55 protein-coding genes, 2 tRNA genes, 3 rRNA genes and 1 pseudogene (1 of these 61 only partly in view) are annotated in these 56,580 nt (G+C 60.9%); 32 read left to right on the top strand and 29 right to left on the bottom strand.

What is annotated here, in order from left to right:
- From BMX07_RS24915 to rrf (BMX07_RS18410), 3 genes are all read left to right on the top strand, one after another.
- Positions 1–102: ribosomal RNA gene (locus tag BMX07_RS24915) — 23S ribosomal RNA — on the top strand; the annotation flags it as partial.
- 125 nt (positions 103–227) lie between these two features.
- A 5S ribosomal RNA gene (gene rrf / locus BMX07_RS18405) occupies positions 228–349 on the top strand.
- Between the two features lie 69 nt (positions 350–418).
- Positions 419–540, top strand: a 5S ribosomal RNA gene (gene rrf, locus BMX07_RS18410).
- Positions 541–654: 114 nt separating this feature from the next.
- Here rrf (BMX07_RS18410) and BMX07_RS18415 read toward each other — a convergent pair.
- From BMX07_RS18415 to BMX07_RS18425, 3 genes are all read right to left on the bottom strand, one after another.
- Positions 655–2,001 (bottom strand): RNase J family beta-CASP ribonuclease, encoded by a 1,347-nt coding sequence (locus BMX07_RS18415; RefSeq protein ID WP_090620737.1) that lies wholly within the window; start codon positions 1,999–2,001, stop codon positions 655–657.
- Positions 2,002–2,908: 907 nt separating this feature from the next.
- On the bottom strand, positions 2,909–3,184 hold the full coding sequence (locus BMX07_RS18420) for a PadR family transcriptional regulator (protein ID WP_090620739.1): 276 nt from the start codon (positions 3,182–3,184) through the stop codon (positions 2,909–2,911).
- Positions 3,185–3,554: 370 nt separating this feature from the next.
- Positions 3,555–3,749 carry a cold-shock protein gene (locus BMX07_RS18425; protein ID WP_006182670.1) on the bottom strand — a complete coding sequence of 65 codons (195 nt, stop codon included), beginning with the start codon at positions 3,747–3,749 and terminating at the stop codon, positions 3,555–3,557.
- 446 nt (positions 3,750–4,195) lie between these two features.
- On the opposite strand from BMX07_RS18425, the gene BMX07_RS18430 reads away from it, so the two are divergent.
- The 4 genes and pseudogenes from BMX07_RS18430 to BMX07_RS18445 form a co-directional block, all read left to right on the top strand.
- Complete coding sequence (locus BMX07_RS18430; RefSeq protein WP_090620741.1) at positions 4,196–4,918, top strand: queuosine precursor transporter; 723 nt, start codon at positions 4,196–4,198, stop codon at positions 4,916–4,918.
- 95 nt (positions 4,919–5,013) lie between these two features.
- Positions 5,014–6,111, top strand: coding sequence for an aminopeptidase (locus BMX07_RS18435; protein ID WP_090620743.1), 1,098 nt, complete (start codon positions 5,014–5,016; stop codon positions 6,109–6,111).
- Between the two features lie 416 nt (positions 6,112–6,527).
- Positions 6,528–7,142, top strand: coding sequence for a DUF309 domain-containing protein (locus BMX07_RS18440; RefSeq protein WP_090620745.1), 615 nt, complete (start codon positions 6,528–6,530; stop codon positions 7,140–7,142).
- A gap of 171 nt (positions 7,143–7,313) precedes the next feature.
- Positions 7,314–8,087, top strand: a pseudogene (locus BMX07_RS18445) (LLM class F420-dependent oxidoreductase); the annotation flags it as partial.
- A 32-nt stretch (positions 8,088–8,119) separates the two neighbouring features.
- Here BMX07_RS18445 and BMX07_RS18450 read toward each other — a convergent pair.
- Positions 8,120–9,091 carry an aldo/keto reductase gene (locus BMX07_RS18450; protein ID WP_090620748.1) on the bottom strand — a complete coding sequence of 324 codons (972 nt, stop codon included), beginning with the start codon at positions 9,089–9,091 and terminating at the stop codon, positions 8,120–8,122.
- A gap of 104 nt (positions 9,092–9,195) precedes the next feature.
- Entirely contained in the window at positions 9,196–9,969 is a 774-nt protein-coding gene (gene azf, locus BMX07_RS18455; RefSeq protein WP_090620750.1) for an NAD-dependent glucose-6-phosphate dehydrogenase Azf, read from the bottom strand.
- Positions 9,970–10,100: 131 nt separating this feature from the next.
- Here azf and BMX07_RS18460 point away from each other — a divergent pair, with 131 nt between their 5' ends.
- From BMX07_RS18460 to BMX07_RS18470, 3 genes are all read left to right on the top strand, one after another.
- Positions 10,101–10,457: a dihydroneopterin aldolase family protein gene (locus BMX07_RS18460; protein WP_090621393.1), complete on the top strand. Its 357-nt coding sequence runs from the start codon at positions 10,101–10,103 to the stop codon at positions 10,455–10,457.
- A gap of 132 nt (positions 10,458–10,589) precedes the next feature.
- Positions 10,590–12,080, top strand: coding sequence for an aldehyde dehydrogenase family protein (locus tag BMX07_RS18465; protein WP_090620754.1), 1,491 nt, complete (start codon positions 10,590–10,592; stop codon positions 12,078–12,080).
- Positions 12,081–12,229: 149 nt separating this feature from the next.
- Positions 12,230–12,706: a DUF5790 family protein gene (locus tag BMX07_RS18470; RefSeq protein ID WP_090620756.1), complete on the top strand. Its 477-nt coding sequence runs from the start codon at positions 12,230–12,232 to the stop codon at positions 12,704–12,706.
- Between the two features lie 52 nt (positions 12,707–12,758).
- Here BMX07_RS18470 and BMX07_RS18475 read toward each other — a convergent pair whose 3' ends face one another.
- On the bottom strand, positions 12,759–13,496 hold the full coding sequence (locus tag BMX07_RS18475; RefSeq protein ID WP_090620758.1) for a creatininase family protein: 738 nt from the start codon (positions 13,494–13,496) through the stop codon (positions 12,759–12,761).
- A gap of 126 nt (positions 13,497–13,622) precedes the next feature.
- On the opposite strand from BMX07_RS18475, the gene BMX07_RS18480 reads away from it, so the two are divergent.
- Together BMX07_RS18480 and BMX07_RS18485 are read left to right on the top strand one after the other, a co-directional pair.
- On the top strand, positions 13,623–14,567 hold the full coding sequence (locus BMX07_RS18480) for a phosphatase PAP2 family protein (protein ID WP_090620761.1): 945 nt from the start codon (positions 13,623–13,625) through the stop codon (positions 14,565–14,567).
- A gap of 65 nt (positions 14,568–14,632) precedes the next feature.
- Entirely contained in the window at positions 14,633–14,977 is a 345-nt protein-coding gene (locus BMX07_RS18485; protein ID WP_090620764.1) for a DUF5789 family protein, read from the top strand.
- A gap of 59 nt (positions 14,978–15,036) precedes the next feature.
- Here the strand turns inward: BMX07_RS18485 and BMX07_RS18490 are convergent, their stop codons facing one another.
- A complete protein-coding gene (locus BMX07_RS18490) occupies positions 15,037–16,995 on the bottom strand; it encodes an ABC transporter ATP-binding protein (RefSeq protein ID WP_090620766.1) in 1,959 nt (652 codons plus the stop codon).
- A gap of 33 nt (positions 16,996–17,028) precedes the next feature.
- Positions 17,029–17,781, bottom strand: a complete 753-nt coding sequence (locus BMX07_RS18495) for a DUF192 domain-containing protein (protein ID WP_090620768.1) — start codon at positions 17,779–17,781, stop codon at positions 17,029–17,031.
- A 62-nt stretch (positions 17,782–17,843) separates the two neighbouring features.
- Here BMX07_RS18495 and BMX07_RS18500 point away from each other — a divergent pair.
- Together BMX07_RS18500 and BMX07_RS18505 are read left to right on the top strand one after the other, a co-directional pair.
- Positions 17,844–17,917: transfer RNA gene (locus BMX07_RS18500), tRNA-Val, on the top strand.
- Positions 17,918–18,219: 302 nt separating this feature from the next.
- Complete coding sequence (locus BMX07_RS18505) at positions 18,220–18,993, top strand: S1 family peptidase (protein WP_175480201.1); 774 nt, start codon at positions 18,220–18,222, stop codon at positions 18,991–18,993.
- 423 nt (positions 18,994–19,416) lie between these two features.
- Here the strand turns inward: BMX07_RS18505 and BMX07_RS18510 are convergent, their stop codons facing one another.
- Positions 19,417–19,863, bottom strand: coding sequence for a DUF7344 domain-containing protein (locus BMX07_RS18510; protein ID WP_090620772.1), 447 nt, complete (start codon positions 19,861–19,863; stop codon positions 19,417–19,419).
- Positions 19,864–20,084: 221 nt separating this feature from the next.
- Between BMX07_RS18510 and BMX07_RS18515 the strand changes: the two genes are divergently transcribed.
- Both BMX07_RS18515 and BMX07_RS25805 read left to right on the top strand, forming a co-directional pair.
- Positions 20,085–20,158: transfer RNA gene (locus tag BMX07_RS18515), tRNA-Phe, on the top strand.
- 200 nt (positions 20,159–20,358) lie between these two features.
- Entirely contained in the window at positions 20,359–20,517 is a 159-nt protein-coding gene (locus tag BMX07_RS25805; RefSeq protein WP_449289581.1) for a DUF7845 domain-containing protein, read from the top strand.
- A 75-nt stretch (positions 20,518–20,592) separates the two neighbouring features.
- Here the strand turns inward: BMX07_RS25805 and BMX07_RS18520 are convergent, their stop codons facing one another.
- Together BMX07_RS18520 and BMX07_RS18525 are read right to left on the bottom strand one after the other, a co-directional pair.
- On the bottom strand, positions 20,593–23,289 hold the full coding sequence (locus tag BMX07_RS18520; protein ID WP_245742167.1) for a hypothetical protein: 2,697 nt from the start codon (positions 23,287–23,289) through the stop codon (positions 20,593–20,595).
- Positions 23,290–23,407: 118 nt separating this feature from the next.
- Positions 23,408–23,788: a hypothetical protein gene (locus BMX07_RS18525; protein WP_090620777.1), complete on the bottom strand. Its 381-nt coding sequence runs from the start codon at positions 23,786–23,788 to the stop codon at positions 23,408–23,410.
- A gap of 927 nt (positions 23,789–24,715) precedes the next feature.
- On the opposite strand from BMX07_RS18525, the gene BMX07_RS18535 reads away from it, so the two are divergent.
- A complete protein-coding gene (locus tag BMX07_RS18535) occupies positions 24,716–25,576 on the top strand; it encodes an aldo/keto reductase (protein ID WP_090620782.1) in 861 nt (286 codons plus the stop codon).
- 57 nt (positions 25,577–25,633) lie between these two features.
- On the opposite strand, the gene BMX07_RS18540 is transcribed toward BMX07_RS18535, so the two are convergent.
- On the bottom strand, positions 25,634–26,917 hold the full coding sequence (locus BMX07_RS18540) for a DUF2238 domain-containing protein (protein ID WP_090620784.1): 1,284 nt from the start codon (positions 26,915–26,917) through the stop codon (positions 25,634–25,636).
- A 99-nt stretch (positions 26,918–27,016) separates the two neighbouring features.
- Between BMX07_RS18540 and BMX07_RS18545 the strand changes: the two genes are divergently transcribed.
- Positions 27,017–27,865, top strand: a complete 849-nt coding sequence (locus BMX07_RS18545; protein ID WP_090620786.1) for an alpha/beta fold hydrolase — start codon at positions 27,017–27,019, stop codon at positions 27,863–27,865.
- 18 nt (positions 27,866–27,883) lie between these two features.
- Here BMX07_RS18545 and BMX07_RS18550 read toward each other — a convergent pair whose 3' ends face one another.
- Complete coding sequence (locus BMX07_RS18550; RefSeq protein WP_090620788.1) at positions 27,884–28,237, bottom strand: hypothetical protein; 354 nt, start codon at positions 28,235–28,237, stop codon at positions 27,884–27,886.
- 661 nt (positions 28,238–28,898) lie between these two features.
- Between BMX07_RS18550 and BMX07_RS18555 the strand changes: the two genes are divergently transcribed.
- Positions 28,899–29,318, top strand: a complete 420-nt coding sequence (locus BMX07_RS18555; RefSeq protein ID WP_090620791.1) for a hypothetical protein — start codon at positions 28,899–28,901, stop codon at positions 29,316–29,318.
- 3 nt (positions 29,319–29,321) lie between these two features.
- On the opposite strand, the gene BMX07_RS24650 is transcribed toward BMX07_RS18555, so the two are convergent.
- Positions 29,322–29,495, bottom strand: a complete 174-nt coding sequence (locus BMX07_RS24650; protein ID WP_175480202.1) for a hypothetical protein — start codon at positions 29,493–29,495, stop codon at positions 29,322–29,324.
- On the bottom strand, positions 29,495–29,644 hold the full coding sequence (locus BMX07_RS24655) for a hypothetical protein (RefSeq protein ID WP_175480203.1): 150 nt from the start codon (positions 29,642–29,644) through the stop codon (positions 29,495–29,497). The genes BMX07_RS24650 and BMX07_RS24655 overlap by 1 nt, the downstream gene beginning before the upstream one ends.
- A gap of 387 nt (positions 29,645–30,031) precedes the next feature.
- On the opposite strand from BMX07_RS24655, the gene BMX07_RS18565 reads away from it, so the two are divergent.
- A complete protein-coding gene (locus tag BMX07_RS18565) occupies positions 30,032–31,303 on the top strand; it encodes a hypothetical protein (protein WP_090620795.1) in 1,272 nt (423 codons plus the stop codon).
- Positions 31,304–31,478: 175 nt separating this feature from the next.
- On the opposite strand, the gene BMX07_RS18570 is transcribed toward BMX07_RS18565, so the two are convergent.
- The 10 genes from BMX07_RS18570 to BMX07_RS18610 all read right to left on the bottom strand — a co-directional run bounded on the left by BMX07_RS18570 (position 31,479) and on the right by BMX07_RS18610 (position 37,258).
- Positions 31,479–32,288 carry a hypothetical protein gene (locus tag BMX07_RS18570; RefSeq protein WP_090620797.1) on the bottom strand — a complete coding sequence of 270 codons (810 nt, stop codon included), beginning with the start codon at positions 32,286–32,288 and terminating at the stop codon, positions 31,479–31,481.
- 16 nt (positions 32,289–32,304) lie between these two features.
- Positions 32,305–32,577, bottom strand: coding sequence for a hypothetical protein (locus BMX07_RS23930; RefSeq protein ID WP_139210958.1), 273 nt, complete (start codon positions 32,575–32,577; stop codon positions 32,305–32,307).
- 334 nt (positions 32,578–32,911) lie between these two features.
- Entirely contained in the window at positions 32,912–33,970 is a 1,059-nt protein-coding gene (locus tag BMX07_RS18575) for a hypothetical protein (RefSeq protein WP_090620800.1), read from the bottom strand.
- Between the two features lie 166 nt (positions 33,971–34,136).
- Positions 34,137–34,523: a hypothetical protein gene (locus BMX07_RS18580; RefSeq protein ID WP_090620802.1), complete on the bottom strand. Its 387-nt coding sequence runs from the start codon at positions 34,521–34,523 to the stop codon at positions 34,137–34,139.
- A 60-nt stretch (positions 34,524–34,583) separates the two neighbouring features.
- The gene (locus BMX07_RS18585) at positions 34,584–35,168 is read right to left on the bottom strand and encodes a hypothetical protein (protein ID WP_139210959.1); all 585 of its coding nucleotides are present in this window, start codon (positions 35,166–35,168) and stop codon (positions 34,584–34,586) included.
- Positions 35,169–35,237: 69 nt separating this feature from the next.
- Entirely contained in the window at positions 35,238–35,642 is a 405-nt protein-coding gene (locus BMX07_RS18590; protein ID WP_090620806.1) for a hypothetical protein, read from the bottom strand.
- Positions 35,643–35,720: 78 nt separating this feature from the next.
- Positions 35,721–36,023 (bottom strand): hypothetical protein, encoded by a 303-nt coding sequence (locus BMX07_RS18595; RefSeq protein ID WP_090620809.1) that lies wholly within the window; start codon positions 36,021–36,023, stop codon positions 35,721–35,723.
- Positions 36,020–36,409 carry a hypothetical protein gene (locus tag BMX07_RS18600; RefSeq protein WP_090620812.1) on the bottom strand — a complete coding sequence of 130 codons (390 nt, stop codon included), beginning with the start codon at positions 36,407–36,409 and terminating at the stop codon, positions 36,020–36,022. Before BMX07_RS18600 ends, BMX07_RS18595 begins: the two co-directional genes overlap by 4 nt.
- Positions 36,410–36,540: 131 nt before the next feature.
- On the bottom strand, positions 36,541–36,813 hold the full coding sequence (locus tag BMX07_RS18605; protein ID WP_090620814.1) for a hypothetical protein: 273 nt from the start codon (positions 36,811–36,813) through the stop codon (positions 36,541–36,543).
- A complete protein-coding gene (locus tag BMX07_RS18610; RefSeq protein ID WP_090620816.1) occupies positions 36,806–37,258 on the bottom strand; it encodes a hypothetical protein in 453 nt (150 codons plus the stop codon). The genes BMX07_RS18605 and BMX07_RS18610 overlap by 8 nt, the downstream gene beginning before the upstream one ends.
- 232 nt (positions 37,259–37,490) lie before the next feature.
- On the opposite strand from BMX07_RS18610, the gene BMX07_RS23935 reads away from it, so the two are divergent.
- From BMX07_RS23935 to BMX07_RS18640, 7 genes are all read left to right on the top strand, one after another.
- Positions 37,491–38,297: a GIY-YIG nuclease family protein gene (locus BMX07_RS23935; protein ID WP_139210960.1), complete on the top strand. Its 807-nt coding sequence runs from the start codon at positions 37,491–37,493 to the stop codon at positions 38,295–38,297.
- 147 nt (positions 38,298–38,444) lie between these two features.
- Entirely contained in the window at positions 38,445–39,173 is a 729-nt protein-coding gene (locus tag BMX07_RS18615) for a recombinase family protein (RefSeq protein WP_090620819.1), read from the top strand.
- A gap of 158 nt (positions 39,174–39,331) precedes the next feature.
- The gene (locus BMX07_RS18620; protein WP_090620822.1) at positions 39,332–39,715 is read left to right on the top strand and encodes a histone-like protein; all 384 of its coding nucleotides are present in this window, start codon (positions 39,332–39,334) and stop codon (positions 39,713–39,715) included.
- Positions 39,705–41,195: a hypothetical protein gene (locus tag BMX07_RS18625; protein WP_090620825.1), complete on the top strand. Its 1,491-nt coding sequence runs from the start codon at positions 39,705–39,707 to the stop codon at positions 41,193–41,195. Before BMX07_RS18620 ends, BMX07_RS18625 begins: the two co-directional genes overlap by 11 nt.
- A complete protein-coding gene (locus BMX07_RS18630) occupies positions 41,179–42,378 on the top strand; it encodes a hypothetical protein (protein WP_090620828.1) in 1,200 nt (399 codons plus the stop codon). The genes BMX07_RS18625 and BMX07_RS18630 overlap by 17 nt, the downstream gene beginning before the upstream one ends.
- Positions 42,379–42,575: 197 nt before the next feature.
- Complete coding sequence (locus BMX07_RS18635; RefSeq protein WP_090620831.1) at positions 42,576–42,923, top strand: hypothetical protein; 348 nt, start codon at positions 42,576–42,578, stop codon at positions 42,921–42,923.
- A 153-nt stretch (positions 42,924–43,076) separates the two neighbouring features.
- Positions 43,077–43,322 carry a hypothetical protein gene (locus tag BMX07_RS18640; protein WP_090620833.1) on the top strand — a complete coding sequence of 82 codons (246 nt, stop codon included), beginning with the start codon at positions 43,077–43,079 and terminating at the stop codon, positions 43,320–43,322.
- Positions 43,323–43,458: 136 nt separating this feature from the next.
- Here BMX07_RS18640 and BMX07_RS24660 read toward each other — a convergent pair whose 3' ends face one another.
- The gene (locus tag BMX07_RS24660; protein WP_175480204.1) at positions 43,459–43,599 is read right to left on the bottom strand and encodes a hypothetical protein; all 141 of its coding nucleotides are present in this window, start codon (positions 43,597–43,599) and stop codon (positions 43,459–43,461) included.
- Positions 43,600–43,776: 177 nt separating this feature from the next.
- Positions 43,777–45,186, bottom strand: a complete 1,410-nt coding sequence (locus BMX07_RS18645) for a ParB/RepB/Spo0J family partition protein (RefSeq protein ID WP_090620835.1) — start codon at positions 45,184–45,186, stop codon at positions 43,777–43,779.
- Positions 45,187–45,337: 151 nt separating this feature from the next.
- On the opposite strand from BMX07_RS18645, the gene BMX07_RS18650 reads away from it, so the two are divergent.
- From BMX07_RS18650 to BMX07_RS18665, 4 genes are read left to right on the top strand one after another with little or no spacing between them, the layout of a single operon-like run.
- Positions 45,338–46,180, top strand: coding sequence for a DUF1819 family protein (locus BMX07_RS18650; RefSeq protein WP_090620837.1), 843 nt, complete (start codon positions 45,338–45,340; stop codon positions 46,178–46,180).
- Complete coding sequence (locus BMX07_RS18655) at positions 46,177–49,860, top strand: hypothetical protein (protein ID WP_090620839.1); 3,684 nt, start codon at positions 46,177–46,179, stop codon at positions 49,858–49,860. Before BMX07_RS18650 ends, BMX07_RS18655 begins: the two co-directional genes overlap by 4 nt.
- Positions 49,857–50,438, top strand: coding sequence for a BREX protein BrxB domain-containing protein (locus tag BMX07_RS18660; protein WP_013878505.1), 582 nt, complete (start codon positions 49,857–49,859; stop codon positions 50,436–50,438). The genes BMX07_RS18655 and BMX07_RS18660 overlap by 4 nt, the downstream gene beginning before the upstream one ends.
- Positions 50,435–54,277 (top strand): hypothetical protein, encoded by a 3,843-nt coding sequence (locus BMX07_RS18665; protein ID WP_090620841.1) that lies wholly within the window; start codon positions 50,435–50,437, stop codon positions 54,275–54,277. Before BMX07_RS18660 ends, BMX07_RS18665 begins: the two co-directional genes overlap by 4 nt.
- A 122-nt stretch (positions 54,278–54,399) precedes the next feature.
- Here the strand turns inward: BMX07_RS18665 and BMX07_RS18670 are convergent, their stop codons facing one another.
- Positions 54,400–55,260, bottom strand: a complete 861-nt coding sequence (locus tag BMX07_RS18670) for a hypothetical protein (RefSeq protein ID WP_090620844.1) — start codon at positions 55,258–55,260, stop codon at positions 54,400–54,402.
- A gap of 123 nt (positions 55,261–55,383) precedes the next feature.
- Between BMX07_RS18670 and BMX07_RS18675 the strand changes: the two genes are divergently transcribed.
- A complete protein-coding gene (locus BMX07_RS18675; RefSeq protein WP_090620847.1) occupies positions 55,384–56,427 on the top strand; it encodes a PDDEXK family nuclease in 1,044 nt (347 codons plus the stop codon).
- 119 nt (positions 56,428–56,546) lie between these two features.
- On the opposite strand, the gene BMX07_RS18680 is transcribed toward BMX07_RS18675, so the two are convergent.
- Positions 56,547–56,580, bottom strand: the end of a protein-coding gene (locus BMX07_RS18680) for a hypothetical protein (RefSeq protein WP_090620850.1). The gene runs 218 nt beyond the window's last position; only the last 34 of its 252 coding nucleotides appear in the window; its start codon lies beyond the right edge, outside the window; it ends in the stop codon at positions 56,547–56,549.

Below are 56,580 nucleotides of genomic sequence, written 5' to 3' on the forward strand. Positions count from 1 at the left end.
TGAGGCCACTCGTAGAAGACGAGTTCGATAGACTCGGGATGTACGCACCAAGGCAACGAGGTGTTGAGTCCGCGAGCACTAACTGGCCAAGCCACACATTCATACTACAATCGCATTGGATCCGTGACGCGAGAACGGGTCCGGACGCAAACTGGACTACACGTACATTCGGTCTTGGACACACACCGATATTGGAATGACGACGGTTCGATTCCGTTGATCGGCATTACGGCGGCCACAGCGGCGAGGTGCCTCCCGTACCCATCCCGAACACGGAAGATAAGCTCGCCTGCGTTACGGTCAGTACTGGAGTGGGCGACCCTCTGGGAAATTCGTTTCGCCGCCTCCACTCATATCGGCCATGATGGCCGAAATACCGATAGCGGTCTGACGGCGGTTCGACTCCGCCGATCGGCATTACAGCGGCCACAGTGGCGAGGTGCCTCCCGTACCCATCCCGAACACGGAAGATAAGCTCGCCTACGTTTCGGTCAGTACTGGAGTGGGCGACCCTCTGGGAAATCCGATTCGCCGCTCTCACTCATACGTTCACCCACACAGCAACTGCTGTGTGGGTTTCGCATTTTCGACTGGAAAGCAGTGATCTCTCCAGTACCGTCCCTGTAGAGAACAAAAGAGCTGCAGCCGCTCAGCCTAGACTAGCTGGATGATGTTCCCGTTCGAGGTCACGTGGAGATCGCGTCCAAGCTTGTAGCCGCGATTGGACGCGAGATCGACGTATCCCGAAAAGCCGCTCATGTCCTGGTGGGCCGGAATGATGTGCTGGGGCTGCAACGCGTCGAGCATCTCGTAATGGCCTTCCTGACAGAGGTGGCCTGAAACGTGGATGTCGTCGTAGATGCGGGCACCTTGCATTCTGAGCAGCTTCTCGGCCTGATAGCGCTGCCCTTCGTTTGTCGGCTCGGGGATCACGCGGGCGGAGAAGACGACCTTGTCGCCGTCGTCCAGCTCGTACGGCGTTTCGCCGCGACCCATTCGAGTGAGCGTCGCCCGGGGCTCGCCTTGGTGGCCGGTGACGACGGGGAGGAAGTTCTCTTTGCCTTCCTTCATGATGCGCTCGAACGTCTGTTCGATTGATTGGCGATAGCCGACCATCTCGACGTCGGAGGGGAAGTCGATCCCGATCTGTTTCGCGGTCCCGGAGTAGGTCTCCATCGAGCGGCCGAGGAGGATGGGTTGGCGATCGATGTCGCGAGCGAATTCGATCAGCGATTTCACGCGGGCGATGTGGCTCGAGAACGTGGTGGCGACGATGCCGCCGTCGTAGTCCTCCATGCTGTAGAGGACGTCGCGGAGGTGTTCCCGGGCGACGTTCTCGGAGGGAGTCCGGCCTTTCTTGTTGGCGTTGGTACAGTCCTCGATGTAACAGAGGACGCCCTCGCCTTCGCGACCGATCTCGCGGAACCGGTCCATGTCGATCGGGTCGCCGATGACGGGGGTGTGGTCCATCCGCTTGTCGAGCCCGTAGACGACCGCGCCCTCGGGCGTGTGGAGAACCGGATTGATCGCGTCGACGATCGAGTGGGTGACGTTGACGAACTCGAGGTCGACCGCGCCGGAGTCGCCGATCGACATCGTCTCGCCGGCGTCCATCTTGATCAGGTCGTTGTCGGCGTTGAACTTGCCTTCTTCGTCGAGTTCTCCCTTGACGAGCTCGAGGGTGAACGGCGTCGCGACGATCGGTGCGTCGTATCGGTGTGCGAGTTTACTGATCGCACCGATGTGGTCGAGGTGGCCGTGGGTCGGGACGATGGCCTTGACGTCGCCCTCGAGGTCGCTCATGATCCGGTCGTCCGGAATGGCACCCATATCGATCAGATCGAGGCTGTGCATCCCTTCGGTTCGGATGTTGTCGTGGATCAGGACTTTCGACAGGTTCAGTCCCATGTCGAAGATCACGATATCGTCACCGGCGCGAACAGCCGTCATCTGTCGGCCGACTTCCTCATAACCGCCTATTGTTGCAATTTCGATTTCCATTGGTGGGGCCGATCATAGCCGTCCGTCGGACAGTCTTGTAGCCGGAACGGCTACAGCGGGAGCAGAAGCGTCCTGCAACGTGAGCGAGTTCTCGGTCACGTCCTTGGCGTCGAACGTCCGATCACGACTGCGCCGAGGACAGCGCCTATTTCGGTTAGTAGAACAACGGCTCTCCCGACGTAAGTACTCCTGGGTTTCGGGGATCGAACGTGACCTCGAGTGGGTGGCGAGAGCACGTCGATCGGTCCGGGTGCGGGGCTGCCGGCAGGATTCGATTGGTGACGGTCCACCCGCGAGGTGCTCGACGCGAAAGTGGGGTCTGGGGTTCGAAGTAATCATCGAGACGGACGAGAAGTGCCCGGCAGAGCCGGGAGTCGAGGGTATAGACGCCCCAGATGGCGGCCCGACCTCGTCAGCACGAGTTGCGGCCGACAACTGGCGGGTTGCGAACGGGCTGGCGCTCATCGGTGCGGGATGGCTGCTGTACCTGCAGGGTTCGACGTCCTGTCAGGTGGGAGTGCGACTCGATCGCAGGACCGTTGGCTGTAATTGAGGGCGTTAAGCCCCCTTCCTCAGCGAGCGAAGCGAGCAGGGAGGAGATACAGCGCCCGCACGTCTTGTTTCCGTGTGAATCAGCATCCTTACTACCCGGCAGTCGAAGAAGGTAGTAAGATGCTCACCACGCGTCCGGCGTTGTTCAAACGCGACAAAAAGCGTGCATCGTCGGTTGTGGCCGAGTGTCGATTCGGGAGGAGTGGGACACTCCGAACCGCCTATAAAGGGAAATCGCCTGCGGAGTCTGGAACCGATGTGGGACTTGTTCCTGCAAGTTCCGACACAGAAACAGGAAGCTCCGTCCTCGACAAGCGAGGGCCGGGTAGGCCCGAGCGCAGTAGGGCGGAGTAGTTCACTCGCTGATATACTGCTGCTCCCATTCCCGACGCTCTTCGATCGTCCGGCGTCCGTGGTCACTGATCTCGTAATAGTTGGTTCGCCGATCGAGCTGTCCTTTTTCGACGAGATTTTTGTTGACGAGTGTGTCGAGATTGGGATAGAGTCGCCCGTGATTGATCTCACTGTTGTAATACGTCTCGACTTCGTCTTTCACGTCTTGGCCGGACGGTTGGTCGGCTCCTGCGATCACGTACAGAAGGTCTCGTTGAAACCCTGTCAGATCGTCCATTTTGTACTCGAGTGAACGAACGGCAACCTGGCTATTTGTTATCGATTTCGTATCAACTGTTTCCAGTACGTTCAGCGAAGCTAACTGAGTCAATCGTGCTACTGGTTCCCGTTTCGTCTGGTAGTCGGGTCCTACAGCCGGCGGTTCGGCGGGCTTGATCCGGGATCAGCATCGGCCCCGCAAATACGACGGTTGCGAGGAACCCAACTGCGTTGATTCTCGATATCACTCGGTCCGGGATGGGCGGTGTCACTCCGCGATCGAGAGTGTGGCTCCACGACGATGACGCGACCGAGCGGTCGCTCGTCGGGGAGTGTGCCGAAGAATGATAGTCGAATGTGAAACCCGTTACCGAACGCAAGAAGCCGTATTACAGGCGGGTGACGTTGGTGGCGCGGGGGCCCTTGGGGGCCTGTTCGATATCGAATTCGATCTCTGTGCCTTCTTCGAGGTCCGGACCGCCAACGTCTTCCATGTGGAAGAAAACGTCATCGTCCGCGTCGTCCGTCTCAATGAAACCGTAGCCGCCTGTGTCGTTGAAGAAATCAACGTTTCCTTTCGCCATTGCAATTCAAGAGAAGGCCACGGCACGTATAACAGTTGTGTTATACTATTCCCCTCGAAACAAAAATAAATCGCTCGAGAATCCGACGATTGGCGGCGAAACGCCGACGAACCGTCGGACACGACGTTTCTCGATCCGCGATGCGATCGGCTCACGCGAAACCGACACGATGGCCGCTCAGGACGGTATTGGCATCGTCCCAGTCTCCGTATCTGGTGCTTGTTCGAGGACCGCATCGGCGAGAGCGGGCCTACGCTAACCGAATTACGATGTCCCTAATCGACTGTTCGTCCAGAACGCGTTTCGCGTACGTCGTGGTCATCTCGCCCGATCGTCGCGTTCGGCACCGATTCCCCTCGCACGAACACACCTGACGGTGACCGAACGACTCCTCGAGTAATACTCGAATAGCACCGTTTAGGTGCGACCGGTGGATACCCACCGATATGAGTCAGCAGACTCGCGGTGTGCCGACGGTCGCACAGGTAGCGTTGATCGGACTCTTCGTGACGGCGCTTGCGACCGCCCAGTTGACCGCGTCGAAGGTATTGGCGTTCGAACTGCCCGTCGGGCTGCCGATCACCGGTGCACAACTCGCACTGCCCGGCGCAGCCCTCGCGTACGCGATAACGTTCCTCGCGAGCGACTGCTATACCGAACTGTACGGCCGTCGCGCGGCGCAGATCGTCGTCAACGTCGGGTTCGTCCTGAATTTCGTCGTCCTCGCGCTCGTCTGGTCGACGATCGCCGCACCGGCCGCCCCCTCGAGCGTCGACCCGGGGGCGTTCGAGACGGCTCTCGGGTCGTCGACGAACATCGTCCTCGGCAGTCTCCTCGCGTACGTCGTCAGCCAGAATTGGGACGTGATCGTCTTTCACCGGATTCGGGACTACACCGGGTCCGAAATGCTCTGGTTGCGCAACATCGCGTCGACGGCGAGTAGCCAGGCGATCGATACCGTGATCTTCGTCTCGATCGCGTTCGCCGTCGCCCCCGCCGTGCTCGGCGTCGGTGCTGTGCTTCCGCTCGATCTCGTCCTCTCGTTGATGGTGGGTCAGTATCTGCTGAAACTCGCGATCGCCGTCCTCGACACGCCGATCGTCTACGCGATCGTCTCGTTCGTTCGCTCGCGCGAGGGGCACGTCACTGAAGAGGCTCACGCCGCCTGACTGCCCGCGGTTCGACACGTACCGGTCGTCGTATCGGCGTTCACTGCTGCGTTCCGAACGGGGAGCGTTTAGTAGCCCGCTCGAGAGGGACGGATATGGACGAACGCGTACGCGAACACGCAGCGGTGCTGGTCGACTGGAGCGCTCGAGTCGAGGCGGGCGACGACGTGGTCGTCTCGGTCGGGCCGGACGCCCACGAACTGGCGGTCGCCGTCGCCGAGGAGCTCGGGGACCGTGGGGCGAACTTGCTCGCGACCTACAGCTCGGGGGAGGTCACGCGCGCCTACATCCGGGCTCACGACGGCGATTTCGACGAGAGTCCGGCACACGAACGCGCGCTGGTCGAGAACGCCGACGTGTACCTCTCGCTCGGGGGCGGTCGGAACACGAGTGCGACGGCCGACGTTCCCGGTGAGCAGCGCCGGGCCTACAACGACGCCAGAAGCGAGCTCCGCGAGACGCGACTCGGGACCCGCTGGGTGTCGACGGTCCACCCGACGCGGTCGCTGGCCCAGCAGGCCAACATGGCCTACGAGGCGTACCGGGAGTTCGCCTACGACGCGATCCTCCGGGACTGGGAGTCGCTGGCCGACGAGATGGCCCAGCTGAAGGACCTCCTCGACGTCGGCTCCGAGGTGCGGCTGGTCTCGAGCGACACCGACCTCACGATGGAGATCGAGGGGCGGACGGCAGTCAACAGCGCCGCGTCGGTCGCCTACGACTCCCACAACCTCCCCAGCGGTGAGGTCTTCACCGCGCCGTACGCGACCGAGGGCGAGGTGACGTTCGACGTGCCGATGACGCTGCGGGGCGAGTCCGTTCGAAACGTCCGCCTCGAGTTCGAGAATGGCGAGGTCGTCGACTACGACGCCGAGCAGGGCGGGGCCGTGATCGGCGAGATCCTCGAGACCGACGACGGTGCGCGTCGCCTGGGCGAACTCGGGATCGGGATGAACCGCGGGATCGACCGCTACACGGACAACATTCTCTTCGACGAGAAGATGGGTGACACCGTCCATCTGGCGGTCGGTCGGGCCTACGACGCCTGTCTCTCCGAGGGCGAGTCCGGCAACGAGTCGGCGATCCACGTCGACCTGATCACCGACGTGAGCGAGAATTCCCGACTCGAGATCGACGGCGAAGTCGTACAGCGAGACGGCACTTTCCGGTTCGAGGACGGCTTCGACGGCTGAGCGATCGCGTTTTGGTCCAGATTTTGCGAGCGAGACAATCGGTGGGTGGAAGTCGTACAGCGAGACGGCACTTTCCGGTTCGAGGACGGCTTCGACGGCAGCGGTGTCGGTAGGTGCTGGTTACGCCTCACCAGAGTACGTCCGGAATTCGGAAGTCGAACCATACTAATCCGTATGCCGGCCTTCACGTCGAACACCGCCGGGTCGGTGGCGGATTGGAATCGGCCGGGACTCGTGTCCCGGAATCGACCGTCCACAGTCGTCTGCCCCGCCCTGCCGGAGGCGGAAGTGCGCTGTCGGCCGTTCGGCGAGACGACGTCACTCTACCGGGTGTGATATCAGCGCCGACGGCCGGCGGGATATCCGGCGGTCTCCGTTTTCGTCACGTTCTCGAGTCTCGAGCCCCAATCGCGGGTATGCGCGATCGGCTTCGGGCGGGCGTCGCGATCTTCAACGACGGCTACTACCACGCCGCCCACGATGCCTGGGAGGACCGCTGGCTCGAGCTCGAATCGGGAAGCGACGACGAGCGGCTGCTCCACGGACTCATCCAGTACAGCGGCGCGGTCTACCACGCCCGCGACCGGAACTGGGAGGGGGCGGTCGGCCTCGCCGAGAGCGCCGGCGAGTACCTCGCGTCGCTCCCCGCCGACTATCGCGACCTGCGACTCGAGCCGATCCGATCCGTCCTCGCCCGCCTCGCGGCCGACCCGGAACTCGTCGAGCGCCGGCCGCCGGTCCGGATCGAACACGAGGGTTCGGCGGCGTCGCTGTCGGCGCTGGAGTTCGAGCCGACGGCGATCGCGGCGGTCGTCCTTGCCGAGGAATTCGGCTACGACGAGGAGGCGATCGCACGGGCTCGGGCGTACGCACGGCGGGATCTCGAGGCCGGCGAGGACGACAGCGTCTTCATCACGCTGCTGTTCGACTTCGTCCGCGAGGACGACCACCGCGGGATCATCTACCAGCGACTCACCGACCACGTCGGGAGGCGTCGGGCTCGAGAAGCGGACGTCGAGGGACTGTTCTGATCGGTCGTCGCCGGTGCCGTCGTCCCGTCAGGGTGACTAGAGCTTCAAGTTCGGCCCGACCGAACGCGAGGTATGGACATCGGTACCGTGCTCCCGCAACTCGAGATCGGACACGATCCGGAGACGATCGCGGACTACGCGCGGCGGGTCGAGTAATCCGGGTACGAACACGTTCTCGCGTACGATCACGTCCTCGGCGTGAACCCGGACCGACCGGACTGGGACGGACCCTACGACTACGAGAGCACGTTCCACGAGCCGTTGACGACCTACTCCTACCTCGCGGGCCAGACGGACGAGCTGGCCTTCGTGACCGGCATTCTCGTCTTGCCGCAGCGCCAGACCGCGCTCGTCGCGAAGCAGGCCGCGCAGTTGGACCGCTTTACCGACGGCCGGTTCCGCATGGGGGTCGGCGTCGGCTGGAACGAGCCGGAGTACGTCGCGCTCGGCGAGTCGTTCTCGCGGCGAGGCGACCGCATCGAGGAGCAAGTCGAGGTACTCCGGCGGCTCTGGACGGACGAGCTCGTCGATTTCGACGGCGAGTTCCACGAGATTCCGGATGCGGGCATTCGGCCGCTGCCGGTCCAGCAGCCGATTCCGCTCTGGATGGGCGGCATGGCCGATCCGGTCAAGCGTCGTGTGGCTCGCATCGCCGACGGCTGGTTGCCGCAGTTCCAGCCCGGTGACGAGGCCGAATCCCACCTCGCCGATCTCTACGAGTACGCCGACGAGGTCGGCCGCGACCCCGACGAGATCGGTCTCGGCGGTCGAATGTACGCCGTTCCCGGCGAGGAGGACGACTGGATCGACCGCGCGCAGGCCTGGCGGGACCTCGGCGCAGACTTCCTCTCGATCACGACGATGTACCAGGGGCTCGAGGGCGAGGAACACACGGCTCACGTCGAGCGGGTCGCCGCGGTGCTGCGAGACGTCGACCTGCTGTAGCGAGTCGCTGGCCGCGGCGTCTCGCGGCTCGCTTATTCGTGGCCCGCTACCGGGAGCGGCTCGTAGGGTTCCTCGAGGTACTCCTGGTCCGAACGCGAGAGATCGATCTCGAGCGCTTCGACGGCGTCTTCGAGGTGGTCGACGCTCGTCGTCCCGACGATGGGCGCGTCGACCCACTCCTTGTGGAGGAGCCAGGCGAGCGAGATCTGGGCCATCGAGACTCCCTTCTCGTCGGCGAGTTCCTGGACGCGCTCGTTGATCGCCTCGCCCCCGCCCTGGAGGTACGACATCTGCGCGAGGTACTGGTCGGTCTGCCCGCGCGTCGTCGCGTCGATCTCCTCGTGCGGGCGGGTCGCGACGCCGCGGGCCAGCGGCGACCACGGGACGACGCCCACGTCTTCCTTCTCACAGAGTGGCAGCATCTCACGTTCCTCCTCGCGGTAGAGGACGTTGTAGTGGTTCTGCATCGTCGCGAACCGCTCGAGACCGAGTTCGTCGCTGGTGTGCAGCGCCTCGGCGAACTGGTGGGCCCACATCGACGACGTGCCGATGTATCGTACCTGTCCGCGTCGGACCGCGTCGTCGAGTGCACGGAGCGTCTCCTCGATCGGCGTGTCGTCGTCCCACCGGTGGGTCTGGTAGAGATCGATCGTGTCCACTCCCAGTCGGTCGAGGCTCGCCGCGAGTTCCTGCTCGATGGCCTTCCGCGAGAGGCCGCTCGCGTTCGGATTGTCGGAGTCCATCTCGGCGAAGACCTTCGTGGCGATCACCTGCGCGTCGCGGTCGTAGCCGTCGAGGGCGTCGCCCAGGATTTCCTCGGACTCGCCCGTAGAGTAGACGTTCGCGGTGTCGAAGAAGTTGATCCCGAGGTCGATCGCGCGGTCGATGAGGTCGGCGCTCTCGTCGGGGTCGAGCATCCACTCTCGGCCGGTGCCGAAGCTCATACAACCCAGACAGATGCGGCTGACCGTCATCCCAGTCGATCCGAGCGTCGTGTACTCCATAGGACCAGTTGCGACGGCCGGCGACAAAACGTCGTGGTCCGCCGACTCGGTTGCCGGCTCTCGACAGTTCGTGTCCGCCGGTGGGGGCGCTTCCGTCCGCCCGGTCAGGCGTCGCGCTCGACGAGCCGTTCCTCGCCGTCGAAGTCCGCGGAGTTGTCCCGGGGCTCGTAGCCTAACGCGTCGCGAGCGCGCTCGAGAGAGTAGTACTTGCGGTCGTTGTCGGAGATGCCGTAGACGATTTCGTAGTCGTAGTCGGCGCGGATACAGCGGTCGAACAGGTGCGCGCAGTCTCGGTAGGAGAGCCACATCGCTTGGCCGCGCTCGTAGTCGATCGGGGGGTGTCCCTCGGTGAGGTTCCCGATGCGGACGCAGACCACCGAGAGGTCGTGTTCGTCGTGGTAGTAGCGGCCCAGCGTTTCGCCGGCGGCCTTCGAGACCCCGTAGAGATTGCTCGGTCGGGGGAGCTCGGTCCCGTCGAGAAGGTAGTCGTCGTGCGTGCGGTACAGATCCGGCGTGCGATCGTCGGTTTCGTAGTTCCCGACGGCGTGGTTCGACGAGGCGAAGGCGACCTTCTCGACGCCCGCGTCGGCGGCGGCCTCGAAGACCGTCTGCGCGCCGTCGATGTTGTTTGTCAGCACGCTATCCCACGGCGCTTCGGGACGCGGGTCGCCCGCGAGGTGGATCACGGCGTCGATCCCGTCCATCGCCTCGCGAACGGCGTCCGCGTCGGTGATGTCGGCGACGACGAACTCGCCCGGCTGGTCGCCCGTCGGCGGGTCGCGATCCAGCAACCGCCACTCGTGTTCCTCGGCGAGGCCGCCGAGGATGGCCTCTCCGACCCGCCCCGCAGCCCCCGTGAGCAGGACTGACTGTGCCATTCGTTCGGTGTGAGGGGCAGCGCCGATAAGAACCATGCGGTTCCATATCGGCACGGTCGGTGGTGGCACGCGTCTCTCGGATCGGCGACCGCATCGCAACCCCCTTCCCGACCGCACGCGAGCACCCGCACATGTCCACGGACTCACCGACGGACGCCGAAGCCGCCTGCTTCGAGGCCGGTATCAAGTTCGGCTCGCTCTACCACCAGTTCGCCGGCACGCCGGTCTCGCCCGACAGCGCACCGAGCCTCGAGACGGCGATGGAGGAATCGATCGAGAACCAGCCCCACTGTACGGACGTGACCGTCACCGTCCGAACGGACGAACTCGAGGCGGTGCTCGCCGAGTCGACCGCCGACTACACCGAACTGACCGGACGCTTCCTCGAGGTCGAGATCGTCGTCGACTACGAGGGTTGTGAGGTCGTCACCCGCATGGAGATGGAAGACGGCTATCCGCTGATGCGGCTCGAGTCCGTTCGAGACTAGCGAGCGGTCGGTCGATCGGGGCTCGTCCTCGTCCTCGTGTCCGGTCGTGCCCGAGAAGCGGATCGGAGCCGGGAACGCGGACTTGGGAGTGCCCGCCATCGACTTTTCAGTCGGACCCGCATAGACCGGTCGATGGGACCGGAACTCTCGATCGACGCCGATTGGAACAGCCTCTATATCGACGGCGAGTGGACGTCCGCGGACGGTGACGAGGAGATCGCTGTCGAGGATCCGTCGACACGTGAGGTGGTCGCACGCGTGCCCGCAGCCGTCGATGCGGACGTCGACGCCGCCTACGAAGCCGCGGCGGCCGCCCAGACGGAGTGGGAGAACGCCCCACCGGCCGAGCGCGAGCGGGTCGCGCAGGCGTTCGCGCGGACGATCCAGGCGCACAGCGACGAGATCGTCGAACTGTTGGCTCACGAGGCGGGTGGCTCGCGGATTATGGGCGAGACCTCGGTCAGCATCACGACCGACCAGGCCAACGAGGCTGCGACGTTTCCCCGTCGAACGAAAGGGGAGCAGGTCGACTCCAACGTCGAGGGCAAGGAGAACTTCGTTCGTCGGGAACCCCAGGGGGTGGTCACCGTCATCTCGCCGTGGAACTTCCCGCTCAACCTCTCGGGACGGGCGATCGCGCCAGCCATCGCCACCGGGAACGCGGTCGTCCTCAAGCCGGCCTCGAACACGCCGATCACGGGCGGCCTCCTGATGGCGAAACTGTACGAGGAGGCGGGCCTTCCCGACGGGCTGCTCAACGTCGTCACCGGCCGCGGATCGGACATCGGCGACCCGGTCGTCGAACATCCCGAGAGCGACGTCGTCGCGTTCACCGGTTCGACGCCAGTGGGCCGCGGCGTCGCCGCGAAGGCCGGGGAGAACCTCTCCGTGGCGGCGATGGAACTCGGGGGCAACAACGCACACATCGTCACCGCCGACGCCGACGTCGAGGCGGCGGTCGACGCCGCGGCGTTCGGCTCGTTCGTCCACCAGGGACAGGTCTGTATCTCCATCAACCGCCATCTCGTCCACGAAGACGTCTACGACGACTACGTCGCCGCCCTCGCGGACCGCGCAGCGTCGCTCCCGGTCGGGAGCGCCCACGACCCGGACACGGTCGTCGGCCCCATCATCGACGAGAGCCAGCGCGACGAGATGCTCGGCTACGTCGAGGAGACCGTCGACGCCGGCGCGACGCTCGAGACGGGCGGCGAGACCGTCGAACTGGACGGCGTCGACGATTCGCTGGTCGTCGCACCGACGGTGCTTTCGGACGCGACCAACGACATGGCCGCCGCGTGTAACGAGCACTTCGGCCCGATCGCGCCGGTCGTTCCGTTCTCGGACGTCGACGAAGCCATCGAACTCCACGACGACACCGAGTACGGCCTCTCCGGATCGGTTCACGCGGGCGACGTCGGTACCGGGATGCGGATCGCCGAGCAACTCGACACCGGCATGGTCCACGTCAACGACCAACCCGTCAACGACGAGGCGCACGTTCCATTCAGCGGCACGAATGCCTCGGGCGTCGGTGGCTACAACAGCACCGACATCGTGGAGCAGGTCACCGAGAAGAAGTGGATCTCCGTCCAGTACGACCGGCGGGAGTATCCCTTCTAGCCGCATCGCGGTGGTGTGACACGGCGCTCCGATCGAAGACGTCCCTTTCGAAATCCGGCCGCCGTTCGACCGCTATCGATCCGCTTCCGACCGATTTCACTTTCACTTTCGGGCTATCTTTTAACCCCGGCGCCCGCAAAGACGGTGACATGAGCCAAGCCACGCTCGGCGACGACGAGGAACTGTTCGGGGAAGCGGCCAACGAGATGCGCGAGGACGTCGAATCCTCGCTCGCGGACGCCTGGGACGCGTTGCCCGACGCCGACGACGTCTGGGAGACCGACGCCGACAACGTGCTGGGCGTGCTCAACGGCCTCAACTCGGCGCTCGAGGCCGGCGACGCCGAGGACCACCTCCGCGACGCGAAGAAGTGGTTCACCATGGGCCAGCGCGCCGACGCCTTCGCCGACGCCGACGACCTCGAGGAGGAGATCGGCGATCTCGAGGCCGCCATCACGGACATCTCCGAGGCGGGCGAGCAGGTCGGCGAACTCACGTCGACGATTCCGGCGCTTCGCGGGACGCTCGAGGATGCGGGGCCGGCAGCCGAGGACGACGCTGACGGTGCCGACGAAGCCGACGCCGCGGACGAAGCCGACGACGAGGATGCGGCCGACGAAGAGTAGTCGGTCGCCGCCAGTCGGTCAGCAGTCGGTCGCCAGTCGACCAGCCGACGATCTACCGGCGCCCGGGCCGTGAGACGTCCCGCTCGGCAACCGCCTCGAGCAGCCGAGCCAGCGCGTCGGCAGCTAACTCGAGCAGTTCTTCGCCCCGTCGAGCGTCACCGTCGGCCGGATCGCCGACGACTCCGTTCTCCGTAAACTCCGCCGCGTCGTAGGCCAGATTGACGTTACTCGTCCAGTCGCCCCAGCCGTCGGCGGCCCCGGTCTGCGCGTCGTCGATCCGCTCCTCGCGGATCAGATCCGGCTCGAGATGGCGGAGCAGCGCCGTCTCGAGGGGGCCGCCGTGGCCCATGTCGGCGGTGTGCTCGCCGACGCCCTCGAACCAGGTGAACGGAACGACGTAGGCGTCGCCGTCCCGGGTGCGTCGGCCGCCGACCTCTCGGAGGGCGTCGACGTTGCCGCCGTGGCCGTTGACGATGACGACGCGATCGAACCCGTGGTGGGCCAGACTCTCGACGGCCTCGCCGACGTAGTTCCGAAAGGTGTCTTCGGAGACCCACATCGTTCCGGGGAACTGGCGGTGTTCCTCCGCGATCCCGACCGGAATCGCCGGTGCGCGGACGACCTCGCGGTCGGTCCGCTCGAGTCCGGCGTCGGCGACCGCTTCGGCGGTCAGCACGTCGGTCCCCAGGGGGGCGTGTGGCCCGTGCTGTTCCGTGCTTCCGACGGGGACGACCGCGAGGTCCGTCTCGAGGCCCCGGACGTCCGTCCACGTCGCCGTTGTGAGGTCCATGCGCGAGTATTCCGTCGATCGTAAGTCAGTGTGGCGGTTTGCCCACCGATCCCGGCGGATCGGCTCACGCCGACCCTGCATGTTCCCGCTCGGAGATTATCCGCAGCGCCGTAGAATCGGGCCCGTATGTACCGTGGGGCCGACGTGCTCGAGGCGATCCGCGAACTCGTCCCGGGGTGGGGTGCGGTTCTCGCCGCAGCGGTGACGCAACTCGGCGACGGTTGGTGGCTCCTCGTGCTCGGGATCGGCGCGTCGTGGGCCGTCGCGTGGCGATGGGCGGCCCGACGCGCCCGGGGGCACCAGCCGGACCGTCACGCTCGGCGGCCGGAAGGTCCCTGGTTCGTCGCGGTCATCGTCGGTGGGCTGGCGGTGATGACGGCGCTGAAACACGTCTTCGCGTTACCGCGCCCCGACCTCGCGACGATCGATCCGGCCGCGCTCCCCTCGTCGATGCGGTCGCTCCACGTCTCGGTCGCGACCGCGGGCGGCTACGGGTTTCCCAGCGGCCACGCCGTCGGCGCGACCGTCACCTACGGCCTGTTGGCGCTGACGCTCGAGGCCGGCACGCGTCGGGTCCGTCTCGCGGTCGCCGCGGTGATCGTCGCGGCCGTCTGTCTCACGCGGCTCGTCCTCGGCGTCCACTATCCGATCGACGTCGTCGCCGGCGTCGTCGTCGGGAGCTGCTATCTCGCCGCGACCTGGTGGCTCCTCGAGCGGTCGCCGTTCGATCGGACGGCCACCGCGTTCGCGGTCGCACTCGGATTGGCCGGCGTCGCGATGGTCGCCAGCGGACACGCGGACAGTGCCGTCGCGTACGTCGCGCTCACCGCCGGTGCGCTCGCGGGGTGGGCAGCCGGCGACGCGCCGCTCACACCCGGGACGACGCCCGCTGCGGGACCTCGTGCGTGGGTATCGGTGGCCGCGTTCGTCCCCCTGGCTGCCGTCGGCGGCTTCGGGGCGGTCAGCGGCCGGCCGAGGCTGGTCGTCTCGGCGGCCCTTCTGGGGGCCCTGTCGGTTCTCCCGGCGACCGTGTTTCCGTACGTGACGGCGCGGAACGAGCCGGCGAGCTAACCGCGCGCAGTTCCACGGCGAGCGCAGGCCCAACCCGTTTGCGGCCCAGTCCCCATCTCCCACGTATGCCAGACGATAGCCGCGAACTCGGGGTCGAACTCGGCGACCTGCAGGCGGCGCTCGAGAACGAGGCGTACCCGATCGGTCACGACGAACTGCTCGAGAAACACGGGGACGAAACGGTCGAGATGAGCGGCAATACGACGACGCTCGAGGACCTCATCGGGCCGCTGAACGAGGACGAGTACCGGGATTACGGGGCGGTCGAGCAGGCAATCATGAACATGGTCGGCGACGAGGCCATCGGTCGGAAGAACTACAGCGATCGCACGCCACCCGCGTCGGGCGAAGACCGGCAGGACGAGGGTGCACCGGATCAGGGCGGACAGGAGGGGCAGGAGTCGTTCTGACGCCGGAGAACCGATCGTCCGACGTCAGTTATCGGGTATCCGTCAGCGGGCGTCGGCCATTAGTCGTCGTCTCCCACGTCGACTTCCGTCCGGGCCTGCCGGCGCTGCGCGCGCTCGATGAACTCCTGTGGAAGCTCGTCGATCTCGCCGGCCTGCACGCCCCAGAGGTGCGAGTAGAGCCCGCCGTTCTCGAGCAGGTCCTCGTGGGTTCCCCGCTCGACGATCTCGCCGCCCTCGAGGACGAGGACCTGATCGGCGTCCTTGATCGTCGAGAGGCGGTGTGCAATGGCGAACGTGGTTCGATCCTCGGCGAGTTCGTCGATCGAGCGCTGGATGAGCATTTCGGTTTCGGTGTCGACGTCGCTGGTCGCCTCGTCGAGGACGAGGATGTCGGGATCTTTGAGGATCGCACGGGCGATCGAGATTCGCTGGCGCTGGCCGCCGGAGAGCTTGACGCCGCGTTCGCCGACCTCGGTATCGTACCCCTCCGGCAGGTTCTGGATGAACTCGTGGGCTTCGGCCATCTTCGCGGCCTCGATCACGTCCTCGCGGTCGGCGTCGAACGTCCCGTACTTGATGTTCTCCCCGACGCTGCCGTAGAAGAGGAACGTGTCCTGACTGACGTAGCCCAGCGACTCGCGGAGGCTCCGGAGCGTGACGTCACGGACGTTCTGCCCGTCGACGCGAATCTCGCCCTCGTCGACGTCGTACATCCGCAGGAGGAGCTTGAGAACCGTCGATTTGCCGGCACCGGTGGGACCGACCAGGGCGAGCGTCTCGCCGCCCTCGACCGTGAAGTCGATTCCTTCGAGGATCAGGTCGCCGTCTCCCGCATCGTCGTCGTAGCCGAACGAGACGTCGTCGTACTCGACGCGACCCGCGGTCACCTCGAGGGCCGGCGCGTCGGGCTCTTCGCCGACCCGGTTGGGTTCGTCCATGAGTCCGAAGATGCGGGCGCTCGACGCGCGAGCGCGCTGGTACATATTGATTATCTGTCCGAACTGGGCCATGGGCCAGATGAAGCGCTGCGTGTAGAGGATGAAGACGACGAACATCCCGGTACTGAGTTCGCCCGAGAACGGCCCCGGCGGGCCATCGATGACCCAGAGGCCGCCGACGAGGAACGTGATGACGAAGCCGATCCCCGCGAGCACGCGAAGGCCGGGGAAGAACTTGATCCGCGTTCGAATTGCACCCCAGTTGGCGTCGAAGTACTCGCGGGAGACGTCCTCGACGCGGTCGGACTCGTACCCTTCCGTCGTACTGGACTTGATCACCTGAATGCCGCCGAGATTGTTCTCGAGCCGGGAGTTGACCTTGCCGACGGTCGAGCGGACCTGCGCGTACTTCGGCTGGATGGTCTGGATGAAGAGGTAGGTAAAGACCGCGATCAGCGGGACCGGGAGGAGCGCGACCAGTGCCAACTGCCAGTTGATCGCGAGCAGGAGTCCGCCGATGCCGAGCACCATCACGAGCAGCCGGAACAGGGAGTTCATCCCGTCGTTGAGGAACTTCTCGAGGCGGTTGACGTCGTTCGAGAGGATCGACATCATCTCGCCGGTCTGTTTGTCGGCGAAGAAGCCCATGTCCAGGCGCTGCATCTGGTCGTAGGTGTCGGTCCGGATGTCGTGCTGGACGTTCTGGGCGAAGGTGTTGAACCCCCAGTTTCGGGTCCAGTGGAAGACCGCCGAGAGGAGAAAAGCGCCGGCGATGATCCCGATCGTCAGCCAGAACTGGGCTACTCGCCCGTCGGGGACGGACGGAGCGACGAACCCGCCACCGACCGGGAACGCCTCGGCGTAGGGGATCTCCTGCCGGATCACGGCGTCGATCGCGACCCCCAACATGAGCGCCGGCAACAGATCCAGGATTCGGGCGAAGAAACTCGCGATGACGCCGATGATCGCGGCACCCGTGTAGTTCGACCCGTACTCGAGGAACAGCCGCTTCATCGGGTTCTCGATCTCCGCTCGCTGTTCCTCGAACGGATCGTCGTCGTCCCAGTCGGCGCCACTCATTGAGCGGGATTCCGGGATCGCCGGCAATAAGGATTACCTACGAACCGAAACACGTCGAGCGGCGACCGCCCCGGGGTCGGCTCCATCGCGGGCCACCGTCGCGGCGACCCGGTCGAGCGCGTCGGACTCGACGCTGGTAACAGTGGTCCGGTTCGACTCGAGATCGATCTCGACCTCGTCACCGACTTCGATCCCCGTCTCGTTCGCGTACCCCCGCGGGACCTCGAGCACCCACTTTCCGCGGCCAGCGTACTCGATATCGTTCCCGTTTTCGTTCGGTCCGGGTGCCCGGGCGTGGTGAATGGCCGTGATCTCGCGATCCGCGTCGATGAAGATGATGTCGATGTCGAAGTCCATCTTGCGCATCACGTATACCAACTCCTGCTCCTCGTCGTGGACGAACAACATCCCGTTACCCGGCTCGAGCGAGTCGTGGTCGCTCAGCCCGGTATAGCGTTCCCCGCGGGTATCCGCGACCTCGACGTCGACGACGGCTTTGGGGTCGTCGCCGTCATCACCGCCCCCGTCGTCCGCGGAGTCGTCGGTACCGTCACTCCCAGTCGAGGCGTTACCGCCGTCGGAGTCGCCAGCATCGGCCGCGCCGGTACTCGTCTCGGTCTCGTTTTCGGCGGCCGATTCACCGTCGGGTTCGCCGTCGAAGACCCGGACTTCCCCCTCGTCCGCTCCCCACGGTGCCGAGACGAATCCAGCCTGAACGAGGAGTAGCCCGACGATGGAGAGGGCCGCGATCGCGAGCAGCCCCTTCCATACGTACTCGAGTGCCATGCACGATACCTGCACCGCGAGAAAGTAAAGGTTATTCGGACGGACCCACTCTTCCCGCATACGGGCTCGTGGTCTAGCTGGTCATGACGCGGCCTTTACAAGGCCGAGGTCGGTGGTTCGAACCCGCCCGAGCCCATACGTCTGTCGCGACCAACTCCTGAGCGACGGATAGCTGACGCGAGTGGCGGTTCGAACGACGGAACGAGCGAACGGAAACGAGCGACGTTCAGTGGTTCGAACCCGCTCGAGCCCACTACGGTTGTTCTATCTCAGATTCACACGACAGTGCGGTCTCAAATCAAAATTCGTACCCTCCTCCTCCTCCTTCGCCTCGTACATTGATCCGCAATCTCATCACCCCAACGACAGTCCTCATCCCCGACTACGTCTACGAAAATCAGCCAAAATATTCAAGTAAAAATATATTTAATGGCCCGTATGAACCGGCGCAACTACCTCACCCTCATCACCAGCGCGGGCGTCACCTCAATCGCCGGATGCACCGCCGAACAACCTCCCGAACCCTCATCCGACGATCCCGCCCCACCCGACATCAGTGACTCGGCCGACGGCAATCCCGAAGACTACGACGCCAACATCGACGACGAAACCGTCCTCGAACTCGGCCTCCAAACCCAGAAAGCCGTCGTCGATATCACATACGGCCGCGGCGGCGGCACCGGCTGGCTCATCGACGACACCACAATCGTCACCAACAGCCACGTCATCCAAGCCGCCGAAGATCACGACATCAACATCGAACTCTACAGCGGCGAAACCATCACCGGTACCATCCGTGGCTACGTCGACGACATGATACCCGATATCGGTGCCCTTGCCGTCGATCTCCCAGACGCTGCCGACTACAACACACTCACCCCCGGAGACGCTACGACCCTCAAACCCGAAGACCCACTCATTCAGGTCGGCCACCCATCCGGCATCGGCCGCTGGGCCATCAGCGTCGGCGTCCTCCACGCCAAACACGGACGCGACACCCTCCTCTCTACCGTTCCTAGCCTCTCCGGAAACAGCGGCTCCCCCATCGTCAACACCGATGGCAACGTCGTCGGCCTCACCAGCGGCGGCACGCGTGTCCGAGACCCCATCGACTATCGAGATACCGACGAAATATTCCGCGACTACCCCACCGTCCAATGGACCACCCACAACCCCATCGGAACCGTTACCGACCACCTCGATAACTGGTAACTCGCTCCCTCCATGTGCGGTGTCGTTCCCTGGGTCCGAGGTCCTTGGAAGTCTATGGCGACGTGTGCGTTTCGACGTCGTCTTCGAACCCGTCCGAGCTCACTACTGCTGTGGCAGACGACAGCGAGCCATGGAATTCGATGCGAGCGCACAGGTCTCCCGTACCCGGACCGCGAACGATACAGGGTATTGCCCGAACGCAACGTCCGTTTTCACGCCGCTCGAATCCGCTCGAGCCCCACCCTCGGCCGCGACAAATGGATACTGCTGCAACCTGTCGTGACAGCACGCGGCACGTGGTGCAGTCGTGTCCACACGAAAACAGTGCATCGGCACCGCGACGCACGCACTCGAGTCCGTGACGCTGACCGGCGCTACTAGCCAGTTACTATCGACGGAGTAGCCAGTTGGGAACGAGAGTAGTCATTGTTTGAGGCGTGCGACGTTCTCTCGGATCTGACCGAGCAGGCCGTCGCCCGATTCAGTCTGCAAGGCGGCGTGCAGCGTCGAGTTCTCCGGTTCGTCCTTCACGACGATCTGGAGGTATGGCTCGAGCTGGTGGAAGTTGTCCGCGAGGATGACGGTGTGGTTGTCCTCGTCGTGGTCGACGACGCCCGCGTCGTCGAGTTTCGGCACGTGGCACTGGACCGACGAGACGTAGACGCTCTTGTACTCGTTTTTCGCGACTTCGTCCGGCGGAACGTCGTGTTCCCATCCCGCGACGGTTTCGGCCAGCGTCGAGAGCTCGATGGGATCCTCCTGGCCGCGCAGCGCGTAGAGGAGGTATCGCCGCCGGCGATTCGCCAGTAGCTCGAGAATCGTGTCGGCGTCGAGCTCCGGTGCCTCCTGACTCGAGGTAAGGGCTTCCATAACATGGTATTACCTCCCGGAGCGGAAAAGGGTGTCTTGAATATCTAAAATTCCAACAGACAGCCGGTAACCACGGCTAGATGTATCTGTATTGTGCCTGTTACTGGCTTTTCGGTCACTTACTCGTGAATTCAAACCTGGCTGCGGTATCCTGTAAGCCGGGCGGAACGACGATCGCGATTCGAAATCCTTTTTTATACCATGGACGGAGATTGAGGTGCGCCGCCTTAGCTCAGACTGGGAGAGCACTCGACTGAAGATCGAGCTGTCCCCGGTTCAAATCCGGGAGGCGGCATTTCTGTCGCGAACAACTCGTGAGCGACAGGAATCAGATCCGACCGGATTTGAACTAGACGGAGGTTCTGCGCGAAGCGCAGGTTCTCCGGCGTAGTTCACAATTCGGGAAGCGGCATGACCTTCTCGGTTTACACGCCGGAACGACAACCCCCTACTCAGTAGTCTCTGCGCCGGTGTTTGCACGGGGGGTGAGCGCGGGTGCAACTGATCGAGACCGCGCCCCACGAGTTCGCGGCGCACTTCCTCTTTGCCGCGCACGGTCTCGATCCGTTCTTCGCGTGCGACAGTCGGATCAAGGACGGCGACGGACGTCAACACGCTGAGCTCTCTCTATCCACGGTCGAGGTTCTGAGTTAGCCGTTCGATACGTGTCCGAGTCTATCCAGAGACGTCACCCGTGGAGACGCTCTGTCGGGACTATTCATCTCCCACTCAGGCGTCGAGTGTCGCTCTGAGGTCCGAGAGTCGACTCGACCAGCCCGGCACCGCTACTGATTCGATACCACCGTGTGGCTCGAACGCTGCCTGTACTGGCTCGGGATCCGTCTCAGCGACCGTTTCAAGCACCACGAACGCGTCTTTGATGGATTCCTTGAGCTCGTGTGTGGTCGTCCAGTCGAGGTCGTCGTCCGGCAACCCGTCGAACGCGACGAGGAGTGACACGAGATCGGAAACCACGTCGCGAATCGCCCGGGGATCTTCCTTGGCGGCGGTCTCGAGGGCCGTTGCAATCTGGCGGCGCGCCCAGGGATAGACGTCCGGGAGCGCAGCGCCGAGCGGTCTGGCCACGGTGGCAGCACGTTCAGGCCGTTCGTCGAGCAGTTTACCGAGTGTGCCAGCTGCGATCGAACTGGAGGGGACGTCGCCTTCGGCGGCGAGATCCGACAGCCGATCGAGATGCTCCTCGATCGTATCGGGCGTCTCCTCACCTAACTCGCAGAGCATGTATCCCACGAGATCGGCCTGCCGACGATCGTCCGCAGCCTCGGCGGCATCGAGCAGCCGCTGAACGTGGCCTTCGAACACCACGGGTTGACCGAAGCCGATCTCTTTCGCGATATCGAGGTGGAGATCCGCCGTCGACGATCGCGGCGATAGCAACGGCTCGATGACCGTGTCGACGAACGTCGCGAGCGCCGGTTCGATCGTCTCTGGCGTCAACGTCGTTTCGGCGTCTATCAGGTCGATGATGTCCTCGGGATCGAAGCGACCAGGGATCTCGGCGTTCTCCGATACCTCGTCGGTAGTTTCGTCGACCGTCGATCCATGCTCGACGACAGGGACGAGCGCATCGAGAAACCGCTCGAAAAACGCCGGACCGTTCGGTGGCTCTCCCGAAATGTAGAACTTGACGAGGTCGAAGAGTTGGTCGTCGGATAGGCTCTCGATCCGCTCGTCCGCCGGCTCTTCGGACAGCGCTACTGCAACTAAGTCGTCGAGAATGGGCCTGGCTGCAGCCAGTTCGGCGTCGGCGACGGCCGCGAGGGTTCTTGTGGGGCCTCGATCCTCGTCAGTTTCCGCCCAATGGCCGAAGATATCGTACAGCACTTCCGAGACGAATGCCGGATCTTCCGCCGCGACGGGTTGCAGGGCATACTTTCCGCCGTTCGGCGAACCACCGAAGGCACCCTCGCGGTACGGATCGACGAAGATCTCGTAGTCGTCGTTCACGGCGTCGTGGCCCGCCTCGTGGAGTGCGGCCAGTGCTCGAGCGGCGCCGAGGGTTCCCTTGCTCGATCGGAGCGTGCCCTCGAGTGCGGCGACGGTTTCGTCGGTGATGGGGGGTCCGACGTCGGCCACCGCTTCCACCAGACCGGAAACCTGATCGTCGAGAGGGGGCGACCGTCCGCGTGCTGCCACCAAGTCGGGCACGACATCCGCAACCGCCTCCGGTCGGCGCTTTGCCAGGCCGGTCAGCGTCTGCACCGACAGACTGACGTGGTGGCGGTCCAACCGCTCGTAATCGAACTCCGGGTCGGCCGTCTCGACTGCGTAGGGGAGGAACGTCTCGATCGCCGTCGGGTTCTGGTCGTAAATCTCGACCAGCAAGTCTTCGTCGATCGTTCTGTGGGCGGACTCATGGACGAGCGATTCGTGCCAGTCGATCAGACGTTCCGCTACGAACCCCGGGTAGTCCGCAGCCAGCGTGGCGAGCGGATCCTCATCGCGCTCGCTAAACGGTTGTGCTTCGGAGTACTCGGCTATCGCCTCGAAGTGTGGCTCGAAGGACCGATCGCGCTGGCGAACGTACCGAGCCAGCGTGTCGGCGCCCCTGCTTCGGTGATCGGGACTTCGGACCTGAAGCAATGCAGTGAGAGCCGCTTCTGTCTTCCCTGATCCGTCGTTGGCGACCAGTGCAGCCGACACGAGCAGGTCTGCGTCGTCGTGTAGGGCGCTGCGGCCCTGGGAAGCGAGACGATCGATCACGCGTTCGGCGACGTCCGTTCGATCGACGTAGTCCGAGTGAATCAACCATCCGAGCGTTCGCGCCACTCCGGTTCGAATCTCGTCCTCGTCGACGTCGAGGTACTCGTCGAGGCGGTCGACGTGACCGAGCAGCAGATCCGGGGAATTCTCGGCCACATCACAGAGGATGCGGACCGCCGCGTACCGAGGCGTCGTCGCGTCACGATTCGGCGCAAGTGCGTCGAGGTCGTCCTCGAGGGTGTCGATAACCGTGCCGATTGCAGCGCTGGCGTCCGGATGCCGCTCGAGCAGTTCGACGGCGTGTGGCTCGAGATGGCAGGCGACTCGTTTGCGGACGATCGGTGCCGGATCGTGTAGGTGTTCGAAGAGGGCCATCGCCAACCACGAGATGGATTTTGGGGGGACACATTCGTCGTCGGTTGCGGATGGCGGAAACGAGTCGTCATCGAGTCTCTTACCGACAATGCCACCGAGGGTTCCGGTCGAGACGATTACCTGGCGCACCCGACGACTGTCGTCGTCGATTAGTTCCAGCAACTGGGCACCCACAGCCGATTCGTCCACGACATCTTCTGGATCCGGTTGGATCGCCCCCGCAAGAATCGTACTGAGCACGAAGGCGGCCCCGCTTCGGAGTTCGGAGTCGTCGTGGTCGAGATACGACTGGAGGATTTCGACGCTCCGAGTGGTCGGGTCCAGCATGGGCCACTCGGACGAATTGTCGAGAAACAACCGCGATACTTGGCCCATCACGGCAGGCTCGGCTGCTGGCTCGGCCTCCGCGAGGCGGCTACACAGCTCGTTGATCGTTGGGTCCGAGTCAGATTGCGCCATCGATACCGTAGCGAGTTGCGTAGTAGTCGAAGTGCGATTCGACGAACCATCGGCTGATGGTTGACAGTTCGTCGACTGGGTCCCCGAGTTGGTTGTCATCAACTTCGAAGTAACGACTTCTCGTCAGCCCCTCCCCGCCTTCGATTGATTCGACGATAACCACTCGGTCAAGCTGACCGCAGACCGATTCCACCATCGGATCAACGGATCTCGTCGTTACCTTGTTGTCATAGATCACGAGCGACGACCCCTGTTGGTGGCTGGTGAACCGATCCGGATCGCGTTCGTCGACCATCTTCTCACTCACAACATCCGGGTCGCCGTCGTCGGCGATCTCAGCGACGATCCATCCCTGATGCTCGGTCATACACGATGATTATTTTACCAGTCACAAAGATGTACGCTTAGCGGTACTTGGTGGCCATCTTGGATAGGCTTTCGACGGTGACCCGCCAACCTCGTCTCCCTATCAAGCTACCCGATCGCACACGGGATACATGCCGGACGAAACAGCTACCTCGCCAAAGATTGGGATGCCCGGCAGCAACTCGGCGTCGGATACGGCTTCGGCGATTCATAGTGTCCGGCTTGTCTGTATCCCGAACAGGTACGCACAGAGATCTAGTTCTTTCGGTGGTGTTGGCGGGGACGATCGGACCAAATCCGTCCGACTTTGGGAGCGTTCTCGGACACTGCTCGTCTGCCCATCCTCGACTCCTCGGAGACTATTTCCAAGGGTGGAGTGAGGAAACACAGTCGTATAACAGAAGCAGTCACCGCGGAGACTGCCACTATCCGTGATGAGTCTCTCACTCGAGAGATGCGGTGCATGAACGAAAGGCCGAGTCGCTCCTCGCCGACGAGTACGCTGCGATGGGCGACAGTTGTCACCGGGACGGCCGCCGCGGATCAAAAATCGGCGAGGATGGGCTTTCAGAATCGTTCGCGATTACCGAGGGCGTCGCCCAAGAGTACAATCAGGAGCGGCCCGACGATCGGTTCGAACGTCGCCACCGCTCGCGTCGCCGTGGCCACCCAGCTGTTCTCACGGGCCAACGGGATCTCCGGAGGTGCCGTCACGAACGTGCGCACGCTGAAGTTCTCCTGTGGCGATCGCGGCCACCAACACGGGCTCACGGTTTCCGAAGACGGCGGACACGGCGGTTCGACGCACTGTGATGGTGGGGTCGGTTGGCTGTTCAGGCGATCGCCTCGCCGTGACGGTGCCCGAGCGTAACCGGCACTCCGTTCGGGAAAGCCTACTCTCAAGGGGGGCGAAGCTGTCAGTACGTCCGTGAGCAGTACCTCGATCACTAACGAGAGCGACACGTTCGAGATCGGCGACAGGACCGTCCACCGGCTGGGGTTCGGTGCGATGCGGATCACCGGACCGGACATCATCGGTTCGCCCGAAGACGAGGCGGCCGCACGCGAGGTCGTCGAGCACGCCGTCGACTGCGGCGTCGACCTCATCGACACGGCCGATTCCTACGGGCCGGCCGTGAGCGAGCGGCTCATCGGCGAGGCGATCGGCGACCCCGACGACGTGCTGGTCGCGACCAAGGCCGGCCTGCTGCGGAACAGCGAGGGCGACTGGATCGCCCACGGCGACCCGGACTACATCCGAAATCAGGTGCTCACCTCGCTCGATCGACTCCGGACCGATACCATCGACCTCTACCAATTCCATCGCCCCGACGACGACACGCCGTTCGAGGATTCCGTCGCGACCTTCGCCGAACTCAAAGACGAGGGGTTCGTCGATCAGGTCGGCGTCAGTAACGTCTCCGCGGAGCTCCTCGATCGGGCCCGCGAACAGGTCGAGATCGCGACCGTCCAGAACCGATACAACCTGAACGACCGCGGGAGCCGGGAGGTCCTCGAGATCTGTGCGGACGAGGGGATCGGCTTCATTCCGTGGGCACCGATCAACGGCGACGATCTGGACGAACACGGCGACCTCCTCGACGAGATCGCCGCGGCACACGACGCGACGAGACGACAGGTCGGGCTGGCGTGGCTGCTCGAGCGCGCGGACGTGATGCTTCCCATTCCGGGGACGTCTGACCCCGACCACCTCGAGTCGAACGTCGCCGCCGCCCAGCTCTCGCTCGGCGACGACGAGGTGCGGCGACTGACCGAGGCCGCCGACTGAGCGCGCACCGTTTTTTCGATCGAGATCGACTCGAGCGAGGGCGGCCGTCGGTAGCCGTCACGCCTCGAGTCGACCGGCGATGCGGTGGGAGAGGTCGGTGAGGTAGAACGACCCCCAGATCGCGGCGACGACGGCGCCGACGACGTCGTACACGAGGTCGACGACCGTGTCGTTGAGTCCGTGTTGGGCGAGGATCGCGTCGAGACCGAGTCGCTGTGCGCTCCAGTCGATCGCGAACTCCATGAGCTCCCAGACGACGCCGAAGGCCAGGACGAACACGAGGATGAACGCGAACAGCATCGCGGGCGGGACGTAAATCTCGTCGGTGTGGAGGTCGATCGCCCGGACGACCGCGTATCCCGCCGCGGCGACGATCGACGCCGAGACGGTGTGTGTCAGACTGTCCCACGGCCCGATTAGCGCGTAGAGGCCGGCCGAACCGAGTACGTGGAGAAACACGGCTGCCGTGAGCCAGAACACGAGTCCCGGCTCGAGCGGCAGTCGGGCGTCTCGCTCGAGGACGGCGGGGAGAACGGTGATCGAAAGCGCGATGACGGCGTTCGAGACCGTCGTCAGGTCCCGGGTGGCGAGCCCGTAGAGCAGGAGGACGGCGAGGGCCGCCTGCATGGCTCGAGAGAGCCGCTCGACGGTTCGGTCGGAGACGTCCAGCCGACCGCGGATCAGGGACGAGACGGGATCCGGTTCGGAGTCGGGCGACGGTTCCCGTAGCGTCGGCGTGCGCTGGGTGGCCGCCCCCTCTTCGCTGTACGACTGGAAGTAGCGACCGAAGACGACGCCGGCGAGTAGCCCTGCGATCGCCGCGTACCCGAAGGAGATCATCAACGCCCGATTGGCCGCGTCTTGTGATCGGCCGTCCAGAATATAGTCGGTCCCGAACGTCACGTCGGCGACCCACTGGGCGACGTTCCACGCGCCGGCGACGGCGAGGGTCGTGAGCACGACCAGCACGACGGCGAACGCGTGATTCATTCGGATTGCGGTGAACCGATCGATCTCGACGGTGGCGACGAGCGCGACGGCGGCGACGGCGACGTAGACGGCAATCGACGTGAGAAACGACTCGCCGAGGACCGTCGCGTCGACGACGGGAATCAGGACGAGGACCAGCAGCTCCCAGGGCGGCATCACGAGCGGATTCCGAAACGCGGCGACCGGGAGCAGGACGATCGCGACCGCGAATCCGGTGAACGCAAACCAGCGATACGAATCCATCAGTCCGTGATTGATCGCGAGCGCGACGAGCGCGATCGTGATCGTCCAGGCGAGCGCTGCGTTTTGGTGCGTTCTGTCGAACGTCCCACCGAGCCGGGCATCCGCCATACGAGTGCTTACGCAGTGGCTCCCCTAAACGCGGGAGCATGAGAACGCCGCCGACGATCCCGTCCGAAGATTGATGCCGTCGTCTCCTAACAGAAAAACATGGTCGAACGTGATAGTCTCGAACACGGACGCGCCCGCGTCAACGGTATCAAGCTGCACTACGTGACCGCCGGTGAGGGACCGCCGCTGGTGTTGCTCCACGGCTGGCCACAGACGTGGTACGAGTGGCGAGACGTGATTCCCCAACTCGCCGCCGACTACACCGTCATCGCCCCGGACCTTCGCGGGCTGGGTGACTCCGAGACGCCCGTCTCCGGCTACGACAAAGACACCGTCGCGACGGACGTGCGGGAACTGGTTCACCACCTCGGGTTCGGCGACGAACCGATCGCGCTCGTCGGGCACGACTGGGGGATGCCGACCGCGTACGCCTACGCCGCCCAGTACCGCGACGAGGTGCGCGCGCTCTGCGTTCTCGAGGCTGGCCTCCCGGGGATCAACGAGGACGGAAAACGCAAGCTCTGGCACACGCGCTTCCACGGCGTTCGCGACCTGCCCGAGCGACTCGTGGCCGGTCGAGAGCGGCTCTACCTCGACTGGTTCTACGGCGAGGGCGCGTACGATCCCTCGGCGATCGACGACGACGCGCGCGACGAGTACGTCCGCTGTTACTCACAGGCCGGCGGACTGCGGGGCGGCTTCGAGTACTATCGCGCCTACGAGACGGACGCCGAGCACAACCAGGCCCACGCCGAGGACCCTCTCGAGCTGCCCGTCCTCGCGCTCGGCGGCGCGGCGTCCTTTCGCGACCTCCCGATCAGGGACATGGAACGGGTCGCGACCGACGTCGACAGCGAGGTCGTCGAGCGCGCCGGCCACTGGATCCCGGAGGAACGGCCCGACTACTTCGTCGAGCGGCTGACCGCCTTCCTCGCGGACGCGGCGTGAGCGGGAGGGGAAGCGCCGTCAGTACTGCTCCTGTACCCTGTCGATCTGACACTGCACGCAGAGATCGTCGGCGAAACAGCCGACGCTGTCGTACGGGCAGTCGTACTCGTCGACGTCGACGGACAGGCGGCGTTTCGCGTGCTCCCACTCGGTCTCCCAGTCGTCGATGTCCATCTCGGACGAGGTGAACACGACGTCGCCGTCTCGGTCGACGATCTTCGCGACCGTAACCGAGCGGTGGTTCTCTTTCACGACGGCTATCGCGTCCTCGTACGACGCGCATCTGATCGCCTCCCGTCCCCGCTGGTCGTCCAAGAGGCGAACCGTGACGGAACCGTCGTACTCCTCCGTCGGCTCCAGGCCGTTGGTCATGCCGTCTACTGGCGGAACGACGTACAAAAAACTGCGCCTCAGCGAGACGAACGATCCGGCTGCGAGAATCGAATCCGACTGCGGGACTCGTTACACCCATCTCGCGTGGTCCGATCTCGCCTGCCGGCTTTTCCACTCCTCCCTGTGGTCGTCGCGGAAGAAGTCCGGGTGCGAGAATCGAACCCGCGTCTCAGCCTCCACAAGTCGCTGCTGGGGAGCTGACTACCCAACTCTCGTGTCGGATTCCTTCTCGCACCCGGATCTTCTCTGCGGAATCGGGGATACTGGCCGCGTCGAATCTCCTGAACCCTGTTTCCATGCCGAGCGGTTGGAAGTCCCCACGCCGTCACAAGACAAAACATCTCGACGCTTCACCATAAATTCCGGCGTCGATTGCCTTTTAGGGCATACGAGAATTCTTGGCTGTCTAGTAGGCTGAGTCGATTCGACTAGGCCTTACAAGTGAGATGGTACTCTGGCCGTAGTGGAACTGTAGGGTGCGGCATCTATCAAAAATACGATAGAGGAGATGAAGGGCGAACTCAACGAGGCCATCGGAGGCGAGTAACGACGCGTCGGGGAGTTCTGATGGCCCAGTGGCTGCGCCGTCGGCAGGTTTGGAACGCGGACATTTAACTGAGGCTAGCGTCCAGAATCTGGTATGATCGAGAAACCCGGCGACGTGACGTGGTACGAGTACCTCTACGGTGACGACGCGATGGATGGTGGGCGAGAGGAGTTCGGCGAGGAGATGGCCAGCGAAGTCAGGGAGGCTCTCCAGCAGAGCGAGTTGGACGAGTCGCGGTACGAGGTTGAGGCGGGTCAGAGGCCGCGAATCACCGCCAGCAGTTGGGAGATGAACGAGAAGGAGGATGTCGTGGAGTTGCGAGACGTGCTTCGGGAAGCCGGGATCGGCGATGAGTCGGTGGGGGTGTACGTGACTCCGCGCGACTCGCAGGGCGAGATGGTGGAGTTGCCGCTGGATCACGCCCCGGTGGACGTCGAGTACACGGTGTTCGTGAACCTCAAGCGGAATCAGGAGGCGATCGACGGTGGTGCGGCGAGCGCGCTGAAGGGATAGTGGTCAGTCGTCTTGTGTGGCCAGCTCTCGCGCTTTGTTGACAGAGACAGGGATGTCTTCGACGCGACCGATCACACGCCATACCTCGTCAGCGTCGGCTTCGGTGAGAATGCGGGCTAGTTCGTCCTTGTCGTCGGCGTCGTAGGCACGTACGGCGATGTCCTCGTACTGGTTCATCACGTCTCGTGCGGCTTCGAGTTCCTCGCGTTGGAACTCCCAGTCGGCGCCGGTGGGCGTGGTGACGGACAGTTTCGTTTCGAGTGGGTTTCATAGACCTTCATCTCTCCGCCGTCGTCGAGGATGTCGAGGGCCTCGTCGAGGTTCATACGCGAAGGGTGCGTAATCCACCCAGTTGAGGTTTTAGAATCAGGTTTAGTCGTCACGGTGCGAGAGCCAGAGATAACGCGGCTCGCAGTCGAGGTTGTTGGCGCGGCTCGTCCAGTTGTAGCCGTCCTCGTTAGGGCGGTACGTCTCTCACTCGTTCACTTCTTCGGCCACGTCGTCGAACGCACGGACAGAGATGTAGCCGATGAGGCGCGCCACGGTGGCGTCGATGCGCTCGACGAGGGAAGGGGTGGTGCGCGTCTCTCGCGGCCTGTACGACGGGCCCAGTTGACGTACGAGTCCTTCCCGGACGAGGCGTCTTTGCCGGCATCTAATGCCGTCGTGAATGACGAATGTTGATATGCAAAGCAATCTCAGAATCCAAACAGATGGATTCCGCGACTGTCGATGCTGCCGTCTCCGATTTGCGGGCTGTGGTTGAGAACTTTCTTAATGAACTGAACGACCGCAATCTCTCGGCAGACCGACTCGGCGAAATCATCGAGGACAATGCTGAGTTCAAAGGCGCCGACCTACGCCAGTTCCCCGAGAGATTCGTGGAGGATCACCTGATCTGGCCGGTGCTCGACGTCCTCGGGTACGCGGTCACGCCGCGACCGGACTCTCCGGGTCAGAGCCGAGAGGAGTATCCGGATTTCCGCGTGGATAATCTCCCAGCCCGCGTCATCGGCGAGAACAAGTCGGTCAACGACATCGAAACCGCCAAAACCGAACTGCTCGACTACCTTGACAACACCCGCTACGAGTACGGCATCGCGACCGACGGCTTTCGATGGGGCGTCTACGAGGTTACCGAGACGGACGGACGCAGCCTCACGCTCGAACCGGTTGTTGAACCCCAGAGCCTGAAGCAGGTCGTCCAGTACGTGGCCCGCGAGGAGCGGATGGTGCCTTACGCCGACCTGAACGGGCTTCCCGAACCAGACGGCCTGCTCGCCGCTTTCTTCCAGAACCTCGGCCATCACCATGTCCGTCGAGCCACCGGCGGTCTGTCGGACTTCCACGACCTGTACGCCGAAACGTTGGTCGGCGAGGGTGATTACGACCACGACGGTATCGACACGCCGCTCGTCGAAGCCGTCGACGCGCCGGCCGACGCGGACGATGCCGAGAAGACGGCGTTTGTAGCCCTGCTGCTTGATCGGCTGGCCTTCGTCCGACTGATGCGCGACCGCGGCGTGTTGGAGATCGAACTGCACGAGGAATGGAGTCACCACAACAAGGGTCTGAATCGGTTCCAAGGTTCGTTCTACGACACACACCTCAAACCACTGTTCTACGACGTGCTGTCGGAGCCAAAGGGCGAGCGCGAGGAGGACGAATTCAGTAGTCCTCCGCATTTTGCTGGAGGGTTATTCGAACCGGTGCTTGATGACGAGGACGCGTACGATGTCGGGGATGACGTGATGCAAGACGTTCTGACAGTCTTCATCGAAGGCGAGTCGCGGACGGTGATCAACGAGGGGGCTCGCGGATCGCTTCTGGAGTCATATCGGGCGACCGAGGAGAAGGATCTAGCCGGACGGATGGCCGAATGGTATGCCGACCTGACGCGGGCGTACGAGTCGGAGTTGGCGTACGTGGAGGAAAACATCAGCCCGACGCTTCGACGGCATTCAATCGGGGGCAAGCAAGACTGACAGGAGTGGCTTTCTTGAAACTCTCAATAGGTGATGTGTTTCAGAGGCTGTGCTGAATACACAGCGCGTATCGGTCATGTCATTACCGCTGAAAATCGTTGGCGCGGAATCGCTAAGTGCAGGATTGCTACTTAGAACCGATATACCGCCGAATAATCAAAGAAAAAGAATCCATTTAATCCATATTACGGAGAGCCCGGAACATTACCTTGGCCGCGTGTTCGGCGTCTTCACCGAGGTCTTTGATTTCTTCCTGCTCTGGGTTCCGAACTATCGAATGAGCATCTGAATTAGCAGATTCGCGGAATCGATTGATGTCGGAAATGAGTTCTCGATTCATCCCATTCGAGTATGACTGGTAGTCTTTGAGACGATACTCGAAAACCTCCAGAAGCTCGCTGAAGTTTCTGAAACGACCGTATTCGGGGATATAGTACATCCGCAAATACGATTTCGGGTACTCCTTTCGGAGTAAGTCGATAACGAGATTTTCTAACAGTTTTCGGGTTAGGACGAATGTCCCATCGTACACACCAATCCGATAGCACTTGTTGATATTCTCGATGAGGTCGTCGTAGAAGTCATCCGTTGTGTTCTCAATATCGATGAAAGATTTAGCAGTGTGCGTGAACAACGGAACGGTATCTGCGTGTGTTATTTGTTCATCTTCGAGGGCCTGTAGTGCCGGGTAGCCCTCAAGCTCTTCCGCATCAGCGCCGCCAACTAAATCATAAGCCTGACCCATAATGGCAAGAGCGGTATCCTCGTCGCCACGGTCGCAAAGCACCTTTAAAAACCGAAGTGTGTTATGGGCGCGGTCTTCATCACCCCATTTCCAGCTTCGAAAGAAACGGTCTATCTTCCTCGCAGTATCAACCGCTCCTTGCTCAGTTGTAATTCGCTCCCAGTCTTGATGGTCGAAATTCTGCTCTGCGATAAAATACGAAAATTGAGACAGGAGGGTTTGGAGGGCATCGTCACTCATATCGTTCCCTCCAGAATCACGCCTTCTGATTCATTTCTTCGACTGCAATCTCATACTGACCATCTACTTCTTTGACTAATATTTCTGTGTTCGATGGTCGGTCGTTAAGAAGTTCGGTCAGGTCTGAATACGCGTTGTACTGTAGGATTGCTTGCATCGATTCTTCTTCCTCCTCCAAGTGGAAGACTGGCTTATCCGTTTGACCTCGACGGGGAACTGTGACAGTGTAGTAGTGCTCGCCGTTCGAAAAGTTGTGACCAGTTAGTAGCCCTTCGTGTGTTTCTGCCATATGCTATACCCGACAGGCCACCATCAAAAGGGTACTCCATCCACCCAGAGATTAATAGGATTATGAATCATAATATAAATGCTATGTTAGGAAATGGTTCCGATGAGATAGGGACGCTACGGCAAGCCCTCTTATCATATGACACAGTTCGAAAAGTGAAGTTCGCACACCCACTTACCGGCTGTTCCACCGCTCAGGATGTGGAACGAACAATAGCCACTTGCTGACTACATCCTCTGTATTCAGCACGTTATTCCGTCAGATTCTGATTGTTTAAACAGAGTCACAGGAGTCACATCCAAGCAATCTGACGAGATTGGTTGGGGACTCGCGGCTAGTAGTCGTCGAAGAGCGTTCGCTGTTTCTTGTAGTCATACGGCTCCGTGAGCGCAGCCCGGATCGCCGAGTAGTCGTGTTGGGCGTGCCTGTTCTCTTCGATGGCCCGGTCGACGACCCACGCCCGGAACTCCTCGTACCGTTCCCGGTCGTCGATCACCTCCTCCATGTCGACTGTCTGGAGTTCCCCATATCGGGCGTAGTAGATCCCCACCCGATTGATCTCAGGGTACTTCCCCTCAAAGGACTCCTTGCCATACGTCCGACCATCTACTTCGTGCAGGACGCGTTGCACGTCGCTCAGCACGTAGTACATCAACAGTTGCCGCCAGAAGGAGTTCGTGAACGACCTGTTTTCGGTAGTCTTGATGTCGACGAGCAGGTCGTCTACGATGAAGTCCCCCTCCCCGGGAAGGATGTGGCGGTGGCCCCCGAAGGCGGGGCGCACGAATACGCTCTCGCCGTCAGTCCACTCGCTCTCGCGCAATAGTCTGAACAACGCCTCCATCTCCTTGAGGATGTCCTCCTCGAAGGCCTCGCGATTGATCCACGAGTGGACGGTGTCGCTGGGCTTCCAGCCGGCGTTGACGAGCGCGGCCTTCACCACTCCCTCGGTGTTCATGCCAGTCTCGACGTACTGCTCGGCGAGCTTCGTCAATTCCTCGTCCTCCGTCCACTTGACCGGACTTCTCTGATCCCATTCTGGCCGGTCATCCATCATCTCCTCCCACTCCTCGCGGCTGGAAACGCCTACATATTCATCTTCCCACTTCCACCCGTCGAATTTCTGAACGCCAATAGGCGGTGTTTCGTCGGGTGGAAAGCGGCGCTGGGAGTCACCGAAGGTGCGTCGCCAAGGGATGATGACTTCGCTGCATCGCCGATACAGCAATACCTTACAGAGAAACTCGAACGCGTCCCCGATGAGCCGGTGGCCGTAGCCGTTATTTTCGACCTCTAATTCGCTCTCGGCATCGTTTCCGGGGTTGGGATACGTAGAGTCGATCTCCTGCCTGACCTCGTCGATCTTGATGAAGTTTGTTACGCCTGTCGTCATCCTCGATAGTTGTGGGTCAGGTTCGTATTGGTAAAAGGATAGATGGATCTTGGCTTCGGTTTGTAACTCAGCGTCTGCTCGTAGCAACCCAGACGGCGAAGGTCTAGAAAAGGACATCCTTGTCCCCTACGTCCAGCGACCGGCGCGCGTATCCTTGACTCCATCACTACTCGAACGCATCCACTGCCGACGGGCGCGCCCTCCGGATGACATCCATCGCAGCCCATCCTTCCGGTGTCACTGGTTCATCAGCCGCTTCGTACATGTCGTACAGGATGCCGATCTGATCGTACATCCCTATCTCCTTCAGCACGTCCACTCCTCGAGACGTAACCGCGTAGTACTGTTTGGGCACATCTTGCGAAACGGGTTTGTCGGCCTCGATCGTCGTTATCAGTGGCTCATCGCCTGCGGCCAATCGGTCGAGCCGGTCGCGTACTGTCTTGACAGCCTCGCTGCGGAGTGCGGCCAGTTCTACTGCACTCCGGGTTGCGGTTTCGGTAGAGAGAATCTGCTGCATCAACAGCACATCGTCCCGGTCAATATCGGCCATATTGTACACATACAGGAGCCAACGCTGTCAATTTAATCCCGAGGGCATTAACGCCGAGAATTAGTCGTCGGGATTACTGTCGAGCCACTCTCGAGCCTCTTGGCTCACGCGACGCGGCCGGTCGCACATCTCGGACAGCACAGGCATACTGGGGCCACGGGCCATAATCCACCACTGGCCGTCGTCCGTGGAGACGATCTTGATCCGTGTCTCGTCACGCTCAGCGAATATAGCGGACGTATCGTGGTTCGTCTTGCCGCGTGTCACGCCGAAGCCTCGGTCGTGCAGCATCTCGATGCAGTCCTCGATACTGGAGGGGAGATCGTCTTCCCTGCAAGCGTATTCGAGATACTTACTCGCAATCCGTGTAGCGGCGCGGGGATTTTCGAAGCACGACGAACTTCCGCGTCCGTTATCGGCGACGTAGCCTCCCGCAGTCTCATAGACGGACACACCGGTATGGATGTCGTACAAGTAGTCTCCTGTTTCCTGCCGCCCTGCTTCGATTTCGCGCCCTGATTTCTTCCATTCTTCTGCGAACTCACGGATAGCCTCGGATTCGATTGCGTCGATGTCGCACGTCTCGACGCGGCGGGGATGGTTGGCGGACATGTCGTTGCTATCGCGCAGGTTCTCGTTGGTCACTGCATTCTAACTGGAATGGAGACCACCGCGGATAAATGTAGCAGCGGAACGCGTCTTAGCAGAGAAGAATTAGCTAAGATGTCGCTCGAGTATATCGCCGCTCGCCTCGGTAGTTTCCTCCCAGCTCACGATTTCGTGGATGGCGTCTAGGACATCTGACCTCCTACCAACGTACACGCAGCTCCCGCGGTATCCCACCGGATAGCCGACATCCACTGCCGCGCTGTCCTCGCGTAGATGTACGCGCAGCAGGACATCGCCATCATCCTGCTCAGGATCGACTGTGATCTTACCGCTGGGCGGGAACTCTGTCTCCCAGACGAAGTTAGCCACGGCCAGATCTCCGGACTCGTAGCCGTGCTTCGACACTTCTTCAAAGGCGTTTTCAATGCGTTCCTCGATGTCGCTGATCGTCGTGTGGTGCGTTCGGTCGTCAACAAAGCCGTTCAGCAGCTCTTCCTTGTCCTGTGACACTGCAATAGCGATTCGAGGGACGAGATTGGATAAGCTCACTGTCCGAGGGGGGTGTGAGAAATAGCGAACGTAGTGGGGTTAGTCTGCTGTCGTTGTAGGAGATGCCGCCCCGACCCCCTCGTCAGGACGCGCAGATTCTACGTACTCGCTGAGCGTCGTCTGTGCGACGGGTACGCAGACCTCCACGATGCGCTCGTCCAGCTCCTTACGAGCGTAATCGATGACGTGATCGGTGTACTGGTATCGTGGCTGTTCCAGCACCCACGCTTCGCCCGCACGTCTCAACGCGTATTCGAACGGAACGTCGTCGAACTGTCGCGGGTACGTTTCCACGATAGCCACCTCGCCATTGACTCGGAGACACGTTCGCTCGTACGTCATCCTCCTTCACCCGCCTCTTGGACGGCCAGCGCGTGGCTGTACCAGTCGTTCGCTGCTCCAATATAGATCTCGTGAAAGGCCTGCGTCGCATCACGGACGTTGCTCGGCGAGGTGCTCATCCAGTCGACCTCTATTTCATCGACGAGGTCTCCAGCCGGATCGCGGATCGCCACCCAGTGGTCTTCGTCTTCGCCGTCAACGAACGTAGTCCCGGCACGGAGCGTAAACCGGCTGCGCGGCCCACCGATCCGCATCAGTAGCGAAAACTCAAGTTGCTCATCTTCGACTTCCCGCGGACGTATGCGATAGTCCTCGACGTAGGCGTCGTCGTCGAAGTCGTCGAACGTCCGGAGCCTGTTCGTGTTTGTCGGATGTTTCTCGGTCATAGTCTGGAGTCGGATCGTAGCTGTCTGGCGTACGTGTCGCGCCTGAATCACCTCTGTAGCGTCGTTCTCGTCTGAAGCTCGTCGGGGGAGTCGAACCCCCGAGATGGCCGCCGGGTCGGCCGCGAGTGAGATCAGATGGTGTAGACGGAGTACTTCTGTATCTCCTCGTTACTCATCGTCCAACCCGAATCGCCGTCGCCCATTCGCCAGCCGATGTGCGGCTTCAGTTGGATGATGATCTCGCCATCACACGCGTGATGGTGGACTTCGACGCAGTTGTTCGTCATACCGATCACCTCGTCAGCATCCGAGACGATGTTCCGTCGGCCTTCGTCGCCGCGCCGGAGCTGCTTTGCAATCTCTTCTATCGGTGGGGCATCCGGGTTCGTGTCGTAGTCAGTCATCGCTACCACCGCTCTCGCGAGCGAGTTCTTCCCGCATCAGCTCGGTGGCTTCACCATCCAGCTGCACTTCGATGTATGACTTCTCGAGCACCGGTGCGAAGCTCGTGAGGACGGCGCGCACGTCGCCGACATATGTCACATATTCGTCCGTTGGGCCGACCGTCCGCTGCTGGATTACTGCACTCTCTCGCAGCAGATGGATCCCGATGGTGAGGTAGGGCTCGTTGCTCCCCGTCGCCGGGATAGAAGCCGACAGACGTGACCCTCGAGCCCTATCAAGGAGTTCGGCGAATGCTTCGTACTCCGGGTCGCCCCACTCGTACTCGTTCGCAGGCTCGAGGCGGAATCGGATTTCGTCGTGGATTTGCTGGGCGGCCTCTACAGCGTCGAGACCAGCTAGTTCGTTCTCGTGCTGTGCTTCCGGATTCTCGGTGTTGTCGCTCATAGTTTGTCACTTGTTTTGGCATCTTCACCTCCATCGGGACGGCATCTCCTTCTCACCAGTCTGTAGGGCAGAATGGCAATATAAATAGACGGTTTCAGGGGCTGTTTTCTCGGAGTACAGAGCCTATCGAAGTGGGTTAAGGGTTTTGTCCTGTCCGGCTGGTCGTGCAGAACATTCCTTGAGTGTCTCGTTATCCCTGATCTATAACAGATTCTGCTTATTCAATTCTCATATGGACATCTCCGAACTCGGTCAGGAATTCGATTTCGTAGATACAGTCACAGTAGAACGGAATGAGGAAGGACAAATCGCCCTCAAGATGCCCCAGAATCGTTACGACAAATCCGACGAAATACCAGTTCATCAATACGGCTGGGGCCCATTCTGTAAGTTCTACGCTGATACCTTCCCCTACAAAGAAACGGCGGGCGTCTACATTTTCACTGCAAATCACCAGATAGTGTACATCGGCGAAACCGTGAACATCCACAGTCGAATTCAAGCAGGATACTCGAATATCTCTCCCAAGAACTGTTTCGAGGGAGGACAGCAGACCAACTGCCGGATCAACAATGCAATCCTCGAAATCGTGCGTAACCGTGGGCAGGTCGCACTATGGGTAATGGAGGCCGAGGATAGAAAACAGCGAGAAGCAGAGTTAATCGAGGAGTGTAATCCATCATGGAATTTCGAAGCGCTCTCAATCACAACTGCTAGGCGGAAGCAATCCACGCGTGTCGATGATATAGCAGACCAACAGATAGCTACTCATAGAGAATCCTCAACAAGCCAGTCACAATCTACCAGTGGCAAGTATGCGCCGCTCTACGATCATCTCAAGAATGCTGATTCGAATACGATTCACGTCTCTTTCGAGAAGATAGAAGACATTCTCGACGCTCCATTACCAACATCTGCTCGGGAGTACGAGGTTTGGTGGAATCCTACTGGCCACTCCCATGCCGAAGGATGGGCAGAACTCGGATGGACGGCAGACCCAGATCTCGACCGTGAAATGGCTACTTTTGAGAAAATATGATAACTATACACGAATATCAAGCAGGCTGGGCCAGAACCGGATGGTTTTCGCCCGAGAGGCTTTCACGTGGGCGAAAAATCCCAGTCTTTATATCAGTTCCCTCGGTGGGCAGCCGGCAGCCACAACACCACTCAGAACCAGCCAAACATGCGATACCCGACCACAATCTACGCACGCGTCTCTACCCCCGAACAGGACATCGCCCAGCAGAAGGAGAAATTGTGGAACCACGCCATCGACGAACTCGAGATCGAGCCCTCGAACATCGACGTGCTCGAAGACGAGGCCACCGGCAGCAACACAGACCGCGACGGCTACCAAGAGATGATGCGTCGCGTGTGTGAAGGAGAGACCGAACGCGTCATCGTCCGATCGATTACTCGCCTCGGGCGCAATATGCGTGATCTCAACGACGCCGTCCACGTGATCGTCGAGGACAACGGGTGCGGACTCGTCGTCGTCAACGACGGCCTCCACATCGAACCAGAGACAGAGGAACTCAACCTCGAGCAGAAGGCTATCCTCTATGGCCTCTCCTTCGCAGCCGACATCGAACACGAGATGATCAAGCAGCGAACCATCGACGGTCTCCGCGCTGCCGAAGAAGCCGGGAAGCGCATCGGTCGACCGATCTACGGTTTCACCTCTGAAGATGGGAACCTCCGGCCAGACGACGAGGAGTACGAGCAGGCTGTACAGGCAATCGTGGCCAAGGAGGAGCTCGGCTGGTCAGACCGCCGTATCCAACGGCAGATCGGCGTGCCGCGACGAACAGTCCCTCGAGTTGTCGAACGACGCGGCATCTACCTTGGAGACCGAGGCGATGACGACCTTGCCGAGCAGGCACGTGATGATCTGGAGGCGATTGGCCAGTAATCTCGGTATCTGGCCACCCTCCGAGAGGTTGCTCATTCAACGCGTGTCCGCGAACTCCGTTTTGAACCCCGGTTGCCGATCCCGAACGAGACCGATCAGGAAGACGAACCTTCCCAACTGTAGAAAGGCCTATTTGACACCAATGACAGGTAGGAGTCATGGCAGTTGAGGGAGAGGACTCCGAACAAGCAGAAACAGAAGAAAACGATACCGAAGACATTGCACCCCCGGTCAAACCAACCTCGCTGAAGCGATTCGTCAAACAGCACTCCGATATGAACGCCGGCGGTGATGCAATCGACGAACTGCAACACCATCTCGAATTCGTCGCTGAGAGAATCTGGCTCGAAGCCAGCAAGCACGCCGAAGACGACGGTCGCAAGACAGTGAAAGAGCGTGACGTGCAACACGCCATAGACCAGTTCACGGAGCCTCACGATCTGATCAAGAAGACCACGGAGCAACTGGACTGGATGAAACGCAATCTCGACAGGCAGGTTGAACAGTCCATCGTGTACGCCGAAGACAGATATGACGACTGACCAATTCCTCTTCAGGGACGGATACTCCATTCCAGAGAAAATCCGCCGAATCCCAACCGGGAGAATCACAGCGGAAACACCAGAGATTGACTCTCGACTGCAAGACCTCTCACTGTCAGAGAGCGAGGTCAGTCGGATGGGGAAGAACGACTTCTTCGACGAGACCGAGGATCAACTCACCACTCCGGCCTACAGGAACTTCGTCTCCAAACTCTTCGACAAGTACGGCGAGGAGGGCGACAAGTTCAATATGCAGCTCTTCGTCGCCGAGGAATCCCTTTCCCACGAACATCTCGAACGCCGCGTCAATCAATACAACGAGGAACGGATTGACCGCGACTTCGACTCACTCGTAGAACCCATCGTCCTCACCAATCACGAGGAGAACTCCGACTCCATAGACCTACAGTTCCGAACAACGGCCCACCTCGAGGACATCAACCCTGACGACAAGATACCGATCCAGATCATCGAGACCGAGTCCGGCGACACCGTGAAACGGTACGGCTCCGACTATCACATCAAGGCCCCCGCCCGCTACCGAGTTGAGACCCGGGTCTATACAGAAACCGGACTCACCGCGGTGTCGAACTACTCCAAGATCAAGGACGGGTTGAAGACCGACATAGCAAAGACCGTCACCGAGATGGCGCGGAGTAGGGTGCAGACCGGAATCGGAAACACCAGCCGTCTGGAAATGAACGAGACGGAGCTCCTACTCCTCCTGCAGGAGATGGAGGGCGACATCTCAGGGCTCGGTTACACTCTCGAGATCGCCGGAGTGGACACGGCGGACTTCACCGGACAACGGGACGAGGACATGGTTGATACCGATGTCATCCGCGCCGCCGACGAGGCTGGCCAGATCAGGAAGATCAAATACTACGTCGATCACCCCGGCGCAGACCCGGATGACGAGCGCGACGTGATGCTCCGAATCTTCGACGACGGCCACCTCACCACGTCCAAACCGGTACCCTCCGATCTCCTCGACGTCATCGTCCTCCAGATAAACACCATTCGAGGGTACGACGGGTTCCTAACCCCACTGATCGAACTTATCTACTCCTACGTCGGCGCGAAGTTCCGCGGCAAGTCCTCGATGATGCGAAACTCCCACATCTCAAAGACCAACCTTGCATTCAACAATCTCATCGAGGAGTACTTCGAGAAGAATCAGACTCCGACAGAAGAGCTTCGCCTGTACAAGTCGATGATCGCCAACATCGGGATAAAGCTCTGCGACGAAGGCATTCCAAGAACCGCCGACATAGACGAGGTTTCCGAGGTGGACGACTTCTACGATCTTCAAGGCAAAATCGAGGAGTTCTTCCAAGACTACTCGCAACGGTCACTTGGAAAGACGAGCATCGATTACGATGAGCTGTCCAACCACCTAAACCACCTACTCCAACAAGACTGGGAGAGTCCAGTCGAGATCATCGAGTATGCGATAAACCTGTATGATCTTAACCGATGAAGCCGATGTGCTAGAGGAAGCCTTCTTTCGGGCCGACGTTAGCGACGTCACTGCTCTTGAATTTCGGGAGCAAGACCTGATGGACTACGCCGACTTCCTCCACATAGAGCGGGACATCATCCCCGACATCCGCCCGTACTTCTCCATCTCTGAAGATCAGCGGTGCGAGAAGCACGGTATCGCGACTTCCTCGTGCGGCTGCGGCGAGTCAAGGCAGGTTCTGGCTTCGGTCTACCGACTTGACCCCGATTCCCTCGTTGAGGACTGGGTTGACGCGGTGCGCGACAGGGGCATCTTCGACTCCGTCGAACTGGAGCAGATCGACTCCACGAGATACGTCCTGAATGCGTGGCTGGATCGAATCCAGATCTCCTTTCATTGCTTCTTCGACAAAGACGAGATGGAGAGACACGATTTCGAACCGCAGGCGATGGAGTTCGGCGTCTCGTTCTTCGGCGATCAACAGGTAGTTGAACGGGAACACCGCTACTCGTGGCGTGAGTTCCTCAATGACGATTTCGAGGACAACATCACGACGGACGTCAAACACCTGAAAGAGGCCATCGGATCCGATTTTTACGAATACACACCGCTCGAGGACTTCCGTGACCGAGTGCGGCAGAGTCTACGCGACTACTTCGAGGACTCGGGGTACGAGGTGCGGCGCGAGGTGAGCGAGATCTGTCCGGTGGAAACTACGCAGTACGGCATCGACACGGGGAAGACCGACTTCGTGGCTCACAGCGACGGATCGAAGTTCATCGTCTGTCACTGCGAGAAAACGCCGAGCTGGCATGTCCACCACTTCTCGAACGGCCGCATCAAGTCCGCTGAGCAGACTCCGATCATCGAGGATATGACGGAGAAAATCGAGTCCAAGATCAACACGTATCAGGACATCAGGCTGAACAAGCAGACCGCCTCGAGGTTCGTAACCGTTCTCGCTACGTTCTTCTCCATCGGTTTTGTTGTCCTCCTGTTCGAGCGTCTCGGTCTGATCGCGTCTGTTCTGCAGGAACAGTTCCAACTCAGCGGCAACCTGCAGTTGATTGCGTTCGCCCTGCTCATCTTCAACGCCATCGCGGCTATCGCACTCGCCGCTGTTGTCACTCGCCCGTACATCCGCGACTTCCGTTTCAGTTGGAAGATCGAATCTTTCGAGGGCGCACCGGAACAGCGGTGAAGGACGGGAACTGAACGTGGTCATCCGGCTACAACCTACAAGTTGAGCAGCCCCCTACCTCTACACGTGACCGACGAAGAGAACCTCGAACCCATCGACGGTCTTCTCGACGATCTCTGACCTCAGACGACGCATTCGGTGTCCCTGATCGCAGACACCCCGGAAACTCATTAGCTTTCGAGAAAGGACACACGTTAATGGACAGGTACGAACTCGCCGCACGAATACAGATGTGGATTGAGTATCGGAAGAGCAGACTGGCTTGGTGGTACGAGAACCAACTCATCCGATACCGCCCCGATCCCCTGTACTGGGTCTACACGTCCATCGACAGAGAAGTGATCGTACTCACTTACGCCACGTTCGTGGTACTCATCCCAACGCTCCTCTCCTCCAACGGCCATATCCTACCTGCCGTCTTGACGGCCCTCTTCGGCACGGGCGTAACAAGACTTCTCCGAATCGGACGGCGTAAACGACGCAAAGAGGATTTGATAGACAAAGTGAAAGAGGAACTCAAGAACGAAGACTGGCGTCGATGCTGACGCCAAACACCCAGTTTGGTGCCGTCGAGGTGTTCCGCTCGCTGCTATACATTCTTGACGTGGGGTGCGGCGCGAACGCCGGCAGAGTCAATCCGATTCCTACCATCTCGCCGAACAGAAGAACGAAGAGCCAGCCGCGAACATCGCCAACATATGATACGAGGCGGCTCCGATCTCCCCGACGCTCTACTTGCCCTCGTCATCGTCGGCGTCATCGCCTACAGGGGTCTCGTAGCGTTGAACGGCGCCGCCGAGGCCAGTTCGTTCTCGAGGACGTTCCGCTCCACCGCGTTTGCCTTCCTCGACTCAACGGCCACCGCCATCGTCATCGGTGTCGGAGCGGTCGGCACGACCGTCGCTTTCCTCGTCTGGTTCGCGGGTTCAGGACGTGGCCGGTGACCTTGGCGTTCTCGACACGATGCGTTGACAGCAATTCGTAGAACGCCGTGGCGATCGATACTCCCTCGCCGAATATTGACTCTAGAAACCTCTTAGAACCAAAGTGCAACGACATCTCAGATTCCAACGTACCAGCCTACACGTCGTGAGCAAACGCGCCCTGCTCTGTCACGCACAACCGAAGCCGTCCAATCGGTGAACCCTCGTAGGCGTCGCCGATCTCGACGTACTCGTAGAACTTCTCACCACACCTCGGACACACGTCCGTGTCGGTCATACACACACAGTCACGCCACCGCGCCAAAAACGCCGGCCCTCGCCACGTCCGCGTAAACCACTACGCGTTAACGAGACCGTGCCTTCCCGCTCGAAACGTGAACCACAACACTCCGAGAACAAACCCGGTCGCGTACGACGACACCGAGAACGGGCCTGACTACCAGATATTTCGAGTCTATTCTTGCTTCTTGTAGACTAAGAAGTACGAGTGGTTCTTTCGGGCCCGGCGCTGTTCATACATCCGACCCACAGTTGGAGTATCTGGTCGGACAACGACGAACAAATCCCGAGCGTGGAAGCCCATCTCCTCGTAGATATTCGTCACCTCAACGTGGGTAAGACGCTGCTCGTTCCGACTGACCTCATCCTGCATTTTCGCTATGAGGAGACCATCATCACGTAGCACACGACGGGCTTCCTCTCCAGCCGCCGCGTACATCTCGAGAACAGCATCGTGGTAGGTCGCTGACTGTTCGCCGGTCGTCCCGACATAGCGATCCTTGATCCAGTAATCGTTGTCCGACGGCTTGTCCGGCGTTTCGTAGAACCCTTCCGCGTACGGTGGATCGAGGACGACGCAGTCGAACGATGCGTCGTCATAGGGAAGGTCTCGACAATCGACCCCGTCTGTAGAGTCTGGTGATCGCGAGGGGTCGATGTCCGTCGCAGTCAGCTCGTACTTCCCTGACGGGACTTGACGCCAGAAAACCCCCTCTCCATAGGTAACGTCGGCTATCGCTGAGCCGGGCTCGACGTGCAGGTCAAGTACCTCGGGGAAGACCTCATCGTTCGTTCCCTTATGCGCTGAGAGAATGGCGTCTTCTGCCGCGACGCGTTCCGGTTCTTCATCATCCGAGGACGAATCCTGCTCCTCTTCGTCTGAACTCGAAGTCCCGTCCTCGTCGTCAGACTCTGTCTCTGTTTGAATTCGGTCGCGAACCTTCTGGTACGCACCGTAGACGGACTGCTCCTCGCGGTCGAGTTTGTCGACCTCATGTTGGGCGACGGTATCTCCATCTTGAGCGGCATCCCAGACTGTCTTCGCCATATCGTACGTGCGCCCGGAGCCGAAACCAACCGTATCGGCGACCTTGTCTCGCGTCTTACCGAAGTCGTCGTCGGGCGAGGATGTCTCTTCGTCACCTTGTGAAGAATTTTCCACGATGTCCGTACGCGTCCCCTGTCGTTGGCGCGCTCGCTCGCGCTCAATTCGTTCTAGCTCCTCTGCCTCTCTGAGCTTCTGGCTAAACGACTTGTCTCGGCTCTGGTTGTGAACGAGGAGTCGCTCCTGTCGCTCAAGGTCTGTCTCTAAGCGGACGAATCGAACGGGAACTTGCTCCAACCCGACTTTCTTTGCAGCCTCCGTGCGTCGATGTCCAGAGATGATGGTCGGTTGATCGGCGACCTCCCCCGCCTCTGGTTGGGGATCGACGACGATTGGCTCTACAACACCGATGTCTTCGATGCTTGATAGTAGTGCCTCGTCAGGGTCTGTACGGTCGCCATATACGTCATCGTTCAACGGATGTGGTTCGAGAGAGTCCGGATCGAGATATTCAATCTCCGATGGCACCGCCTCAGCCATTTTTCAAATAGGTGGTGATGGGCTCCCAATAACTGCTTCGTCACAAACTTAGCACTCTTCGAAATCCGGGGATGGCACGCACCTACATCTAAAGTCTCCTCGATTCGTTTTTCCCTATCAACTAAGTGGTGTGGATGGTTCGAGACAAAGTATGACTCTCCGCACCGACGGAAGGGGAACTTCCCTACCGTCGCTCGACTCGACATTCTCTCACGAAGAGGTGTCGATGGCGCTCACTAGATGCGGGCTTCTCGTAGAACGGGCAGAGACGCTCGCTCGGCTGTACGCCCAACATCGGGACTGGACAGTCGTCGAAGAGCAATGGCTCGAAGAACGGTTCGACGAGCGTAGTACGCGCGGCAGTTCGAAGGGCATCTATCGCGCTCTCAGCTCGCGATTCAAGACAGCGGGAAGCGAACTCCCCTCGATCGTCCAACTTCCGACGGTCTTCGATCAATGCGAGGCGAAACGCGATAAGGCGCAGGTACTGTACTTCTACTTAGTGGAGGACGACCCTCTCGTGAAGTACATCGTCCACCGATACGCCAATCGGCTTCAGGAGTCCGGCGTCGACGGGCTGGACTTCGAGCAGGACACAGTTGAACGCCTTCTGAACGAATTCCATTACGACGATGGGAGCGAGTTTGATTACGCAGAATCGACGACGCGTCGGTGGGGCGAAGGACTCCGCTCTGTGATGCGAGAGATCGACGTTCTCGAGACACAGCAGGCATTACAGGGCCAGATTCCCAATATCGGGACGACACCGTTGCTCGTCGCGTCAGGTTACTCGTGGGAGACCCACGGCGATGACTGGCTTTCCCAGCCGACTGGCTGGCTCTACCTCTTCCAATCGGAACAGTACTGGGACTCCTTGGCCGAACGAGTGAGCGACGATCCGAACTGGGAAGCGAGCGGGATTCACGGTGAACTGAGACTCCAGCCGGTCGTTGATACATACGACTGGGCCGAACCATGGGAGGGCGAAGTATGACTGACGAGAGCTGGTTCGCTGCCGATGTTGGGAGCGATTTCGAGGAGTCCGTCCGCATCGACCGCGAGGATGACGGTCGCGATCATCGACTGGAATCGATCGACACCTACCACGTGACAGAGGAGTCGAAGGACTTCATGTCCGACTTCTTCTCGCGTCTGCTCGGCCGTTCCGAGGATATGCGGTCGGGCGCGAACTACTGGCTCTACGGATACTACGGGAGCGGAAAGAGTCACCTTCTTAGCGTACTTCGCGGGCTTCTGGATAGCGAATGGCTTCGACAGCGCGACGATGTCTGGGAGCAGCTAACCGACGGTCGTGAGCTGGAGACGCTCGAGTCCACGTGGTCGTCGATCCACGATGATTACGAGGTCATTCCAATCTCGGTGAACCTCCTGAAGCATCAGGGTCAGAAGAAATTGAGCTTCAGCGAGATCGTTCTCCGCAGTGCCCACACGTCGGAACGGCTCACCGGTGCCGATGGAGGGCTCTCGTCGCAACTCGACGTCGCCTTCTTCGAGGACTGGTATCGGACGACCGACGCGTGGGATGATCGGACTGCCAACACCCAAACGGCACTACGGAGTACGGTTGACAGCCCCGAGAAGTACGACTGGGAGGATGTTCAGCAGTACAACGCTCTCGCGGATGCCGTTCTTCCCACACTCTTCGAGCAGGAGACCGGCACGGCGGATGGTCTAGACGACCTGATGCCGTCCGATCTCGACCCCCAAGCGATGGTCGAGCGCCTCGAACAGTTGCGGAGCAACCGCGAAGAGGAACTCGGACGCCCGGTCAAACTCGTACTACTACTCGACGAGGTCAGTCTCTTCATCGGGACGGACTTCGACCGCCTCACCGAGTTACAGACCCTTGCAGAGAGCGTCGACGAGACCGGTGACGGCGACATCCAACTGGTGGCGACGGCACAGGCCAAAATCGAGGACGTCCAGCCGCAGTTCGCGGCTCGCGGGGCCGACTTCAGCATCGTCAAGGATCGGTTCCCCCATCGGTTTGGCCTTCCGAGTCGGCACGTCGGCGAAATATCGACCCAGCGGTTGCTCAAAAAGACGGTAGATGGGAAAGAGGACGCAGAACACGTCCTCGACCGAACCAGCAACGAGCCCGAGACGTTACTCGTGTACTCGGGCATCGAACAGAACACCGAACCACCGCTCGACGACATCGATCGCGAGCGCCTCGTCGAGTTCTATCCGTTCCTCCCGTATCAGCCACCGCTGTTCCTCGAGATCCTCTCGAACCTCCGGCAGGAAGCACACGACCCGGCGAAGTCGATCTTCTCGGGAACCGCACGGGCGATTTTGGCCCTCGTTCACGGACTCCTCCAAGAGTGGATAGAGGCGGGCAACGAGACCGACGTCATTTCGCTGGTCGACTTCTACGACCTCATCGAACCAGAACTCGATGACATCACGCCACAGGACGTGGGGGTCATCGAGGAGATCGAGGAACAGTACAAGGCAGGCGAACTGGAGGAGATCGACGTGGATGTCGCGAAGGCCGTGTTGCTCCTCCAGCACATCCCAGATACGATTCCGATGTCCGAGCGAAATCTCGCAGTCGCCGTGTTGAGTGACCTCGACGGCCCGACTCAGTTCCAGATGGAGAACCGCGTCGAGGATTCCCTCCAACGGCTTCGGAAATTCATCCGTCCCACGCATGACGAAACGGGGCCGAAGTATGCGTTCACTCATCCGGAAGAGCGGGAGATCATCGAAGCCTCCGAGCAGAACCTCGACAACCCGGACTGGCAGTCCATCATCGAAGCCGTGGACGGGTATCTCTGGGAGGACATCGTGCGCGACCTCTCCCTCCCGACATCGGCTGAGTACCCGGATACCGGTGAGCAATATCCTGTTCGCTACGAATTCAGTATCGACGGGATCGAACTCGATACGACAGTCGATGCAGAGGACGCACTCAATGTCGAGGTCGCCGTCGAAGGGATTTCTCCCGCCGCAGCAGACATCAGCTACGACGGCGATCCGCTCGAATGGACGATCGGACAGGATGGACTCGACGATCTCCGTGATAGTCTCATCGAGTGGTGGTCGCTCAGAGATGCCGTCGGAGACCACACGCTCCCACAGTCCGTCGAACGTGACCTCTCCGACCGCGCAGCTCGCGTCCAGAGCAAACTCGTTGAGGCGCTCAAGAGCGGGACGTTCGACGTCAAGGATCGCGGCGATCAGATCGGGGGCATGGCTTCGGGAGTCGAGGAGTATCTCGACGTCAACTACCCCGACGACTTCCACCCCGTTATGCTGCAGGTCGGCGACGAGCACTTACAGGAGCTCCGTGGACTCTCCGCACAAGACCCGCTCCCTACGTGGGCCCAGCAGATCGATGTCGCGACAGAAGACCCCGAAACGCACGAGGGGTCGATCCAGAACAATGTGCGCGCCTTCACTGGCCGACAGTTGAAGCAACGCGGCGGGAACCTCGCGATGGCGACGATCCTCGACGGTATCGTGAAGAAGAAGCCGATCTACGAGGACGCTCGCCCCGCGCTGTGTGCGATTATTTGGGGCCTCTGCCGGAAGGGAGACTTCCTGCCCATCGACGAGACAGGTGACTCCCTCGAACTCGACGACGTCATCGACCTGAACAAACTGACGACGACGCGTCTGAAGATTGCGAAAGGTGACAGTGTAGGAAAGATCCTCCGCGAGGGAGGATTTATGGACTCGACGGAGACCATCCCGGACGGAATCGTCAGGCTCCAGTCCGCGAACGACACGCTCGCGGGTCGACTCGGTAGTCTCGTGGAAGACGTCAGGCTGGTCGCCGAGAGTGACATCCAAACGCGCGCCGTTCGCAACCTCCTCGAGTCGTTTGTGGAGGCGCTCGAAGACGAGCAGCAGAACGCAATCGACCGAAGGGAGGCCGTCAAATCACGTGACACCGACTGGAAGGACGTCGTCGAAGCAACCAACGACGCTCGGGAGTGGTACGACGACGCCGAGGAAGTGTGGAGTTTGCGCCTTCCCGCACTCACGCGAATCGATTCGCAGTTGACTCTCGCCCAGCAGTCGTACGACTGGCTGACCGAAGAGTGCGAAACGGCCAGCCAGACGCTTCGCGACAGCATCAACGACTACGAGGGCGAGTGGTGGACACACGATGGCTGGGATCGGTTCAACGACGCCCAAACCACCTCGCCGGCGCTCGACGACGCGATCGAGACCGCGTGGGACTCGTTCCGAGCGGAAACTGAGATCGATGTGTTCGTCGACGAGTTGCAGGAGCATCCGTGGATTCGGCCCGCGAGCGAGTTCGGTTCGAACGTTCGGCCGGCCTTCGAGAGCGAGTACATCACACCGCTCCGCCGGGCCGCATCGTGGCACGAGGACATCTCGGACGCGGTGTCGACGGTGATCGGCGGAACGACCAACACCGAGGCTGACGACTTCATTCGAGCGACGAACACACTCCTCGACAGCGAACCCCTCACTGTGGTTGCCGGTAGCGGCATAGAGGAGTTGCGAGGTACGTTCGAGGAGCTACAGACACTCGTTGGGGATCAGTCCCCCACGGACATCACGGCGATCGGGGTTCTCCCGTCGGATCGCGAATCGCTGGACTCGGAACTGGAACGGCTCGTCGAACGCCATGACCTCAGTATCGAGCGGACTGAAATGGGGGTGATCATCCGATGACGACCAAACGTCCCTTCCACGACTTCACGGAGCGGCTCGCACAGTTCGCCGACGGACGACGCGGCATCCGAAACCCATTCGTGATCGTCCCCGTCCAACCGAAGTACGAGCGACGGGTCGCCGAACGGCTCACCGAGTGGGCGACGAACCCGCATCGTACCGAGGAGTTCCCGGATGACGGAACCGTCCAAGTCCTCCGGCTGGACGAACTGTTCGTCGAAACCGACGTCTTCGAACTCGCGGTCGACCTCGGCGAGAACAGCCAACCGGCGACGATCACCGAAACGATGCAAGACCGATTAGCCGAGGAACTCGTCGCGGTTATGGTCGAGAAAATCGACGCCCCAGCCCAGCAGCGACACGTCGTTCTCCTCACGCACCTCGGGAGCCTCTACCCGTTTACGCGTGCGTCGGAACTGCTCGACGAACTCGACCGCCGCAACGTCCAGTCTACAATCGGCATTCCGTTCCCCGGAGACATCGTCGGTGGGAAACTGAGCTTCTTCGGCGAGGAATCGCGCAACTACTACCCGGCCCACCAGATCGAAGGTCGGGTTGAGGGGGTGCATCTCCAATGAGCGACACACACATTCACGACATCTTCCAGCAGTCACCGACCCGCGAACTCGAGGAAGTCCAGAAGGTCAACGCCCGAGCGCGGGCCGAAAACGACGTCCGCGAGTTCTATGAGACCGACAGCGCCCGCGATGTGCTCACCACGCTCGGGAACCTCGTCGACAAGTATCCCCACGAGGAACCGCGCTTCCTCTACATCTCTGCGACGTTCGGGTCGGGGAAGACGCACCTCCTGAAGCTCATCGGGTTCGCTGCCGACACCGAATCGGAGTTCGCCGACCTCGGCGAAGAGTTGGCGAACAGATGGCCGGGCTTCCAATCGTTCCGACAGAGCGTCGCTAACTCTCACGTCGACCGGCTGAAACCCGTCTTCCTGAACCTCCTCAACCGGGACGCGTCACAGGAACCGCCGCTCCCCTACCTCATTTACGAGGCGATCGGCCGCGAACTCGGGTATCCCACCGACCCGAATTGGCTGCTTGAGTGGGCGTGGCAGCTCGACATGAACCACGGTGACTGCTGGGAGCGACTACAGGAAGTCGAGCACGACGGACAGACGTTCGAGGATGTGTACGACGAGCGGGCGTCGCTACGGAGCTGGCTCTACGACGCCGTTCCGACACTCGATGACTCACCGTACGCGTCACGGGAGGAAGTCAAGCAGTCGATCGACGACGCCATCGAGGAAGTCGATCCCGATGAGTTCGACCCCGACGAACTCGTCGACCGCATCGAAGCGGCTCAAGAGTCGCTGAGCACGCCGGAGACCGAGACGGAGTTGCTGATCGGGCTTGACGAGGTGGCGCTGTTCATTGGTGATGGCCGCCACCGCTACAGAGAGTTCCAAGAAACGATGGAAGCCCTGACGGAGCTGGGCGTCGGGCCCAACCCGCCAGTCATCGGGACTGGACAGTATCCGATCGAGCGTATCCACGGCGAGTTCGACGATACCGAAGTCACGGAGCAGCCGTGGTACGGCGCTCAAGAACCGCTCGAGGGTGCCGACACCGAGATCATCGTCCGAAAGCGGTGGCTGCAGAAGGACGCCGAGGGTGGACAGGCCGTCGAGTCCGCGCTTCGGGAGATGACCGACCTGACACTCGACGCGTACTCCGATATTGCCGGCGCCGACCCGGACGCAGTCGAGTCGTACCCGTTCCGCGAGTACGATCTCGGATTGCTCCGGACGGTGATTCAGCAACTGATGCCACGGGGACGCGTGACCGAAGAGGAGTATGTGCAGGGGCGGGCGTTGCTAATCCTCGTCCGCTCACTGTTCACGCGGTTCGAGTGGGGAGACAAGCAGGTCGGAGCACTCGTCACGTGGGACGAGTTGTACGACCTGCTGGTGGAAGAGACGACGTACATCCCGCTATGGGTGCAGGAGATGGTCGAGAACAAACTCGTCCCCTCAGCTGGCGGCGACGAAAGTGCGTTCTCCGTCCGCGTTGCGAAGGCGCTGTATCTACTGAATCAGGTGCGTTCCGAGGTGCCGTCGACGCCGGCGAACCTCGCCCGGCTGATGGTCAAGTCAACTCACGAGTCGTTCGAATCCGTCCGAGGAGATGTCGAATCGGCACTCTCCGACCTCCTCGAGGATCGGAAGGTACTGACGGAGACGAACGACCGCGGCGACGAGGAGTACCTGCTGGTCTCCGAAGAGCAGGAGGACATCCTGACGCGAGCGAAGACTCGCGCACAGCAGATTCCGTCGCATCGACTTTCGGCCAAGTTGGAGAACTCCATTCGGGAGGGAAGCAACCTCCTGCTCTCGGAGGGCAGTCGACACGAGGTCGATCTCGAGGGGGAGCGCAAAGTCCCGCTCCGTTTCGGCTACTCTGTTCTCGACCCTATCGAGCAAGCACCGACGCCAGAGTTTGACGCCGTTCGTGTGCGGCTGGTCGCGGGCCGCGACGAGGAGGTTAGCGATCAGGTTGATGCATGGCAGTCGACAAACGAGGGGCGGGATGGAGGCGAGCACGTCCTCGTCGCCGTCGAGCTACAGGGATCGACGATCGACCGCCTCCGGGACGTGATGGGCATGCAGGAGGTGCTGTCAGAGGAAACGGAAACGTATCCGGACTTGGAGTCCGACCACCGCGACGAACAGCGGGCGCTCGAGTCGGCGATTCGCGAGCAACTCGAGGAAGCGGACGTCTACGTCCGAACAGGCGGGACGAGAGGGCGATACGGAGACGTGATCGAGCAAGTCGTGGAAACGCAAGTACGGTCTGTGTTCAGCGGGACGCGCTTCGTCCTAACCAACGGGATCACGGAAGTCGAGGACGCCAAGCAGATGGCGCGGTTCTTCCGCGGCGTCGACGACTGGCCGCTTTCGAGCGAGGACGCCGTCACGCTCGGTGTGGATACTGACCGCGCCGAACTCGCCGACGGCTGGTGTCAGGAATTTCTCGACGAGTACGAGGACACCCAGTCGCTTCGTGCCGAGGATTTGCTTACCCAGACTGTCCAGCGCGGAGGCACATATCGCGGGACACCGCAGGAATCGATCTCAGCACTGTTGATCACGCTCGCAACGGCCAACAAAATCGCGTTGCGCCGTGACGACGAGTACATTACCGAACCGGACGAGATCGGGCGAGCGGTCAGAAACAAGACAAACCTGACCGACGTACAGATTCGGTTCGAGTCACTGGACGGAATCGATCCAGACCAGATTCAGGAGGCCGTTGAGACGCTAATCGGTGAGGAGCCGGACGGAACCGATCCAGATGCGTGGCTCTCGGAGTTGGCTACATGGGTTGACGAGAACAGCGTGCTGGTGAAACGCGTCTTGCGAGGCGTCAGCAGAGAGTTCGGCGAAGGCGCTTCGCTGGACGAACTTGAGAGGGCTCTCCAGCCCGCACTCGGGGGCGAATCTCTCGAAACAGACGACTTTGCATCTGACGAAATCGCACGGCAGTCCGAGCGTTTCGCTCGGGCAAGAGGACTCTTCCGGTCGGTCGAGGATGACGACACCCTCTGGGAGCAGTTCAGCCAGCGAACGATGGAGATGCAGCAGCTCTACCCCGGTGCGGACATCACCGGGGAGATGCAAGCGATCGTCGGCGGGGACGAAGTGCCTGATGCCGACCGGCTCCGAGCAACGATCGACGAATCCGACGCTCACAGACGAACTGTCGTCCGCGAACAGTACGAACGCATCACGGGAGAGTCGCCGCCGGATGAGGAACCCGAGAGCGTGGTCTCCAGTCTTGCAACGTGGCTCTATGCTCACGATGGGAGTAGCAAGGAAACTGCCGACCGCGTCGCCATCGAATTCGACGGTGTAACCATCGACGATCTCTACGAGCTCTTCGAGACGGCATGGAACGGTGATTCGTTCTCGGAAGAAGACCTCGTCGACCCGACGGTCGTTCAGCAAGCCAAGCGGTACGAACGGGCACGGCGGCTCCTCGAAGATTCGGGTAGTGAGGCCTCGCTCTGGTCGCAACTTCGCGACGCGTCGAGACGACTCGAGGACGAGCGTCCGAATCACCCAGTCACGACCGACGTGAACGAGATGCTCAGTCGATCGCAGCCGCCGAGCGTTGACGACGTAGAGCAACTTCTCGATAAAGCAGAGAACCCCTTCGAGGTCAACGAGCGGCTCGAGGAACTTGCCAGCGAACTGCAGTCCGAGTATCCCGACCACGATCTCACCCAAGAGGTCGTCGATGCAGTAGAGGGATCCAGCCCTCCGAGTAAAGAACGGATGGGTGAATTGATCGAAGATGCCGAGCAGTTGCTCGACGGTGTTGACGAGCAGCTGCGGCGGATTCGAGAGACCATGGATGAATTGCCTGATGACTCTGTGGTGATGATCGAGCTGCTCGACTGACGGCCTGCTGTTGCAAAATATCGAACTCATTTATATTCATTTCGTAATTACGCAACACAGAGAGGCCATCACGGTCGAAAACGACGTACTTGTCCGAAATCATCTATGAGAATCAGGTTGGCCTATCGTGTATCGAGATAATCCGGCGGATCATCGCGGAACTCCCTTAGCCACCGAAGTGCAGCCTCTGTCTCGGTGAATTCCTCTTCGTGAGTTCCTGCACCATCGCGCCATTCGTCGTCAATACGATACCGGTGGCTCACGGTCAGAATCGTCGTGTCGGGGTGATCTGTTCCCCCTACGCGTTCGAGGTACCAGTCAGGCTCGTAACGCCGAAATACGGCCACATCATCCGTTTCCTCCTCAACTCGCGTTAGAAGCCGGTCGAGGGCTGTACTCCGGGACGCTCTCTCGAGGTGCGCCGTGATGCTCGTAGCGATCCGCTCGCCATGATCGTACCTTTCGAGATTGAACTCCTCGTCAACGGCGTTCTCCACGTCGCGAAGGTGCTCTAACAGCTCCGAATCGAGGTCTCTGATCCACCTCTCGATGTCGCCCACATCAGCACTCAGCTCGATCAAGACCTCGAACGAGGAGTCATCACGAGCAGCAAACAGAGGTCTCTCGTTCAGTCTGAGAGCACCTCGAGAGATCAACGTATCTCCAAATACCTGTACGACCGGAATATCCGACGCTCGAAGCTGGCGTTGCAGGCTAACGATGTCGTATGGGGGTGCTTCATCGACTAGTTCTACGCTGATCGAGGCTAAGGTTCGTCTCGAATAGAACTCGCTCAGCCGTGGATACGATGCTCTTGTTCGGACGTGGATGTCGATTTCGCTGATGGTTCGCAGATTCACAGGGTCGGGGAGACGGGAGGCCGCCTCGTCATTTAATTTAGCTTCACTTCGATAGAGGGCTGCTCTCGCTGAGGCCCCTATCCGAACCGGAAACCCGACGACCGAGCGAAGAATCCCCTTCATCTTTAGCTACTCCCGGTCGAGAGTTGTTAAATCACGGTGAACGTCTGTCGACCGGTTCCACGCATTGAATAGTACTGGTGGCTCCAAAGGATTATCATGCGTCTGTGAGACTATTTCGACATCATGCTTAGAGTCGGAGACGAAGAAGACGTTTCCACATTAGAGACGGTCTCCCTGAAGGACGAGGGGTTTCGTGAGGACGACCTCCGGGAGTGGATCATCAATAGTCCCGAGAGCATCCTCGGTGAGGACTTTCGGCTTATCGGTCGGGAGATTTCCGTGAAGCAGATCGGCGATGGCATTGATCTCCTCGCCATCGACCGAGACGCCAACGTCGTCGCCATCGAACTCAAACGAGGCGCGCTGAAGCCGAAGGTCGATTTTCAGGGGCTCAAGTACGCCGCCTACACCTCGCACTGGGATTACTCCAAGCTCCGCGACCAGTTCGAGAAGTTCAAGTCCACGACGTGGGGGCGGACGCTCTACGAGGAGGAGACCACGTTTACCGAGGTACTCGACGAGTTCTGCAACGAGGACTACACGCTCAATCAGGATCAGCGAATCGTCTTCGTCGGTGAATCTGTCCGCGAGCGGCTGGACATCGTACTCCGGTGGCTTAGCGACAGATCGATCGACATCTCCGTCATCGAGTTCCAGCTCCTCAAGGACGGCGACCGGCTGTATCTTGACGCAGAGCAGACGATCCCGACACCAGAACACACCGTGACGGACGTAAGTCCCGACACCTCTGACGAGCCGTGGAAGGAGGACGGACAGAGTTGGCACCTCAACGAGCGTTCAAACGAGGAAACAGCCGGTTTGCTGGAAGACGTCACAGCCGCGCTGCAGGAACTGGAGTTCCTCAACGGGCCGGAGTGGGGGCAGAAGCACTACGTCGCGTTCAACAAGGGCCGAAAACGTCGCATCGCGATCCGGACGAAGCGGACGCTGTTCCACATCGACCTGTACGACGTCGATACGGCGTCGCTTGATGCTGCAGAGATTGCGGATGCACTCGGGATCGATGCCGAGTCGGTCGCAGTCAAAGAGGATATGCGGGGCAGTGGTCGAAGCGGAGTGAGAATCACCTGTAACCCGAATCAGGAGATCGATTTCGACGCGCTTGAATCTCAGGCTCGGGAGATACTCGGCGAGACTACCGAGTGAGAGAGGGCAGCAGAGACCGCAGCTCCACTCTTTTCGAACCTTGACCCAGCACCGGGTCGGCTTTTTGCTGTGTCTGGCTTCTGTTCACGGAAGGCGCTTAGATTGCTGCGCTGTGGCAGTTAGAACCCGCTATCGTCGGCGAGTTCCAGAACT

It is taken from the genome of Natrinema salaciae, from assembly GCF_900110865.1.
GTDB classification, from domain to species: domain Archaea; phylum Halobacteriota; class Halobacteria; order Halobacteriales; family Natrialbaceae; genus Natrinema; species Natrinema salaciae.

Bases quoted from the DNA above. Each gene is read 5' to 3' on its own strand.
- BMX07_RS23930 (WP_139210958.1), bottom strand. From the start codon at position 32,577: ATGGCAGAAACACACGAAGGGCTACTAACTGGTCACAACTTTTCGAAC.
- BMX07_RS18640 (WP_090620833.1), top strand. From the start codon at position 43,077: ATGATACGAGGCGGCTCCGATCTCCCCGACGCTCTACTTGCCCTCGTC.
- BMX07_RS18675 (WP_090620847.1), top strand. From the start codon at position 55,384: ATGCTTAGAGTCGGAGACGAAGAAGACGTTTCCACATTAGAGACGGTC.
- BMX07_RS18625 (WP_090620825.1), top strand. From the start codon at position 39,705: ATGACGACTGACCAATTCCTCTTCAGGGACGGATACTCCATTCCAGAG.
- BMX07_RS18430 (WP_090620741.1), top strand. From the start codon at position 4,196: ATGAGTCAGCAGACTCGCGGTGTGCCGACGGTCGCACAGGTAGCGTTG.
- BMX07_RS18415 (WP_090620737.1), bottom strand. From the start codon at position 2,001: ATGGAAATCGAAATTGCAACAATAGGCGGTTATGAGGAAGTCGGCCGA.
- BMX07_RS18495 (WP_090620768.1), bottom strand. From the start codon at position 17,781: ATGGCACTCGAGTACGTATGGAAGGGGCTGCTCGCGATCGCGGCCCTC.
- BMX07_RS18555 (WP_090620791.1), top strand. From the start codon at position 28,899: ATGATCGAGAAACCCGGCGACGTGACGTGGTACGAGTACCTCTACGGT.
- BMX07_RS18655 (WP_090620839.1), top strand. From the start codon at position 46,177: ATGACTGACGAGAGCTGGTTCGCTGCCGATGTTGGGAGCGATTTCGAG.
- BMX07_RS18460 (WP_090621393.1), top strand. From the start codon at position 10,101: ATGTCCACGGACTCACCGACGGACGCCGAAGCCGCCTGCTTCGAGGCC.
- BMX07_RS18525 (WP_090620777.1), bottom strand. From the start codon at position 23,788: ATGACCGAGCATCAGGGATGGATCGTCGCTGAGATCGCCGACGACGGC.
- BMX07_RS18420 (WP_090620739.1), bottom strand. From the start codon at position 3,184: ATGGACGATCTGACAGGGTTTCAACGAGACCTTCTGTACGTGATCGCA.
- BMX07_RS18580 (WP_090620802.1), bottom strand. From the start codon at position 34,523: ATGGCCGATATTGACCGGGACGATGTGCTGTTGATGCAGCAGATTCTC.
- azf (WP_090620750.1), bottom strand. From the start codon at position 9,969: ATGGCACAGTCAGTCCTGCTCACGGGGGCTGCGGGGCGGGTCGGAGAG.
- BMX07_RS18650 (WP_090620837.1), top strand. From the start codon at position 45,338: ATGACTCTCCGCACCGACGGAAGGGGAACTTCCCTACCGTCGCTCGAC.
- BMX07_RS18435 (WP_090620743.1), top strand. From the start codon at position 5,014: ATGGACGAACGCGTACGCGAACACGCAGCGGTGCTGGTCGACTGGAGC.
- BMX07_RS18605 (WP_090620814.1), bottom strand. From the start codon at position 36,813: ATGACTGACTACGACACGAACCCGGATGCCCCACCGATAGAAGAGATT.
- BMX07_RS18550 (WP_090620788.1), bottom strand. From the start codon at position 28,237: ATGACCAACGGCCTGGAGCCGACGGAGGAGTACGACGGTTCCGTCACG.
- BMX07_RS18665 (WP_090620841.1), top strand. From the start codon at position 50,435: ATGAGCGACACACACATTCACGACATCTTCCAGCAGTCACCGACCCGC.
- BMX07_RS18425 (WP_006182670.1), bottom strand. From the start codon at position 3,749: ATGGCGAAAGGAAACGTTGATTTCTTCAACGACACAGGCGGCTACGGT.
- BMX07_RS18615 (WP_090620819.1), top strand. From the start codon at position 38,445: ATGCGATACCCGACCACAATCTACGCACGCGTCTCTACCCCCGAACAG.
- BMX07_RS18610 (WP_090620816.1), bottom strand. From the start codon at position 37,258: ATGAGCGACAACACCGAGAATCCGGAAGCACAGCACGAGAACGAACTA.
- BMX07_RS18470 (WP_090620756.1), top strand. From the start codon at position 12,230: ATGAGCCAAGCCACGCTCGGCGACGACGAGGAACTGTTCGGGGAAGCG.
- BMX07_RS18520 (WP_245742167.1), bottom strand. From the start codon at position 23,289: ATGCTGGACCCGACCACTCGGAGCGTCGAAATCCTCCAGTCGTATCTC.
- BMX07_RS18645 (WP_090620835.1), bottom strand. From the start codon at position 45,186: ATGGCTGAGGCGGTGCCATCGGAGATTGAATATCTCGATCCGGACTCT.
- BMX07_RS18575 (WP_090620800.1), bottom strand. From the start codon at position 33,970: ATGACGACAGGCGTAACAAACTTCATCAAGATCGACGAGGTCAGGCAG.
- BMX07_RS18600 (WP_090620812.1), bottom strand. From the start codon at position 36,409: ATGACCGAGAAACATCCGACAAACACGAACAGGCTCCGGACGTTCGAC.
- BMX07_RS18635 (WP_090620831.1), top strand. From the start codon at position 42,576: ATGGACAGGTACGAACTCGCCGCACGAATACAGATGTGGATTGAGTAT.
- BMX07_RS24655 (WP_175480203.1), bottom strand. From the start codon at position 29,644: ATGAACCTCGACGAGGCCCTCGACATCCTCGACGACGGCGGAGAGATG.
- BMX07_RS18465 (WP_090620754.1), top strand. From the start codon at position 10,590: ATGGGACCGGAACTCTCGATCGACGCCGATTGGAACAGCCTCTATATC.
- BMX07_RS23935 (WP_139210960.1), top strand. From the start codon at position 37,491: ATGGACATCTCCGAACTCGGTCAGGAATTCGATTTCGTAGATACAGTC.
- BMX07_RS18480 (WP_090620761.1), top strand. From the start codon at position 13,623: ATGTACCGTGGGGCCGACGTGCTCGAGGCGATCCGCGAACTCGTCCCG.
- BMX07_RS18505 (WP_175480201.1), top strand. From the start codon at position 18,220: ATGAACCGGCGCAACTACCTCACCCTCATCACCAGCGCGGGCGTCACC.
- BMX07_RS18440 (WP_090620745.1), top strand. From the start codon at position 6,528: ATGCGCGATCGGCTTCGGGCGGGCGTCGCGATCTTCAACGACGGCTAC.
- BMX07_RS18485 (WP_090620764.1), top strand. From the start codon at position 14,633: ATGCCAGACGATAGCCGCGAACTCGGGGTCGAACTCGGCGACCTGCAG.
- BMX07_RS18595 (WP_090620809.1), bottom strand. From the start codon at position 36,023: ATGACGTACGAGCGAACGTGTCTCCGAGTCAATGGCGAGGTGGCTATC.
- BMX07_RS24660 (WP_175480204.1), bottom strand. From the start codon at position 43,599: ATGACCGACACGGACGTGTGTCCGAGGTGTGGTGAGAAGTTCTACGAG.
- BMX07_RS18450 (WP_090620748.1), bottom strand. From the start codon at position 9,091: ATGGAGTACACGACGCTCGGATCGACTGGGATGACGGTCAGCCGCATC.
- BMX07_RS18660 (WP_013878505.1), top strand. From the start codon at position 49,857: ATGACGACCAAACGTCCCTTCCACGACTTCACGGAGCGGCTCGCACAG.
- BMX07_RS18510 (WP_090620772.1), bottom strand. From the start codon at position 19,863: ATGGAAGCCCTTACCTCGAGTCAGGAGGCACCGGAGCTCGACGCCGAC.
- BMX07_RS18490 (WP_090620766.1), bottom strand. From the start codon at position 16,995: ATGAGTGGCGCCGACTGGGACGACGACGATCCGTTCGAGGAACAGCGA.
- BMX07_RS18570 (WP_090620797.1), bottom strand. From the start codon at position 32,288: ATGAGTGACGATGCCCTCCAAACCCTCCTGTCTCAATTTTCGTATTTT.
- BMX07_RS18545 (WP_090620786.1), top strand. From the start codon at position 27,017: ATGGTCGAACGTGATAGTCTCGAACACGGACGCGCCCGCGTCAACGGT.
- BMX07_RS18540 (WP_090620784.1), bottom strand. From the start codon at position 26,917: ATGGCGGATGCCCGGCTCGGTGGGACGTTCGACAGAACGCACCAAAAC.
- BMX07_RS18475 (WP_090620758.1), bottom strand. From the start codon at position 13,496: ATGGACCTCACAACGGCGACGTGGACGGACGTCCGGGGCCTCGAGACG.
- BMX07_RS18620 (WP_090620822.1), top strand. From the start codon at position 39,332: ATGGCAGTTGAGGGAGAGGACTCCGAACAAGCAGAAACAGAAGAAAAC.
- BMX07_RS18630 (WP_090620828.1), top strand. From the start codon at position 41,179: ATGATCTTAACCGATGAAGCCGATGTGCTAGAGGAAGCCTTCTTTCGG.
- BMX07_RS18670 (WP_090620844.1), bottom strand. From the start codon at position 55,260: ATGAAGGGGATTCTTCGCTCGGTCGTCGGGTTTCCGGTTCGGATAGGG.
- BMX07_RS24650 (WP_175480202.1), bottom strand. From the start codon at position 29,495: ATGAACCAGTACGAGGACATCGCCGTACGTGCCTACGACGCCGACGAC.
- BMX07_RS18565 (WP_090620795.1), top strand. From the start codon at position 30,032: ATGGATTCCGCGACTGTCGATGCTGCCGTCTCCGATTTGCGGGCTGTG.